Consider the following 42,303-nt stretch of genomic DNA (forward strand, 5'->3'; position numbering starts at 1 on the left):
ACCGTGCTGGCCGACCTCGGGTTTCGCGGGGTTGATGCCGATATCGCCCCGGTGCAGTTGATTCATCGAGGTAAACATAAGTCACTAAGCAGTACACAACGAAGATGGTTAAAGCGCCGCCAAGCGATAGAACCGATCATTGGGCATGTGAAGCAGGACCACGGCATGCAGCGTTGCTGGCTCAAAGGGCAAAACGGCGACGCGTTACATGCGGTGCTATGTGCGGTGGGCTATAACCTTCGCTGGTTGTTGCGCGCTATTGTTCGTCTGGGGCTTGCGCCCGCATTTTTTGTTCTCGAGTGGCTGCGCAGCCTCCACAAAGTCTCGCGAGAAGCCTTGCTCCCATCTCATACAACTGCCTGAGTTCAGAAAGTACAAGAGCACCTGATCGAGCGCCCGGAGGCGTGCGCGAAGAAAACCGAATTTTGCAGGTGTGACTACTTAGGTGGACACAGAGAGTATCAGCGGTTGAGTAGCGGCAGAGGACGAGCTTGTCCCGGTAAACTTGGCATGGAGATTGTTCAATTGCTTCGTAGCCGACTTGCACTACATTCTCCGGGGAAGCGAAATAGATAACCCGATGGAATCGTTCAGTATGTAAAGGCGCGAGCCGAGGCGCGATTGGAGCATTTCACAGCGCTTCTGCCGCGATGTGCCAACGGAGGCAGGCATCGCGCCGGCTTCCTTTTCGATATACTCAAACCAACGCCAATCGCCATCAACAGTCCAATCCAGACGAACCGGATCACTCCATATATCCCCACGCTCCGTAGAGAAGTAGTTCTCTTCAATATAGTTGAACCAGTCTTCAGTACATGGCGTGGCAGACGGAGGTGAAGGGATATGTGTCGTAATTGTGAGATAGCCGAGCAAGAGAGCTACCGTCATTCCGATCCATGCCTTATATCGAAGTTGCACGTTACTATTTCCAAATTAAATCGACGGCAGTACTGTAGCATGACAATTTGAGTTAATTCGGAGTACATGACACTCGTAGCATCGCGCGCCTTACATGCCGGACTTGTGAGCGAACCGTGAGCTACGACCGGGAAAGCCATGACGATTCTCGTGGCTGCGTGCATCAGGCGCCGTCCAAATGTGCCGCCCACGCTTTCATCAGCGGGCGGCGCTGCTCAAGCAAGTCGGTTCGGTGATAGCCCGCTTCGACGCCTTTACGGGGCAACGCATGCACGTTTTATATGTGAACAGACCCTGGCATCACCGTCGTCTGCGATGCATCGCCGATCCACACCGCGCTCGCCGTGAAGTTGTCGTGATTCGGGCGCGCGGCTTCGCGCAGATGCGACACCATCAGATCGAGCCATTCGGCGGGCGTTTGCGCACGTCCGATGGCGTCGATCATCACGGATTCGTCGAGATACTCCCAGAAGCCGTCGGTGCACAGGAGAAAGGCGTCGCCATCGGCGATGACGAACGGTTCGTCCGATGCCGATATCGCCAGATCGTCCGCCGTGCCGAGCGCCGAGAACAGCACGTTGCGGCGCGGGTGATGGCGCACGTCGCGCGAATCGAGCAGGTTCGCGTCGATCATGCTCTGCACGAGGCTGTGATCCTGCGTCTGCACGACGGTCGCGCCGCGCCGGAAACAGTAAAGGCGCGTGTCGCCGCAATGCGCCCACGCCGCGACGCCCGCCGCTTCGTCGATGCCGAGCAGCACGGCGGTCGAACGCATCTGCGCGAGCTCGCGATCGTGTTCCTGTGCATCGATGATCGCGTCGTTGGCGCGCAAGAGCACGCGCAGCAGATTCGGCCCGGTCAGCGCGACGCCCGCCAGCGCGATGCGCGTGAGTTCCGCGAGCACGGTATCGACGGCGATGCGCGACGCCGCGTCGCCGCCGCCGTGACCGCCCGCGCCATCGGCGACGACGCTCGCAAAGAGCGCCGCGTGCCGCCATTGCCCGAGCGCGTCCTCGTTGCGCGACCGGCCGCCCGTTTCGCTCACGCTCGCGGTTTGCAGTTGCATGTCGTGCCTCTCGTTGCTGGCGTCACTGGCGATCGCGCCGTTTCAGTTCGTCGATCTGCGCCTCGTAAGCGGCGACGAACGCGCGGCCGAACAGCGTGTGGAAATCCTCTGTGGCTTCGCGCGAAAGCTGCCCGTACATCTCGATGAACAAGTCCCAGCAGCGCGCGCGGCGGGACAGGCCGGGCAGGAAGCCGTCGAGCAAGGAGCGTCCCGACAGGCGCGTCTCGATGCGCTGCGGCTCGAAGCGTTCGAACACGCCGTCGAGCGCGGCGCGCATGCCCGCGACCATGCCGACCTGATGCGCGCGCAAGTCGGCGTAGGCGTCCTCGAACGCGACGGCGGGCGCCATGAAGCCGCGCATCTGCGGATTGAGCAGATGCATGAGCGCCGCTTCCACGTTCGGTGAAAACTTGAGCGGATTGTTGTCCGATGCCTCGATCATCGTCGCGCCTGTGCGCATCTCGCGCTTGAGCGCGGCGCGGGCCGCGAGCAGTTCGAGCGTGCCGCGCGCAGCTTCGCGCAACAATTCGCCAATGAGCTGCATCAGCGCGGGCGTGAGCGCCTCGATGCGCACGCCATGCGTGTTCAGGCCGCGCAGGAAGGCATCGACGAGCGCGCGGTCGTCGGTCGTCGGTGCTTGCGAAGGCGCGGGCTTCGGCGTCGGAGCCGATTGCGGACGCGGCGGCGTGAACGCGCTGTGCAGTTCCGAACCCGCGTCGGAGCGCGTCGCGGGCGATTCGGCGGGGCGCGCGGCGCCGGTGAGACTCGCGAACGGATCGGCGTCGTGGGCGGTGTTCGGCTGCGTCAGCGGCGCGATGAACGCATCCGGTTCCAAAGAAACCGGCGCGAGATCGAACAATTCGTCGATGGAGCGTCTGGACGCCGGATCGTCGAAACCGAAGTCGAAGTCTTCCGCACGGACAGGAGCACGCTGGTGCACAGGCTTCGGCGCGGCCAGGAGGTCGTCGGCTTCGAAATCGTTTTGCGGCTTCGGCGCGGCGGGCGCTTCATCGAACAGACCGGAGAACGGATCGTCGTCGGATGAGGTTTTGTTCGCGCTGACCGTGTCGTCATCGGCGTCCATGTCGGCGCGAAGCTGATAACCGCCGATCTGCACTTCGTCGCCGTGCGCGAGCGTCACTTCCTGACCGGGATCGAGCGGCGCGCCGTTGACGAGCGCGGGGTTGCTGCCGCGATCGATCAGGAGATAGCGCCCGTCGCGCCACGCGATCTGCACGTGCAGCCGCGACACGGTGCGCTCGGCGTCGTCGAGCACGAGCCGGTTCGACACGGCGCGGCCGATCGTGCCGCCATCGGTATCGAAGGTCGCCGTCAGCGGCACGCGCGGCGGCTGTCCGTTGTGAAGCGTCACCGTGAGCGTGAGCATGATTCAGTCGAACGCGTAGACGAATTCGCCCGCGCTCGCCGACAGCCGGATGCGCGCGAGCGCGCCGCCTTCGGTGAGACGCGTCAGATATTCGGTCGAAATGCGCGGCAGCACGGTGTTCGTGAGCAGCGCGTCGATCACGCGCCCGCCCGATTCGCTTTCCGTGCAGCGCGAGACGATGAGCCGCACGGCGTCGTCGTCGTAATCGAACGGAATGCCGTGGTTGTCAGCGACGCGCCGCCGGATGCGCTCGAGTTGCAGGCGCACGATGGCGGCCATCATCGTGTCGGAGAGCGGGTAATACGGCACCGTGACGAGGCGGCCGAGCAGCGCGGCGGGAAACACGTCGAGCAGCGGCCGGCGCAACGCGCGCGCGAGTTCGTCGGGCGCGGGCGCGTTCGACGGATCGCGGCACATCGACATGATGATGTCCGAGCCGACATTCGACGTGAGCAGGATGATCGTGTTCTTGAAGTCGATATAACGTCCTTCGCCGTCTTCCATCCAGCCTTTGTCGAAGACCTGAAAGAAGATTTCGTGCACGTCCGGATGCGCTTTCTCGACTTCGTCGAGCAGCACGACGCTGTAGGGGCGGCGGCGCACGGCTTCGGTCAGGATGCCGCCTTCGCCGTAACCGACGTAACCGGGCGGCGCGCCCTTCAGCGTCGAGACGGTGTGCGCTTCCTGGAACTCGCTCATGTTGATGGTGATGACGTTCTGCTCGCCGCCATAGAGCGTTTCGGCGAGCGCGAGCGCGGTTTCCGTCTTGCCGACGCCCGATGTGCCCGCGAGCAGGAACACGCCGATCGGCTTGTCGGGATTGTCGAGCCGCGCGCGCGACGTCTGGATGCGCTTCGCGATCATCGCGAGCGCGTGGCGCTGGCCGATCACGCGCCGATCGAGCGCGTCGGCGAGATGCAGCACGGCGTCGAGCTCGTTTTTCAGCATCCGGCCGACGGGAATGCCCGTCCAGTCCGCGACGACGCCCGCGATCACGCCCGCATCGACGCTCGGCAGAATCAGCGGCGCGTCGCCCTGCAACGCGGCGAGACGCGCTTTCAGCTCGGCGAGGCGCGCGAGGTGTTCATCGCGCGAGGGCGCATCGACGGCTTCGCCTGCTTCGCGCAGCGACGCGCGCAAGCTCAGCAATTCGTCGACGACGCCTTTCTCTTCGTTCCAGCGCGCCTCCAGCCCGCCGAGCGCATCGCGTTCGCGGGCGAGCGCCGCTGCGACATCGCCGCCGCGCGTGCCGGTATCGACGCCCGCATGCGCTTCCCGCGCGACGATCTGCGCTTCCACGTCGAGCGCTTCGATGCGGCGGCGGCAGTCGTCGACCTGCGCGGGCGTCGCGTGCTGGCTGACGGCCACGCGCGCGCACGCGGTGTCCAGCAACGACACGGCCTTGTCGGGCAACTGCCGCGCCGGAATGTAGCGATGCGACAGCCGCACGGCCGCCTCGATCGCCTCGTCGAGCAACTGCACGCGATGATGCCCTTCGAGCACCGCCGCGACGCCGCGCAGCATGCGCACGGCCTTGTCTTCGTCCGGTTCCTGCACCTGCACGACCTGAAAGCGCCGCGTGAGCGCCGGGTCTTTCTCGATGTGCCGCTTGTATTCGGCCCACGTCGTGGCGCCGATCGTGCGCAGATCGCCGCGCGCGAGCGCCGGTTTCAGCAGATTGGCCGCGTCGCCCGTGCCCGCCGCGCCGCCCGCGCCGACGAGCGTATGCACTTCGTCGATGAACAGAATCACCGGTTTCGGGCTCGCCTGCACTTCCTCGACGACCTGCCGCAGACGCTGCTCGAACTCGCCTTTCATGCTCGCGCCCGCCTGCAAGAGCCCGAGATCGAGCGACAGCAGCGCGACTTCACGCAAGGGCGGCGGCACGTCGCCGCGCACGAGACGCTGCGCGAAGCCTTCGACGACCGCCGTCTTGCCGACGCCCGCTTCGCCCGTCAGGAGCGGATTGTTCTGCCGCCGCCGCATCAGAATGTCGATGAGCTGGCGGATTTCGTCGTCGCGGCCGGTGACGGGATCGAGCGCGTTTTTGCGCGCTTTATCGGTGAGATCGGTCGCGTATTTGCGCAGCGCGTCCTGGCTGCCCAGGGCTGCTTGCGCGGGTTCCGGAGCAGCCGCGTCTTGCGGTGCGGCCTCCGTCTCCTCGACCGAATCCGCGACGATGCGCGCGAAGTTGTCCGACAGGTCTTCCAGCTTGATGCGCTCGAACTGCTTCGATATGCCGAAGAGCACGTGCCGCAGCCGCTGCGTCTTCAGCATGCCGACGAGCAGATGGCCGGTGCGCACTTTCGTCGCGCCGAACAGCAGCGTGCCGTAGACCCAGCCGCGCTCGATGGCATCGCCGATATGCTCCGATATATCCGAGATCGAGGTCGCGCCGCGCGGCAGGCGATCGAGCGACGCGGTCAGTTCGCGCGCGAGCGCGGCCGCATCGACGCCGTAATGCGCGACGATGCGCTGCCAGTCGGAGTTCGGCGTCTCCAGAATCTGCATGATCCAGTGCGCGAGTTCGACATAGGGATTGCCGCGCATCTTGCAGTAGACCGTCGCGCTTTCGACGGTCTTGTAGCCGAGCCTGTCCAGCTTGCCGAACAGCGCGACACGACTGATTTCCGCCATCGCGTTTTCTCCTCACGAGCCTCCATCGAATAAGACGGCGCAGCGGCGGGGATTTTGCAAGCCGGCGTGCCTGTTACCGACAATGCGCGTCGGCGTCGAGCGCGAGATCGGCGCAATCGGCGTGTCGCGCGGCGAGACCGAGCCACGCCGAAAGCCCAAGCCGTCCGTAGCGGCCGATCTGCGCGGTCGGCACGTCGTCGGCGGCGAGCACGAGTTGCGCGTCCCACGCGAGCTCGCCGTTCAGATGCCGGCGAACCACGGCGACGAGCGTCGGCAGCGCGTCGCCGCCCGGCAGCAGCGCTTCGAACTGCGCGAGCGACAGCGGCCCGATCGCGAGCCGGAATGCGTGCTGACGATCCCATACGGCGCGGCCGAGCACGGCGCCGCGTCCGAGTCGCGCCAGGTTCGGCGAATGAGCGGACGCATCGCCCGAAAAGCGCGCCGAGCGATGACGCAGGGCGGTGCGTTCATCGCGTTGCAGCGTCATCCAGTGCCCGCGATACGGCTCGACGCGCACCGGCACGCGCAACAGCGCGCCCGCGATGGCTTCGAGCGCGTCGGCGGGACGCGTCTGCATGTTCAGCAGGCCGGCGAAATGCAGCTTCGCGTGATCCGAAACCGCATCGCGATGACGGCTCGCTTCATCCGCGATGCCGATCAGCGCGCCCGCGTAGAACGCGAATCGGTCGTCGCCCGGACGATCCAGCCCGTTGACCGGCCGCCCCTGCGCCCACGCGCGATAAAACAGCAGCAGCAAACGATGCAGCAGCGCATCGAGGAGGCGCGCGAACGCGGTATCGCCGTGATGCAGCGCGCGTTCGCGGGCGAAATCCGTCAGATGCAGCGGCAGCGGGCCATTCGGGCCGAGATAGCCGAAAAAGCGCTGTTCGAGACGCGGCGCGCGGGCGTCGGGATCGTGCGCGAGCGCGGCGAGCGGCGCGGGCGCGAAGGCGAGCGAGACGTCTTGCGCGAGGCGGATCGGCTCGTCGGCGGGACGCGCGCCGCAGCCAAGACGCGGCAAGTGCGGCGTCAGCGCCTCGACATGGCGCATCACGCGATAGAAATCGTGCCGATGCGGCTCGGCGGCGACGGCGTCGAACAGTTCGACGAGCGCACGCGCGGGCTCGGGAAGCGCCGCCGCGCTCAGAAAATCGCTCTCGTGCCGCATCGCGGTGACAACCGCAGGATTTCGCCGCGCGCGCTGGTGCGCAGCGCGGTTTGCACGAACGCGTTGATCGACACGTAGCGCGCGAAGAAGCGGTCGAGCACGCTGCCGAACAGCCAGGCGCTGCCACCCTGAAAGGCGAGCTCGTCGACGAGCACGTCGATCAGCAGGCCGCGCCCGAACGCGATCGGACCGGGCATCGGCAGACGGCGCACGACGCCTTGCGCATCCACGGACACGACGCCCGCGACCTGGGCTTTGCCGGCCTGATCGGTGTCCGGAACGTGCAGCATCAGGAGCGCGCGCAACGCGGCGGCGGCTTCGCGCGGGCCGTTGCTCATCGACAAATAATGCAGCGACAACTGATCGATCAGCCGCCAGCTTCGCGCCGCGTCGAGGTTCGCGGGCGCGGGCCGCGACGGGCCGCTCACGCATCGGACGTGGCTCACGGGCGCGGCGATGTCGAGCGAAAAATCGTTGCCCGTGGCGCTCGGCGGCATCATCAGCGGCAGATCGCGGTTGGTGCAGAGCGTCGCGAACGTGAGTTGCCGCAGCGAACCGCGATACGGCGCGGCGTTCGGATCGACGATCGACACATACGTCTCGCTGCCGATGTATTCAGTGCGCGCGCCGCTCTTGCGCCGCCCGGCGGGCACGACGCGCGGCTCGCGCTCGGTCGTGAAATACGCGGCGTCGCCGGGGCGGTCCGTCAGAAAATCCGCGTAGAACGGATGAAACATCTGCTCGGTGTCGTCGCTCGCGCCGTAGCCCGACACAGCGGTCACCGAATGCACTTCGAAGTCGAGCGGATGCGTGCGGTCCGGCACGACATGAAAGCGCGCGGCGGCTTCCGTCACCAGCGCGCGGTCGGCGCGCTTCGGGAAGAGATTGATCGCGGGCACGCAGTCGAGCAGCACGTTGCTGTTCGTGACGACGCGCGCAAGCGACGCATCGCCGTTGGCGAGCAGGAACGTCAGCTCGATGTCGCGCGACACGAACGACGGCAGGATATCCGCGAAACCGGCGACGCGCGCGAAGCGAAAGCGCTGCGGCAGCGCGAAATATTCGTGCAGCAGCCGATAACCCTGGAACGCGTTCGGCGTGACGGGCAAAAGCGCTTCGCGATCGCTGAAACCGGCGGGCGCGACGGCGTCGGCGGGCAACGCGGCGAGCGCGCGGCTCGGCCGCTCGGGCGTGGAAACGACGACGGCGAGCGTGCCCGCCATCACGAGCTCGTACAGCCGATACGCGGTGTCGTCGGCGCCCGCGAAATAGAGGTTGAGCGCGTCGAGACGCAATGCGTCGAACGACAAGCCTTCGGGCGTCGAAAGGCGGATGCGCAGCGCGCCCTTCACGCGATGCGCGAGCGCCTGCGTCGCGGGCAGCGCGGCGAGCGGCAAGTCCTGCATCTGCGCGACATAGCGCGCTTCGGCGAGTTCGATCGGCCAGAGCGTGAGATCGGCGCCGGTGCGGAATTCGCACGGCGCCGTATGCGCGCTCGCCGCCGTCCGTCCGATGAGCGCCGTGCCGCGCGGCACCGTGAAGCCTTCGGCGAGATTCGGATTCGCGAGATCGGGCGCGAGCTGCGCGATCAGCATCGACGGCGTCGGACACGCGGCTTGCGGCAGCACGACGTGCGTGAGCTGCTGCGTGAAGCGCGGAAATTCCTCCTCGATCTTCAACTGCACGCGCGCGGCAAGAAACGCCGTGCCTTCTAGCAGGCGTTCGACGTAAGGATCGGCGACGTCGATGCCGCTCATGCCGAGGCGCGCCGCGATCTTCGGAAACTGCTGCGCGAACTCAGCGCCCATGTCCCGCAGATGCGCGAGCTCGGTGTTGTAGTGACGCAGAAGGCGCGGGTCCATGAGCGTGATCGTCGTCAGCGAGGCAGTTCCATCACCGTGATGCCGCCTTCTTCCAGATCAATTTCCGTGCGCAGCGCGAATTCCAGCGGCACCGGCTGCGCCCACAACATGCCGCGAATCACGAGCGCGATCTGGTTGTGCATGTCGAGCACGGAGCGGTCCAGCACGGGTTCGATTTCGAGCGTCGACGGATCGATGCGCGGCTCGAAACGCTCGATCGCCTGGCGGATCGCCTGTTCGAGCAAAACCGTGTCGATCGTCGATGCGAAGCGCCCCGACAGGCACGGCAAGCCGTAGTTGAGCACCGACGCGAACGCGTGCGGAAAGCCGTCCTCGGAAATCGCGCCGCCGAGATTCGTCGTGTTGAAGAGCCACGAGACGTCGCGCAGCACGGCCGCGCGCAACCCGCGATGCGTCATGAAGCGCTCTCCAGCGGGATCGGTGCGCGCGGCGGGATCGTCGTCGATCAGGCGATCGAGCAGCGTGGGCTGGAGGCGGTCGGCGGCGCTGGGCTCGTTCATCGGCTCGTGCTTTGGGTCAGGTCACGCGGCGCGCGGAGACATCGAGCGCGAACGTCACGTCCGCGCCGCGGCTGCCGGTTTCGGTTTGCGGCGCGCAGGTCATCGTGATTTGCAGCGCCGACAGCTCGAACACCTCGCACGGCCGCGCAAGGCGCGCGCTCGTGTAGATGTGATAGTTGCGGATATACGCCTGCTCCAGCTTCATCGACAGGTATTCGATCTGCACGCCATGATCCGTGCCCGCCGACTTGAAGCAGCGAATGTGCGCGAGCGCGAGCAATTCCGCCTGCGCGCACAGCCGCGCGAGCACGGGCGACGCCGAATCCACCGATTTGATGACGCCGAGCGCCGTCACGCGCATGTCGTTGGCGTTGAGCGCGGCGGCGAGCGGCGCGGCGTCGTAGCCTTGCGCCCAGCGCCAGCCGTGGATCTGCATCGGCGTGTCCCAGTCGCCGCGCTTTTTCGCTTCGCCCTTGACCGGCGTGTTGCTGCGCTTGGGCACGACCTGCAGAAACATGTCGTCGGAATCGGTGAGCGCGAGCAGATCGAACTGGCGCAGGGCGTCGATCGTGAGAATGCTTTCCGGGTGCGGCTCGCGCAGTTCTTGGCTTGGCATCGTGCTGATCCGTTGTACGGCGTATCGCACATAAGACGGTGCGCGCCGCGCGATTTTGAAGTTAAAAAACCGGTGGCGCGATTCGTTTAACCAGTGGATTGCATGCGCGTGGCGGATAAGGCAACGCATCGCATGGCAACGAAAGCCGATCACGACGGAGGATCACATGGCTACGACCGACTGCTATCTGAAGATCGATGGAATCGACGGCGAGTCGAAGCACAAGGGGGCGGAAGGACAGATCGAGGTGATGAGCTTCACCTGGGGCGTGACGAACGCCAGCAATCCGATGACGGGCAGCGGCAGCGGCATCGGCAAGGCGTGTCCGGGCGTCTTCCAGTTCGTGCACCAATACGACAAGTCCGCGCCCACGCTGAAGAAGAACTGCGCGAGCGGCAAGCACATGAAAGACGCGAAGCTCACGGTCAGCAAGGCGGGCGAAGGGCAAAAGGAGTTCCTCACCGTCACGATGAAGCAGGTCACCGTCACGCAAGTGGCGCTGAAATGCGAGCCGAACGGCCATCCGGAACAGACCGTCGATCTGAGTTACGCGGACATCGAATTCGAATACAAGCCGCAGGACGACAAGGGCGCGCTCGGCGGCGCCGTGAAGTTCGGCTGGGACGTGCGCAGCACCGAAGTGCGCTGATCGAAACGACGGTGCGCCAATGCCCAACGATGTCGCCGCGCAAAGCCCGCTCGTCAGCGTCGATACGCCGCTCGGCGACGATCTGCGCATCCTGGGCGTGCGCGCGAGCGCGGAGCTCGGGCGCATGCCGCGCGTCGAACTGACGCTCGTGTCGAAGCGCGCGGACCTCGACTTCGGCCGCATCCTGGGCAAGCACGTAAAAGTCTCGCTCAGCGTGCCGAAGGCGAAGCCGCGCGTGTTCGGCGGTTACGTGGTCGGCTTTCGGCAGACGGGCATGCGCGGACGGCTGCATGTCTACGAAGCGGTGGTGCGGCCTTGGCTGTGGCTGCTCGCGCGGCGCAGCACCTGCCGCATCTTTCAGAACAAGACGGTCGAGGAGATCGTGACGGCCGTGTTCGCGGACCCGGTCTACAAAGGTCTCGAATTCGGCGAAATCAAGTGGAAGGCGAGCACGCGCGCGCATCCGCCGCGTGAATACTGCGTGCAGTATCGCGAATCGGATTTCAACTTCGTGAGCCGTCTGCTCGAAGACGAAGGCATCTACTACTGGTTTCAGGACAAGGACGGCAAGGAATCGCTGATCCTGACCGACACGCTCGCCGCGCACGAAAGCGTCGCGGGTTGCGAATCGCTGCCGTATGGCGCGGTGATGGCCGCCGCGCCCGATATCGAATACGTGAGCGAGTGGCGCACGCATCACGCGATCGAAACGCGCAACTGGCTGCTCACCGACTACGACTTCAAGCATCCGTCGCGGCCGTTGCAAAAGCAGGCCATGAAGCACATGCAGGGCTTCGACGCGTTTTCCGGGCTGGAACATTTCGATTATCCCGGCGGCTATGCCGAAGCCGATCACGGCGAGAGCCGCGCGAAAGCGCGCGCGGAAGAGTGGCGCGTGGAAGGCAGCGTGCCCGGCGACCCCGACATCAACTGGCATCAGGTGGAAGCGCGCACCAACAGCCGCAGCGTGCGCGCGGGCGCGCTCATCAAGCTGACGCGGCATCCGCGCGCCGATCAGAACGCGCAGTATCTCGTCACGCGCACGCGCCATGAAATCGAGCTCGCCGATTACGAAGCCTTCGACGGCGCGCAGGCGAATCGCTGCGAATGCTGGTTTTCCGCGATCGACGCGAAGCAGGCCTTCGCGCCCGCACGCAGCGCGCGCAAGCCGTTCGTGCAGGGGCCGCAGACGGCGGTCGTCGTCGGTCCGGGCGGCGACGAAATCTACACGGATCAATATGGCCGCGTGAAAGTGCAGTTCTTCTGGGACCGCCAGGGCAAGCGCGACGAAAACAGTTCGTGCTGGATTCGCGTGTCGCAGCCGTGGGCGGGCAAGGGCTTCGGCGCGGTCGCGATTCCGCGCATGGGCCAGGAAGTGATCGTCGATTTTCTGGAAGGCGATCCCGACCGGCCGATCATCACGGGCCGCGTGTACAACGCCGAGCAGATGCCGCCGTACGACTTGCCGGCGAACATGACGCAATCGGGCATCAAGAGCCGGTCGAGCAAAGGCGGCAGCGGCGCGAACTGCAACGAGCTGCGCTTCGAGGACAAGAAGGGCGCCGAGCAGGTTTTGATTCACGCGGAGAAGGATCAGAGCATCGAAGTCGAGAACGACGAGACGCATTGGGTCGGGCACGATCGAAAGAAGAATATCGATCACGACGAGACGACCGTCGTCAAACATGACCGCACGGAAACGGTCGGCAACAACGAGAAGATCGAAGTGGTGGTCGATCGCAACGAGAAAGTCGGCAACAACGAGACGATCGCGATCGTCGCGAATCGCACCGAAACCGTCGGCGGGCACGAGAACATCACGATCGACAAGACGCGCACGATCCTCGTCAAGATGATGGAAACCGCCAAGGTTCTGTTGCAGCGGACGCATTTCGTCGGCCTCAACGAGACGATCACGGTGGGTCTCGCGCAGGAAATCGCGATCGGCGCGTATCAACTCGTGAAGATCGTCGCGTATCAGAAAGTGAGCGTGGGCGCGGATCAGACGGTGAGCGTCGGCATCAATCAGAAGACCAGGGTCGGCGGCGATCAGACGCTCGACGTGACCGGCGCGCAGACCGTGACCGTCGGCAAGGATATGGGCGAGACGATCGACGGCGCGCAGTCGAGCACGGTCAAGAAGGCGCGCACGACATCGGTCACGGAAGACGATACGTTGACGGTCGGAAAGAATCTCAAGATCAGCGCCGCCGAATCGATCACGCTCGTGACCGGCGATGCGAGCATCACGATGAAGAAGGACGGCACGATCCAGATCAAGGGAAAGACCATCACCGCCGACGGGTCGAGCAAGATCGCGCTGACGTCCGCGAACATCAGCTCGGAGGCGTCGGCCAAGAACGTGACGAAGGGCGCGGCGGTCGAGCTGGAAGCGTCGGGCATCAACACGATCAAGGGCAGTCTCGTGAAGATCAACTAGCGCGAGGTCGATCGAATGAGCATCGAATTGCGGTTTCTCATGGCCGTCCTCGCAACCTGGCGTCTCGCATCGCTCTGCGCGAGGCACGACGGGCCGGCGCGGGTTTTGGCGCGCCTCAGGCGCATCGCGCGGCCGGGGCGCGAAGACGGCGTCGCGTGCGCGAAGTGCCTCGGCGTGTGGATCGCGATGCCGTTCGCGTGGTTCGTCTGCGGCGACATCGCCGGATGGATCGTCGCGTGGCTCGCGCTCGCCGGCGCGACGGCGCTGATCGAAGACTGGCTGCCGCCGGCGTTCGAATGGAGGGAGGCTCGCCGCGATGAGTTGTTGCCGCCGCAACCGGACGGTCGCGCTGACTGAATGGCATCGCGTCGCGGTGCGCTATTCGGGCGGCAGGACGCTGGCCGTCACAGGGCCGGTCACGGGTTCGGAGTACATCGTGTCGGGCGCGCGCCGCATCGTCTGGATGGATCCGCGCGACGCGCTCGTGCTGACGCGCACGCGGCTCTTTTCGCTCGACGGCGCCGCGCCGGGCCACACATCGGGAGCTTGATCATGGGAAAACCTGCCGCGCGAATCGGCGACACGACGAGCCACGGCTCGCCACTGCTCGGCGCGGGCTGCCCGACCGTGCTGATCGGCGGGAAGCCCGCGTGGCGCATCGGCGATCAGCACACGTGCCCGATTCCGAACGCGCCGCCGCCCGCGGGGCCGGGCACGCCGCACGGGCCGGGCGTCACGACGCCGGTGCCGGATGGCGGTTCGGGCCTGTGCCTGATCGGCGGCAAGCCGGCCGCGCGCATGGGCGACATCGTGATGGAGCCGGGCGCGATCGTGCCCTTGCCGCCGCCGAACAATATCGTGTCGGGCGAATTCACCGTGCTGATCGGCATGGGCGGCGGCGGCGGCGCGCCGTATTGCCCGACGTGTTCCTGACACGGATCGAAGCCAGGCGAGCGCGAGCATGTGCAATGTCGATGTCGCCACGGGCGAACTCACGCGTGTATCGACCGATGTCGTGCTGACCGGTGCGATTCCCTTCGAGTTCTCGCGCGTCTACTCCAGCCGCGACCCATCGCCGGGACCGCTCGGCCACGGCTGGCGAAGCAATGCGAACCTGTTTCTGCAATGGGACCAGCAAGGCGTCGCCTTCCACGATGAAGACGGCGAGAGCGTGAGGCTCGCGGTCGTCGCGGGCGAAGGGCGCGCGGCGAGCGACGACGCGAGCGTCACGCTGGAAAGGGCCGGCGCGTTGCTGCTGTTGCGGCGTGGCGACCGGCGGCGCTATTACTTCGAAAGCAGGCCGCGCGCGCGCGGCGTATGCCGCATCGACTCGATCCGCGATCGCAACGATCAGGCGCTGCGCTTTCACTATAGTCCGTCAGGACTGCTCGCGGGCGTGACCGGCACGACCGGGCGCGAGGCATTGTTCCGTTACGACGACGCGCAGCGCCTCGTCGCCATTGGCGTGCGGGCCGGCAGGCAGGCCGCGCATCTGTCCGTCGTGCGCCGCTTCTTCTTTGACGGCGCGAACGATCTCGTCGAAACGATGGACGAGATCGGCCGCGTCACGCGTTACGCGTATCGGGATCACCTGATGACGCGCGAGACCGGGCCGGACGGCAACAGCGTCTACTGGGTCTACGACGGCTCGCGGCGTTGCGTGCTGACCTGGCTCGAAGGCGGCATCCGCCTGCGGCGCTTTCGCCATGACGACCGCCGCGGCAGGGTGGAAGTGTGCAATTCGCTCGGACAGCGCACGATTTACGAGCGCGACGACGGCAATCGCATCGTCGGCATCGTCGATCCGATTGGCCGTCGCGTCACGCACAGTTACGATGCCGCGGGACTCCTGATCGGCACGACGGGCGGCGATGCGTCCGCGCGCGCGGTCAGCGTGTTCGATGAGCAAGCGAACTGCCTGACCGTCGTGCAGGCGGACGGCAGGAGCGTGAAGCATCATTTCGACGACGCCAATCTGCCGGTGCGTATCGAAGACGACGAAGGCAACGTGTGGCTGAAGGCCTACGACGAACGCGGACGTCTCGTGCGGAGTGTCGCGCCGGGCGGCATCGAATGGCGCTTCGCGTACGCGCAGGAAGGCTATGTGTGCCGCGCGGTCGATCCCTGCGGACACGCGATCCAGCAAGCTCGCACGCGCGACGCGGCGCACATGCGCGACGACACCGGCATCGTGTATCGACGCGATTACGGCGAGATGGGCGATCTGATCGCCGTCGTCGATGGCGCGGGGCGGCGAACCACGTTTCACTACGACGCCGCGGGCCGGCAGACGCGCATCGTGTTTCCCGATGGCACGTCGAGCCAGTGCGCGTACGACGCGAACGACAACATCGTGTCCGTGACCGATCCGCTGGGCCGCACCGTGCGCATGGATTACGACGCGGGCGGCATGCCGGTGCGCGAGACGCTGTCGAACGGCGATGCCTTCGAGCTGCGCTACGACACCGAGCAGCAGTTGACCGGCATCGTCAATCTGAAGGGCGAAACCGCGAGCATCCGCTACGACGCGGTGGGACGTCTCACGGACGTCACGCTCTTCGACGGCAGAATCGAGCGCTACGACTACGACGAGTCCGACAGGCTGATCCAGATCACGCGGCCTTCGGGCCGGCGCATGCGCATCGAGTACGACGACAACGGCGCGGTCGCGAGGCGGATCGCGTCGGATGGCACGGCGACATCGTTCGTTTATCGCAAGGGATTGCTCGAAGCGGCGACGAGCGGCGAAGTCCGCTTCGACCGCACCTTCGATGCGCGCGGGCGGCTCATCGGCGAGACGCAGGGCGCATTCGATTTCGCGTTGTCCTACGACAAGGTCGATAACCTCATTGCCGTGCAAGCGAATGTCGGGCGCTCGACGCGCTACGCCTATGACGGCCGCCGGCGCCTTGTCTCGTTGAACGATTCCGCACTCGGCGATTTCACCTTCGTCCACGACGAAGTCGATCTGCTCAGGCAGACGCATTGTCCGGGCGGCGCGCGCATCGAGAATACGTTCGATGTGCAGGATCGGCTCGTGCAGGTCGAAGCGTTCGACGCGGCCGGCCTCCGGCGCCTCACGCTGAGCTATGAATATGACGCGGCGGACCGTCTCGTCGCTGAAACGCTGCATCACGCGAACGCGGTGCGAACGACGCGCTATGCGTATGACCATCGCGATCAGGTCGTGTCGGTGATGCGCGGCGACGAAACCATCGAGCGCTACGCCTACGATGCCAACGGCAACATCGTGTTCAGCTCGCGCCACGGCGCGGCGCATGTCGGTCCCGGCGACAGGCTGCTCCAGTTCGGCGCCGCGCTCTTTCAGTACGACGACGACGGCAATCTGATCGAGCGGCGCGACGATACCGGCGTGACGCGTTTCGACTACGACGCGGAGTATCGGCTGACGCGTTTGAGTCTTCCCGATGGAAGCGTCATCGACTACGCGTACGACGCGATCGGCCGGCGCGTTCGCAAACGCGTCGCGGGCCGCGAGACGCGCATCGGCTGGAACGGCGAAACGGTCTATCGGGAAGTGTCGGACGAGGGCGTCATCGACTATCTGTTTCTGCCCGATTCGTTCGTGCCGCTTGCGTTCGCGGAGCGCGGCCGCCGGCTTTTCTGCGTGATGGGACAGAACGGCGCCCCGTGCGCGATGCTCGATGAAGCGGGACATCCCGTCTGGATACGCGATACCGATGTGTACGGCAACGACATCGCCGCCGCGCCGCGCGTGCGCTGCCCGACCGCCTATCTCGGGCAATACCGCGACGCTGACAGTGCGCTTCGCTATAACTATCATCGTTATTACGATCCGCGCATGGGGCGCTTCATCAGCATTGATCCGATCGGTTTCGAAGGCGGCTTCAATCTTTACCGCTTCGTCTCGAACACATTGACGACGATCGATCCGCTGGGTCTCTTCGAAATCGAGCTCTTCGCGCGTTGCGACTGGAACAAGGATCAGAAGGCGGCGTTTCAGGAAAAGGTCAACCGGTATAACAAGGCGATCGCCACGGAGCGTCGCAAGAAAAAGGATGGCATCTTCATCCAGAAGTGCGACCGGCTCGCGAAGAATCTGCGCGATGAATACCGCAAGTGCGGCAACAAGGAAGGTCCGCCGAGCGATCAGTCGCCGAAGGACAAGGGCAAGCCCGTCGACTGCAAGGACGATATCGACCATATCGTCGATTGTCAGATGGGCGGGCCGCAATCGGGTCCGGAGTTATGCAACAACCTTCGGCCGGTGAATGCGAGCGTCAACAGAAGCATCGGCTCGCAGGTGAGAAATCAGTTGAAGGGCAAGAATCTCAGTGAAGCATTGACCAAGGTCGTGGTCGGAACGCGTGACTGCGCCGGCGTGTCCGAGCGCACACCGGAATGCGGATAGCGGAGCGCACGTTCAATCGAGGAGGTCCGGAATGGATGCCGCAAGGATGGAAGATCTGGTGCAACGTCTGCACGAAAGCTTCAACGAATTTTCCGCATCGACGGGCGTGTCGCCGGGCAGTGTGCCGTATCCCGCCGCCGATGCCGCGGCGCTCGCCGCGTTCGATGCAACGCACGCGGACTGGCCGCCTTCGTACCGGACGTTTCTTTCGCTGCACAACGGCTGGGAGGGCTTCGAGCTGGTTTTCACCCTGATCGGCGCAGACGGCGAGCATACGAAGAAGGCGCTGAAGGACATCGACAAGACGCTGCGCATCTTCGATGAAAAATGGGCCGCCCGGTTCGGCCCTCCGACACCGGAGAAGATCGCGGAGTTCGAAGCCGGCGCGGATCTCTCCAGGAACATGGAGCTGGACGCGGGCGTGTATCTCCCGCACATGATGGTGTTCGGCACGGACTTCGCGGGCAGCCTCTATTACTTCGTCAACGATGGCCGCGGCGGAGCGCACCAAGCACGCGAATTGCGCGTCATCGAGCGCGATGTCTACGGTGAAATCATTCGCGTGTGCGGCGACTTCCCGGCGTTCCTTCAGGACACGCTGGAATTCCGGCGAAGCCTGATCGACTGATGAGGGACCGGCGATGGAAGATGAAACGTATCGCGCACTCGTCGACGATCTGCGCGCGGCGCTGGGCGGCGACGAATGGCCGCTTGCCGCGCGCGTCGGCGACATCGACGAATGCGAGCGGCGCGCGGGCGTGCCGATGAGCCCGTCGTATCGCGCGTTTCTGCTGATACAGGACGGCTGGCCGGATTATGCGAACGGCTTCACCATCGTCGGCGCGGATTCGGCGAAGTACGAAGCGGCGCTTCGGGATATTGGCGAGACCGTCGACATTGAGCGCGACGAATGGCGGCAGACCTTCGGCGAGGACACGCCCGAGGCGGTCGCCCGCTACGAGCAGGAAGGCTCGGCGCTCAACCGGCTGGAAGCGGATTATTCGCCTTACGTGCCTCACAAAATCTGCTTCGGCACGGACTTCAACGGCGGACTGCTGTTCTTCGATCCGAAAGGCAGAAACGCGCGCGGCGAGATGCGCGTGTTTCGCTGGTATGTCGACAGCGGCACGCAGGCGATATTCGAATCGTTCGCCGATATGCTTCGCGCCGATCTCGCGGATGCACAGGCGGAGAAAAGCGATGCACGATAAACCTTCATGCAGGGGCGTGGATCTGCGCCGCGCCGATCTTCGCGGCGCGGATTACGCGCGTGCCGATTTCACCGATGCCCTGCTGAACGAAGCCAATCTGTGCGAAGTCCTCATGCCCGGTTGCAGACTGGTCGGCGCACGCTTCGAATGCGCTTCGATGGAGAGCGCGGTGCTGCGCGGAAGCATTGCGTGCCGCGCGGATTTTCGGCGGGCGAGTCTCAGGGAATGCGATCTGGCGCATTGCGACTTCAGGGACGCGTGCTTCTTCGAAGCGTGTCTCGCCAATACCGAATTGCGACATGCGCGGCTTGCCCGGTGCGATTTGCGTCGATGTTTTCTCGAGGGCGCCGATCTCGCCTACGCCAATCTGAGCGATGCCAACCTGCAAGGCGCCGATCTGACCGGCGCAAACCTCGAAGGCGCCGTCCTGACCGGCGCCGATCTGAGCGGCGCGTGCCTGTCTCACGCCAATCTGAGCGAAGCGACGGCGAGCGGCGTCACGTTCGACGGCACGCTTTTCGAAGGCGCGGTGGCGATGCGCGCCGATTTCTCTTCGTGCCGCTTCGTTCGCGCGACGGCGGCGCACGCGAACTTCGATCGCGCGACATTGCGTGCATCGCGATTCGAACATGTCCGCGCCTCCGATGCGTCGTTCGAGTTCGCGGATCTGCGCGATGCGGCGATCATCGAATGCCGTTTTGAGCGCACGTCGTTCGTGGGCGCGGAATTCGACGGAGCGGGCGCGTCGCTGTCGAACTTCGAGGACGCCGACTTTTTCTGGAGCGAATCCCGATTTATGTCGTTGAGTCAGTGCACCACGAAGGGCGCGCGTTTTCCGGTCGCGATCGACGTGCGATACGCGCCGGACGGAATCAGGCCGCCCGATATCGTCGTTGCGCCGCTGAGCCGCGTGCATGAAGCGCAGCGCGTGAGCTGACGCTGCGGCGCGGGCATTTGTATGAAGCCGGTCGAGGCGGGGCAGGCGATGCGACTTCAGATATCGCTCAGCGACTCGATCCGGCACTTCTCGTTGAGACGTGCGCTGGCGCACGGACCGGCGCCTTCGTTACCGCCCCGTTGTGAGGTCGCCCGGCAAATCGATATCGCGCAGCACGTTCGGATCGTCGACATCGACGATGGATGGCGCGTGCGTCGAGAAGATGCCGCGCGCGCCCGCATCGCCGTCGAGCGCGGCGAGCGCCTCGCGATGCGCGATGCCGAAACCCGCCGGATGTCCGCGCGTGCCGCGATAAAACGGCGCCACGAGCGCCTGACCGGCATCTAGCGCACGCGCGACGGCTTCATACGTCGCGGGCTCGATCCACGGCATGTCGCCCAGGGCGACGAGCCAGCCATCGGATTCCGACGTGGCGCGCACGGCGGCGGCGAGCGTCGCGCCCATGCCGCGCCCGGCATCGGCGCTGAAGATGACATTGCAGCCTGCTTCGTTGAGCACGTCCGCGAGCTTTTCGGCGCCGGGACGCACGACCGCGAACACGTCGGCACACACCGCGAGCAGCCTGCGCGCCGACTGAAACACGACGGGCGTGCCGTCGGGCAAGGTGGCGAGCAGTTTGTTGCGGTGTCCAGACGGGTCGAAGCGGGTGCCCAGACCCGCCGCCAGCAGGATGCCGGTGGCGTTCGACGCATAGCTCATCGCGGCGCTTCCTGTGGGGATGAAACCGGGATTGTGCGGCGCATCGAAGCCCGCCGCAAGCATAAAAAATCCGCGCGGCGCGTACGAAAAACGCGCCACGCGGACCGTCTTCACGTCATGTCATCGTCGGCGGCAACACCTTGTCGAGCGTGATCGGCAAATCGCGCACGCGCACGCCCGTCGCGTGATACACCGCATTGCCGAGCGCACCCGCCACGCCCGTGATCCCGATTTCGCCGATTCCGCGCGCGCCGAGCGGATTGATGTGCGGATCGGGCTGTTCGACGAACGCAATATCCAGACTGCCGATATCCGCGTTCACCGGCACGTGATACTCCGCGAGATTCGCGTTGGTGTATCGGCCATAGCGCGCATCCATTTCACTCTTTTCGAACAGCGCCGAGCCGACGCCCCACACGATGCCGCCCATCAACTGGCTGTGCGCGGTCTTCGGCGATAAGCGCGGCATCACCGCGAGTGTGAGACACGAGTTGATGCGCCGGCCCGACACGATCACCGTGCACGCGCCGCACTGGCCGCGGTCGCTGCCTTTCTTCGTGCCGGTGAGGCCGGCGTATTCGCGCACGGCGTCGGGCAGCGTCGTGCGCGCCTCGACCTGCAACTCGTAAGCATGGCCGTTGATGGCGAGCTTGACGGGCATCATCGGCGCGGCGGTGACGGCGGCGGCCGCCGCGGCCGATTGCAGAAAGCGCCGGCGCGACGACTTTTGCGCCGCGTCGCTGGCGTCGGGGGAATGGGCATCGGCTGGGGACATGGCGATAGGGTGTCCTCGCCCGTTCAGAAGGACGCCTGGCGGAGGCTCGAATCTTCGTCGGGCAAATCGCTCGCGGCCGATCGCGACGATATCGGACGCAAGCGCCGATGCTGGGGTCCTCGGGCGGCGCTGGTCGCGGGGTCGCGATCGTCGGGAGCTTGTAAGAAATCCGAACGTTCGTCGAGTCGCAAACGGAAAAGCGGAGCAGGTCCGATGCCATGCGGCGCGGCAAAGAGCGGCGAAGGTGTCGTGCGGACCGTCCGGGTAAATGCTGCAAAGGCGATGCGAATGTTTCGCCAGGCGATGCAGTGTTGGACACATTTTGTAACCTCGGGCGAGCGCGCGTCGGTCAGAATCGAAAAGGTCGCGTCTCCGAATATTTTTCATGCCGCTCGATCCCCAGTCCTATCACCAGGCAGTCGATCATTACTCGCGCGGACAGCACGCCGCGGCGCTGGCCGTTCTCGCACCCTGGCTCGATGAGGCCAGCGCCGATCCCGAAGCGCTCAATCTCGCTGCAATGTGCGAATACGCGATGAATCGCATGGACCGGGCGGAGGCATGCTGGCAGCGTGCGATCGCCGGACATCCGCATCACACGGGCGCATACAACAACCTCGGCAACCTGTACGAGCGGCTCGGACGCCGGACGGACGCGGAAGCGATGTATCGACGCTCGCTCGAGCTGAACGAAGATTCCGCCGATGCGCATTACAACCTCGGCAACGTGCTCGCGCAGCAAGACCGTCTCGCGGACGCGGAGCGGTCGTTTCGCAGTGCGCTCGAATTGCGGCCAGATTTTGCGCTGGCGCATAACAACCTCGCCAACCTGCTCGCGCGTGGCGAACGTGTGCCCGAGGCAGAGGCGGCGTATCGCCGGACGCTGGCGGCGCATCCCGGTTATGCGGATGCGCACAACAACCTCGGCAATCTGCTCGCGGCGCAGGAGCGCTTCGACGAGGCGGCGACGCATCTTCAGCAGGCGGTCGAGCTACGGCCGGACTGGGCCGATGTGCACGTGAATCTCGGCAGGGCGTTCGCCGGCCAGAAGCGCTACGACGACGCGGAGCGTGAGTTTCGCGCGGCGATAGGACTCAATCCACGCATGCTGGCCGCGCATCAGAAGCTGATCGAATTGCTCGACGGATGCGGACGCTTCGCGGAGCTGGAGCATGCATGTCGCCACGTCGCCGATATTGAGCCGGGTTCGAGCGACGCATTCCGCAACCTCGGCACGGCCATTTACCAGATTACTTCGCGCAGCCACCTCGAACGGATGGGCGAGGCCGAAGCGGCGTATCGTCGCGCGATCGCGCTTCAGCCCGAGGCGACGGGCGCATACCTTTCTCTCGGCGACTTGCTTCAGGAAGACCCGGCGCGGATCGACGAAGCGATCGCGGAATTGCGGCAGGCGTTCGCGTTGGGCGCGCGCGGCGGGCAAGCGCAGGGACTGCTCGGCACGGCGCTCCTGCGCACGGGGCGCTACGCCGAAGGGTGGCCGCTTCTTGAATCACGCTACGACGGACGATGGGAAGAATTTCCGCTACGCGCAGAGCACGTGCCGTATCCGCAATGGCGTGGCGAATCGCTCGTGGGCAAATCGCTGCTCGTGGTCGAGGAGCAGGGTTTCGGCGACACGTTCCAGTTCTGCCGCTATCTGAGCGCGCTCAAGTTACTCGGCCCGGCGAAAATCGCCGTCCTGTGGATGAGGGACGATCCGTTGTACCGTTCGATCCCAGGCGTCGACGCAAGCCTGACGCACGCAGAGTTGCCCGGCGCGCCGCCGTTCGACTACTGGTGCTTCCTCATGAGCCTGCCCGCCCTCATGCGCACCACGCTCGACACCATTCCGCGCACGACGCCCTATCTCTTCGCCGCAGACGACCGTATCGAATACTGGCGCAAACGTCTGCCGTCCGATGCGCTGAAGGTCGGCATTGCGTGGATGGGCGAGCCGCGTCCGCATCTGCGCGACGACTTCTGCAACTTCAGCCGTCGCTGGGCCAGCGCGCGCGACTGTCTGCCGCTGCTCGGCGTTCCCGGCGTGCGCTTCGTCAATCTGCAGAAAGGCGCAAGCGCGAGGCAGGACCTTGCCACGCTGCCGTCACACTTTCGTCCGCTCGATCCAATGGACGAGGCCGACAATTTCGCCGATACGGCCGCGATCATCGCGTGTCTGGACCTCGTGATTACCATCGACACGTCCATTGCGCATCTGGCGGGCGCGCTCGGCAAGCCCGTGTGGATTCTGCTGTCGTCGAAATCCTGCTGGCGCTGGCTGCTTCATCGCGATGATTCGCCGTGGTATCCGACCGCGCGCCTGTTCCGGCAAACCGTGCCCAACCAGTGGGACGACGTGATCGAACGCGTCGTCGCGGCGTTGACGGAATGGCGAGGCAACCAACCGTCCCTCGCCGACGCCGCCCGCGGATTCATTTGACGAGCGCGAGCGCGTCCCTGAAACGCGGATGCCGATAACTGCCGAGCCAGCCGAAAATCGCCGTCTCGACTGTCGTTAGCCTCGCGCAGTCCTGCCGTGCGCGCTCCAGCGCGACGGCGCGATCGGCGGCGCGGCGTGAGGCGACCGCATCGGCGACCAATTCCACGCGATAACCCAGCCGCAACAATCCGAGCACGGTCAGGAGCACGCACACATGCGCTTCCGCGCCGGCGACCCAGAGCGTCGCGGGCGCGGGCGGCAGCGCATCGACGAAAGCCGGTTCGAGCGTCGCGTCGAACGTGTGCTTTTCGATGATGTTCGCGCCGCGAACAGGTTCGAGCAGCGAACCCGCAGTGCCGCCGAGCCCGCGCGAATTCTGCTCCGTGACGACGACCGGCACATCGAGCAAATTCGCCGCGCGCAGCAGGGTGCCCACGCGCTCGCCGAGCCGCTCGCCGCCGTCGAGATGCGCCAGGAGGCGCGCCTGCATATCGATGACGACGAGCATGGCTTACGCCTCGCTTTCCATGATCCTGTCGATGAGCCGCGCGTTTTCACCCGCCGAGCCGATGCCCGCGTGCTTCGCCATCGGCACGAAGAAGTGCGTCGCGATCGGCAGCTTCGAGCGCTCGAGCCAGCTCGTCAGATGCGCGGCAAGACGTTTCGCCGGCGTTCTCAGCTCCTCGCGCAGCACGCCAGGCAGCTTCTCGAAGTGACGCATGTCCGTCTGATACGGCTCGGGCGCGACGCACAGCGCGTTCGGCCGGCCTTCGACATCGACGGGAAGGCGCTCCAGCGCCTGATGCAGCAGCGCGACGCCCAGGCCCTCGCCACGCCACGGTTTGCGCACTTCCCACAGGCTGATGTAGATCACGCGATGCGCGTTGAACACCTCGCACAGCTTCTCGGGGCCCAGCGCCTCGGTCGCGGCGAGCGCGAGCGACAGCATCTCGCCGGAGTAGGTGTCGAGCGTGTAGACGAGATCGGCGCTGCGCGTGAGCGGCGGCACCTTGACGAGCTGCAGCCGCACCGCCGCCGCGACGATGTCGCTGCCCGCTTCGTGAAACACGGCGAACGCGGTGCCGAGACGCTCGTCGTCGACTTGCGGATACTCGTGACGGTAAGTCATCGTGAACAGAAACGGTCCGATCTTCTCGCGATAAGCGAGCGGCCGGTCCACGTCGTAATCGTCGACGCCGTCGAGACCGTAAGGATCGTAATCGCGTTTCTCGCGCCGCTCGCCGTTCTCCGCGGCTGCGGCAAGCGCCGCGAGCGGACGGCGCGATTCGGGCACGAGATCTTCCGGCAAGCCTTCCCAGGAAAGGCGCAGGAACTCGCGCCCGCCGCGATAGTGCGTCTCGAAGAGCGACAGCACCGGCTCGCCCGCGACCGGATCGAGGATGCGCTGCGCGCATTCGTAGGCGCGCTCGAGCAGTTGATCCGCCTCGGCGGGATCGGGCGAGAGGTGCGGCTCGCTGCCCTGCGGCGCGGCGGGCAAGCCTCTTGCGAGACGTTGCTTGTGCGCGAGTTCGAGCCATTCGTCGGCGGCGCGTTCGGCGATGAAACCCGCCGCGATGCGATAGCCTGTCAGCACGATCGACTGGCCGGTGCGCCCGAGCGGAAATGTGAACTCGTCGGACATGACGTCGTCGACGGTGGCGCCGTGGAAGGTTTCGCGCGGCAGGTTGGCGTTCGCCGCCGCATCGAAGCGGTCGTGCGACAGCACGTGGGCGACGAGGTCGGACGCGGCCGGGCCGAACTCCGAGCCCGGGCCGGGCAGCAATTTCAGAAGGGACAAGGTACTCGGGGTGTGCTGCGTGCTCGTGGTGCCGGTCGTGCTCGATGTGCTCATGAGTGCCATCTCCGATCGTGAAGGGTTATCGTAACAAACCGTCGTATTTACGGGAGCAATCGATGAACGTTCAAAAGGACGGAGAGCAGTCGGCTACGGTTCATGAAGGCGGATGCGCCTGCGGCGCGTTTCGCTTTCGCGCGACTGGCAAGCCCATGCGCGCCTGCGTGTGCCATTGCATGACGTGCCGGCAGGTGCACGGCTCCGCCTTCGGAGCTTATGCGATTTACATGCGCGGCGACGTGATGATGAGCGGCAGCCTTTCGACGTGGCGCAGTTCCGACGACGGGCGGCGGCACTTCTGCCCGGTGTGCGGCTCGGTCGCGTACATGGAGTTCACGACGCGCGACGAAGTCGATCTGCCCATCGGCGCATTCGACGAAACCGGCCTCTTCGAGCCGGAATACGAACTCTGGTGCAAGCATCGCGAGCCGTGGCTGCCGAAGGGCGCACGTCCGGAATACGACGAAGAGCGCGCGCACTAGGCACGCGCGATGCCCGGACGCATTCGCATCGGCATTTCGGGCTGGCGCTATGAAGGCTGGCGCGGCGTCTTCTATCCGAAAAAGCTCGCGCAGGCGCGCGAACTCGAATTCGCGTCGCGCGCGGTCCAGACCGTCGAGATCAACGGTTCGCACTATTCGCTGCAAAGCGTGTCGAGCTACCGCGCGTGGCATGACGCGACGCCCGCCGATTTCATGTTCAGCGTGAAGGGGCCGCGCTATCTGACCCACATGCTGCGCTTTCGCGACGAGACCGCGACACCGGCCATCGCAAATTTCTTCGCATCGGGCGTGCTCGCGCTCGGCAGCAAGCTGGGGCCGTTTCTCTGGCAGTTTCCACCCAATTTCTCGTTCCACCCGGACGCCTTCGAGCGCTTTCTCGATCTGCTGCCGAAGGACACCGTCGCCGCGGCGCGGCTTGCGCAGGGCCACGATACGCGCGTGAAAGAGCCGTGGTTCGAGCCGGGAAGGAAGCGCGCGCTGCGGCACGCGATCGAGATTCGCCATCCGAGTTTTTGCACCGATGAATTCGTGCGGCTCCTGCGACGGCACGGCGCGGCGCTCGTCGTCTCCGATTCGGTCGCGGGTTGGCCCTATGCCGAAGACCTCACGTCCGACTTCGCCTATATGCGGCTGCACGGCACCGAAACGCTGTACGGCGGCAGCTACAAGGACGACGCGCTCGACGAATGGGCGCGGCGCATCGAAACCTGGGCGGCGGGCGGGCAGATCGACGATGCGCGCGTGATTTCATCGACGAAGCCGCGCCCGCGCGCCTCGCGCGACGTGTTCTGCTACTTCGACAACGACCAGAAAGTGCGCGCGCCTTTCGACGCGCGCCGTCTCATGGAGCGCCTCGGCCTCGCGCCGGCGGACGTCGAAGGAAAAGAGACATCGCCGTGAAGACCGGGACAGCTTCTGTCTCGCCGGAACTGCATCATCGGGTCAACGGTCCGAGCAATTGCATTCGCGCCCGGAAAATAAGACGATAAGCGACGTGCGCTGCGTGAAACGAACATGCGGCGAACATGCGCGCCGGATGCGCGAACAGGCGGCAGGATCGAGAACCTTTGAATTGCAGGGCCAACGAGGAGCATCGATACCATGACGAAGCAACCGGTCAGCGGCAGCAGCGACAAGATTCATCCCGAAGGCGCGCAATGCATCGGCGCCTGCGATCCATCCGAGCAGATCGAAGTCATCGTGATGCTGCGGCGCAAGGACGAAGCAGGCTTCAGGCAGATGATGACGCGCATCGACGCCGGCGAGGCGTCCGGGCAAGTGGTGTCCCGCGAGGAATTCGACAAGCGCTTCACCGCCTCCGACGACGACGTCGAGAAGGTCAAGGCCTTCGCCAGACAGTACGGCCTGACGGTCGTGCGCGCGGAACCGGAGACGCGCAGCGTCGTGCTGAAGGGCTCCATCGATCAGTTTCAGAAGGCTTTCGACGTCAAGCTGGAACGCTTTCAGCATCACAACATCGGCGAATATCGCGGCCGCACCGGGCCGGTCAGCGTGCCTGACGAGATGCACGATGCCGTCACCGCCGTGCTCGGCCTCGACAGCAAGCCGCAGGCGCGTCCGCATTTCCGTTTCCGTCCGCCGTTCAAGCCGGCGCGCGGCATGACGCCCGCGTCGTTCACGCCGGTCGATCTCGCGAAACTCTATGACTTCCCCGATGGCGATGGCGCCGGCCAGTGCATCGCGATCATCGAGCTGGGCGGCGGCTATCGCGACAGCGATCTCTCCGCGTATTTCAAGAAGCTCGGCGTGAAGGCGCCGAACGTGGTGTCGGTCGGCGTCGACGGCGGCAAGAACGCGCCCACCGGCAACCCGAACGGTCCGGACGGCGAAGTGACGCTCGATATAGAAATCGCGGGCGCGATTGCGCCGGGTGCGCGCATCGCCGTGTATTTCGCGCCGAACAGCGACGCCGGTTTCGTCGATGCCGTGAATCGCGCGCTGCACGATGCCACCAACAAGCCGTCGGTGATATCGATAAGTTGGGGCGGCCCGGAATCGAACTGGTCGTCGCAGTCGATGAGCGCCTTCAACGACGTGCTGCAAAGCGCGGCCGCGCTCGGCGTGACGGTTTGCGCGGCGTCGGGCGACAGCGGCTCGGGCGATGGCGTCGGCGACGGCGCGGATCACGTCGACTTTCCCGCGTCGAGCCCGTACGTGCTTGGCTGCGGCGGCACGAGCCTCGCGGCGTCGGGCACGGGCATCACGAAGGAAGTCGTCTGGAACGATGGCGATCAGGGCGGCGCGGGCGGCGGCGGCGTGTCGGGCACGTTCGCGCTGCCGGTCTGGCAGAAGGGGCTGTCGGTGACGAAGAACGGCAGGCACACTGCGCTTGCGAAGCGCGGCGTGCCCGATGTGTCGGCCGATGCCTCGCCGCAAACCGGCTACGACGTGCTGATCGACGGCGAGGATACGGTCGTTGGCGGCACGAGCGCGGTCGCGCCGCTGTGGGCCGCGCTGATCGCGCGCATCAACGCGCTCAACGCGTCGCCCGCGGGCTTCGTCAATCCGAAGCTCTACCAGGCGCAGACGGCGTTTCGCGACATCACGGAAGGCGACAACGGCAGCTTCTCGGCGGCGAACGGCTGGGACGCGTGCACCGGCATGGGCAGCCCCGATGGCGGGAAGATCGCGGCGGCGCTCAAGCCCGCAACGAGTTGAGCAGGACGTAGCACAACAGTGAACAACAACCACGACGACGATTCTGGAGCGACGACGATGAACTCCGATCCACTGGTAGCTAGCGACAAGCCTTCGAACGCGGATGAACCGGCGATGGCCGCCGCCGCGAAGAAAGCGCCGAAGAAGACCACGACGGCGAAGAAGGACCAGCCGTATTTCGATCCGGTCGCGTACGGCAACGGCCCCGACGATTCTGTCGCGGCCACCGAGGCCGATGAGAACGCGGCGATCACCCATCACAGCGTGACGATAGGCGGCGCGAAGATCGCCTATACGGCGACGGTCGGCCATCTCGTGACCGTCGATCCGAGCAGTTCGAAGCCGGACGCGAAGATGTTCTATGTGGCGTTCACGAAGGACGGCGCGAAGGAGGAGACGCGCCCGCTGACGTTCTTCTATAACGGCGGGCCGGGTTCGTCGTCGGTGTTCGTGCTGCTCGGCTCGTTTGCGCCGCGCCGCATCAAGACCGCGATGCCGAGCTTCACGCCGCCCGCGCCGTATCAGATGGAAGACAATCCGGACAGCCTGCTCGATCGCAGCGACCTGATCTTCATCAATCCGGTCGGCACGGGTTATTCCGCTGCGATCGCGCCGAACAAGAACCGCGATTTCTGGGGCGTCGATCAGGACGCGGGCTCGATCGCGCAGTTCATCAAGCGTTACCTGACGAAGAACAATCGCTGGAATTCGCCGAAGTTTCTGTTCGGCGAGTCGTACGGCACGGCGCGCAGTTGCGTGCTCGCGTACAAGCTGCACGAGGACGGCATTGATCTGAACGGCGTCACGCTGCAATCGTCGATTCTCGATTACGCGCAGGCGGGCAATCCGGTCGGCGCGTTGCCGACCGCGGCGGCGGACGCGTGGTATCACAAGAAGCTCGGCGTGCATCCGACGCCGACGAATCTGGTGACGTTCGCGGAAGAGGTCGCGGAGTTCGCGCGCACGGATTACCTGAACGCGCTGCGCAAATTCCCGCAGACGGATGACGACGTGGTCGAGAAGCTGTCCGAGTACACGGGCATCGACAAGGCGACGCTGCTCGCGTGGAGTCTCGATATCGCGGCATATGACAGCCGAGGCAATTCGCTGTTTCTGACGACGCTGTTGAAGTCGAAGGGCGAATCGCTCGGCGCTTACGATGGCCGCGTGACGGCGGTATCGTCGGGCATCGCGGGCAAGATCGACCCGAATTCAGGCAGCAACGATCCGACGATGACGGCGGTAAGTGGCGTCTACACGACGATGTGGAACAGCTATCTGAACGAGCAGTTGAAGTTCACGTCGACGTCGTCGTTTACGGATCTGAACGATCAGGCGTTCCTGAACTGGGATTTCAAGCATACCGATCCGACTGGTGAGCAGAAGGGCGTCGATTCGAAGGGCAACATCATCCTTTACACGGCGGGCGACCTTGCCGCGGTGATGGCGTTGAATGTCGATCTGAAAGTGCTGTCGGCGAACGGCATGTATGACTTCGTGACGCCGTTTTATCAGACGATCATCGATTTGCAGCAGATGCCGTTGATCGACAAGACGGTGCGGCTGAATCTTTTCGCTACGTTTTATCCGTCGGGGCACATGGTTTATCTCGATGGCGGATCGAGGACGCAGCTCAAGGCGGATCTTGCGAAGATGTACGACGAGGCGACGGCGAATCATGCGGCGCTGGGGCGGATCATTGCCTTGCAGAAGGTTACTGCGGGGAAGTTGGGGGCATTGTCGCCGCAGTGAGTTTTTTGCCCTGCGCGGGCGGGGCGGGTTTGGTTTTGGGTTTGGTTTTGGGTTTGGTTTTGGTTTGGTTTATTCGGTCCGCCCGCGCTTCTATGGAATCCTGCTTTCATGTCGGTCTATTGGCGTTGCCCCTCCCCGGGGCGGGGGTAACTTTCTTTGCTCGGGACCAGAGTAAGCGCTAAAGCGCCAACTCTGGTCGACGCAAAGAAAGTCACCAAAGAAAGCAGCTATCCCCAGCCTAAGCACTTCCAGCCGGCCGCGGCACAGAACTACTCTCGTGGTCCGGCTGTAGCGAGTGCCCTCACAAAACTCGCGCGGCTTGGATCGCGCACGGTCTGTTTCATCGCGCCGCATAAAGTATTGGCTCAGCCCTTGCAAGCCCCAGCCCGCTTCGCGGCCGACGGGTCAATCGGATTTGCGGGGCGTTTCTTTGCTAATGCTTTGATCGCACTGCATGTGATCCTCGTTTGTTTCCCTTGCATGCCCAGCGGCAGCGCGTAGCGCTGTGCCGGAACTCTTTCGTGCTGAACCAGCGGGCTTAACGTTATCGGGCGGCACACCGTGCGCGGTCCACGCCCGATGGGACCTACGAGAACACTCGCTACTCTGGGGGCCATTAGGTGATCGCCTGTGCCGCGGCCGGCATGAGGTGCTTAGGCTGGGGATAGCTGTTTCTTTGGTTACTTTTCTTTGCAGCAGCAAAGAAAGTGACTGCCGCCCCGCACAGGGCAGTGCCAATAAACCAACGCGAATACGGGATCCGGCGAAGCAAAAGCACAAAGCAAAAGCAAAAGAAACCAGGAACACCAATTGCGTCAGAGTGGAGCAAAACCCACCAAATCTCCGGAGCCTCCCACAATGGCAACAAACAAGCAGCAACCCGCCAGCGGCGTAGCCCAAACGCCATCCCAAGCCAACGAAAACAATAAAACCAAAGCCCTGGAAACCTTCCGCTCCGACGCCACGAATCAAGCCCTGACCACCAACCAGGGCGTAAAAATCGCCGATAACCAGAACACCCTGCGCGCCGGCGAGCGCGGCCCCTCGCTGCTCGAAGACTTCATCATGCGCGAGAAAATCACGCACTTCGACCACGAGCGAATCCCCGAACGCATCGTCCATGCGCGAGGTTCCGCCGCCCACGGCGTCTTCAAGGTGTACGAATCGCAAGCGGATCTCACCAAGGCCGCATTCCTGCAAGACCCGTCGAAGGAAACGCCCGTCTATGTCCGCTTTTCGACCGTGCAAGGCTCACGCGGCTCCGCGGACACCGTGCGCGACGTACGCGGTTTCGCCGTGAAGTTCTATACGGAAGAAGGCAACTTCGATCTTGTCGGCAACAACATGCCCGTGTTCTTCATCCAGGACGCGATCAAGTTCCCCGATTTCGTCCACGCCGTGAAACCCGAGCCGCACAACGAAATGCCCCAGGGCGGGTCCGCGCACGACACCTTCTGGGACTTCGTCTCGCTCGTGCCCGAATCCGCGCACATGGTCCTCTGGACGATGTCCGACCGCGCTATTCCCAAAAGCCTGCGCACGATGGAAGGCTTCGGCATCCACACGTTCCGCTTCATCAACGCTCAAGGCAAAGGGCGCTTCGTGAAATTTCACTGGCGGCCGACCATCGGCTCGGCGTCGCTCCTGTGGGATGAAGCGCAGAAGCTCGCGGGCAAAGACTCCGATTACCATCGGCGAGATCTGTGGGAAGCGATCGACAACGGCGACTATCCCGAATGGGAACTCGGCGTGCAGATCGTCGAGGAAGAGGACGAGCACAAGTTCGACTTCGATCTGCTCGACCCCACCAAGATCATTCCCGAAGAGCTCGTGCCGCTCAAGATGATCGGCAAGCTCACGCTCAACCGCAATCCCGACAACTTCTTCGCCGAAACCGAGCAGGTCGCGTTCTGTCCGGGGCATATCGTGCCGGGCATCGACTTCACGAACGATCCGCTGCTGCAAGGCCGGCTCTTCTCCTACACCGACACGCAGATCAGCCGTCTCGGCGGGCCGAACTTCCACGAGATTCCGATCAACCGGCCGCTCGCGCCGCTGCACAACGGCCAGCGCGACGCGATGCATCGTCAGACGATCGACAAAGGGCAGGCGTCCTACGAGCCGAATTCAATCGACGGCGGCTGGCCCAAGGAAGCCGATCCGGCCGCTTCGGGCGGTGGCTTCGAAAGCTACACGCAGCGCGTCGAAGGGTCGAAAATCCGCGTGCGCAGCCCGTCCTTCGCCGATCACTACTCGCAGGCGACGCTCTTCTGGAACAGCATGACCGAGCCGGAAAAGGAACACATCGTCGGCGCCTATTCGTTCGAGCTCTCCAAGGTCGAGCGCAAGAACATCCGCGAGCGCCAGCTCGGCATTCTCGCCAATATCGACGGGACGCTCGCCGCGCGTGTCGCCGACAATCTCGGGCTGCCCGCGCCGAAGCAGAACGCAAGCGCGGAAGAGCTCGGCAGGTCGTCGGTGCAGGATTCGCCCGCGCTGTCGATCGTCGCGAAGGCGAAGCCTTCGGTCAAGACGCGCAAGGTCGCGATTCTCGCCGCGAAGGGCGCCGACGCCGCGAGCATCAAGGCCGTCAAGGATGCGCTCGCGGCCGAAGGCGCACACGCCAAGGTCATCGCGCCGACGCTCGGCTCGCCCGCGCCAGGCGTCGAGGCCGACGCGACGATTCTCGGCATGCCGTCGATCATGTTCGACGGCGTGATCGTCGCGGGCGGGCAGGAAAGCGTTAAGACGCTAGCCGAATCCGGCGATGCGCGTCACTTCGTGCTGGAAGCGTTCAAGCATCTGAAGGCGATCGGCGCGATTGGCGACGGCGAGGATCTGCTCGCGGCCGCGCATCTGCCGAACGGGGAGGAAGGCGTCTTCGTCGGCAGCGACGCCGCGCAGGTGATGAAGAGCTTCATCGAAGCGATGGGGAAACATCGCGTCTGGTCGCGCGAGCAAAAGGCGAAGTCGGTGCCAGCCTGAACCGCGCTGCATCGCGCACCGCGCGCCACGTTTCGCGGCGCGCAACGACTCGCGCCTTCGTGTCACGCGCCGCGGATTCCCGCGCCGGAATGTTTTTGAGAAACTAGCCGCACCGCCCGACCTGGGAGTACGGCTTGGTCATTCACTCGCTCAGTTGCCTGCTGGATCACGCACGCCGCCTGCTACGCATCGGCGGCGCATGCGGCCTCATCCTCGTCGCATGCCTCGCGGCGCCGGGCGCGCTCGCCGGCGAGCGCATCGTGATCGGCGCGGTGCCGGGCATGGTGCCGCCGCTCGACATGGCCGACAGCGTAAACCACTGCTCCGCCGGCACGGGCCTGCCGCGCGGCATCTCACCCGATGTCATCCACACGATCGCCCCCGGCCTCGGCCTCGATCCGCAGTGGCGCTTCTTCCCGAATCGCGCCGCGATGGTCGATGCCCTGGCGCATGGCGACATCGACATGGCGACGGGCGCGACCGGCGCGGACCCGCACACGGCGCTCGCCTTGAGCCGTCCGTACCTGCCGTCGAAAGCGGTGTATGTCGAACCGATGGAGAAGCACGCGCCGACGCATCGGCTCGCGTACGTCGACGCGCAGAGTTCGCCGGCGCGGCTCCGAAGCGCGTATCCGTCGCTGACGCCGACGGCGTATCCGGACCTGATCGGCGCATTGCTCGCCGTGTCGCTCGGCGATGCCGACGCGTTCGTCGGCGACATGATCGCCACGGGTTATGCGATCTCGCACTTCGATTTGCCGAACCTGACCGTCACCGGGCTTCCGTCCGGCGGCGAAGGCGGCTACAGCTTCGCCTTCGCCGCCGGACGGCCGCGCGCCGACGCGTTGCGCGCGCGCGTGGACGAAGCGCTCGGCGCATTGCCGCCGTCGTTCCCGCTGGTCGAGCGCGCGCGCTGGAATCCCGGCACGAGCGCAATCACGCTGATGCAGCCGCTCACGCTCACGCCTGAGGAGGCCGCGTGGGTGCGCGCGCATCCCGTCGTGCATTACTCGATGCTCGCGCAAACCGCGCCCGTGATGTTCCGCGATTCGCGCGGGCATCCGGCGGGTATCGGCGTCGATATGCTCGATGCGATCTCGCGCATGACCGGCCTGCGGTTCGAGGCGCGCGTGCGGACGTCGGCCGCGCGCATGTACGACGATCTGAAAAGCGGCGCGTCGTCGATCGTGCCGTACAGCCTCGGCAGCCTCTCGCCCGTGCCCGGCGCCGAGGCGACCGCGCCGGTGGGCGAGGGCATCGTTGCGATCGTGACGGCGGTGGGCCACCCGCGCCTGCGCGATGCCGCCGCGCTCGCGGGCAAGCGTGTCGCGCTGCCGGCGGCGTCGGCGATGCGCAATTTCGTGCGCGAGGGCGTCGGGAATGCGGCGGCCGTGCGTTTCGTCGACACGCGCTCGGTCGACGGGCAATTCAGCGCCGTCGCGAAAGGCGAGGCCGATGCGACCGTCGTAGATATGGGCTTCGCGAATTACGCCGTCGGCAATCTCTATCGCGGCGTGCTGGTCGTGAGCGGCGTGCTGTCGACGCAGCCGGTCCCGCACGGAATGCTCGTCGCATCGAGCGAGCCGGTTCTCGTCGGCCTCATGAATCGCGCGATCACGCAGTTGCCGCCTACCGAACGTGAGACGATCCGCGCGCGCTGGAAGCTCTCGGAGCATCCCGAAATGCAGTGGGAGCGCCGCCGTCCGCAAGTCGAAATCGGCACGCTGCTCGGCATCGCGCTCGCGCTGGCGCTGGCGGGCTGGGCGTTGACGCTGCGCGTGCAGGTCGTGCGCCGGATCGCCGCCGAAAACGCGATGCGCGCCGCCAAGGAGGAAGCCGAAACGGCGAACCGCGCGAAATCGACTTTCCTCGCGACCATGAGCCACGAAATCCGCACGCCGATGAACGCGGTGCTCGGCCTCATCGAAATGGAGCTGCGCGCGCCCGGCGAGCGCGCCGTGACCGAACGCGCGCTCTCGACCGCGCATCGCGCCGCGCGTGATCTGCTCGGCATGATCGACGATCTTCTCGACGTCGCGAAAATCGAGGCCGAGCGCCTCGTGCTCGCGCCCGCGCCGCTCGAGCTCGATACGTGGATCGCGGGCGTCGCGGCGATCTACGAACCCGCCGCGCGCGCGAAGGGCGTCGCGCTCGTCACGAAACGCGTCGCCTACGGCGGCCCGGCCTGGATTCTCGCCGATGGCCAGCGGCTGCGGCAGATCGTCGGCAATCTGCTCTCGAACGCGATCAAGTTCACCGATCACGGCGCGGTCACGCTCGAATACGGCGTCGCGCCGCCGCGCGAGGGGACGCGTGCGGTGACGCTCGCGGTGGCGGACACGGGCATCGGCATTCCGCCGGAGAAACAGGCGCTGCTGTTCACGCCGTTCGTGCAGGCGCACGATGGCCGCGCGCGTAGTGTCGGCGGCACGGGGCTCGGGCTCACGATCAGCAAGCGCCTCGTCACGATGATGGGCGGCGCGATCGAGCTGTCCAGCGAACCTGGGCGCGGCACGCGCTTCACGGTGCGCATCGACTTTCCGGAAGCCGATGCCGAAGCGCCCACCGCCGATGCGCGTGCGGCGCCCGCGAGCGCGCCCGCCGAATCGCTCGCGGGCCTTTCCGTGCTCGTCGTCGACGATCATCCGGCGAACCGCATCGTGCTCGACGGCCAGATCAGGCTGCTCGGCGGTATCGCGCAACTGGCCGTCGACGGCAAGAGCGCGCTCGCACGCTGGCGCGCCGCGCCGCGCGCGTTCGACGTGATTCTGACGGACTGCTCGATGCCCGAGATGAGCGGCGAGGAACTGGCGCGCGCAATCAGGGACGACGAGGCGAACGACGCATCCCGGCCCGCCGTGCCGATCATCGGCCTGACGGCGAACGCGCAGCCCGAGGCGGCGATGCGCGCGGTCGCATCGGGGATGACCGCGTGCCTCGTGAAACCGCTCGGGCTCGACGAGTTGCGCGAGGCGCTCTTCGCTGCGACGCGCGGCGCTCGCGTGTCGAGTGTGGCGCCGAAGCCGGGCGCGGACGTGTCGGAAGCGGACGAGCCGCCGTTCGACCGCGCATTGCTCGCCGCGTTCGGCGACCAGGCGGGCGCGCTCGTCGATACGCTCAGGGCCGCCAATGCGCAGGACCGCGCCGACGCCCACGCCGCATTCGACGACTGCGACCACGCGCGGCTGCGCGATATCGGGCATCGCATGAAGGGCGCGGCGGCGGTGATCGGCGCGGCGCCTTTCATGCGCGCGTGCGTCGCGTTGCAGGGCGACTGCGAGCGCGCCGTCGACGAGGATCGCAACGGCGAGGACGACGCGCGCATCGCGGCGTCGTTCGCGGCGTTCGTCGCGGCGGAGCGCACGCTCGATGCAGCGCTCGACGCGGCCGTCGCGGGCCGGGTCGCCTGATCTACGTGCTCATCCGATGCACCGCGCATGACGCGCTTCAGGCGTTACGCATAACTCTTCGCGTGCAGCGCGCCTTTCGTGTGTTTTAATTGAACCTCCGATCATCTCGAAAATATGCGGCGCTCTGCGACCGCAATGGATGGCGCACAAAGGGCATGAGTCGAAGGGATACCGGGTTCACCGAGGAACCGAAGCCAGGCGCGGGCCGCGCCGGCCGGACCGCGCGCGCGGTGCTGGCGTGTTGCTGCGCGATGCTCGCGTTGCTGCCGGGCGTGCCGCATGCGCAGCGCGCCGAGTGGCTCGATACGCGCGTCACGCAGACGAGCATCGTCGATACGATCTGTGTGCCGGGTTATGTGGACCGGGTGCTGCCGTCCTTCGAAGTCCAGATGCGCCAGAAAGAGCGGCTTCTCAAGCAGCGCAGCATCGATGCTTCGTTCGCGTCGGAATATGCGCTCGATCACCGCATGCCGATCCTGCTCGGCGGCTCGCCCAATTCTCCCGCCAATCTCGATCTGCGCCGATGGGAAGGACGCGCGGGGCAGCGCCGCAAGGAACGGCTCGCCGTGTACCTGAAGCGCTGTGTCTGCACCGGCGATATGACGCTCAAGGATGCGCAGACCGCGATCGCGGGCGACTGGCCGAATCGCTATCCAAATCTGTCGAGCATGTCGTGCAACGGCCTGTGAGATTGATTTACCGCATCCGTCCGATTTAGAACATCTATTGAAAAAGACGGAATGTCGCAGCACGCCCGCGGCCTGCGGGATTAGTATGGAGCTATCTCGAAATTGGCCGTGGAGTCCTCATGATGCTTGCTTATGTGTCCCTTTTGGTCGTCGGCACGCTTGGCACATTGGGCACGCTTGCCGCCCGCATGATCGTGAAGCAACGGCCGCAGCCCGTGCCTGTGCGGGTACGCGCAAGAAGGTGACGGCCATGAACCTGCTCGTCTGGAATTTTCCCCAACGCTGTGCCGCGCGCGACGTGCGGCGCTTTCTCGAGCACGAGCTCGGCCGCTATGCGAGCGATATCGAGGTCTATGGCGCGGGCACCGCTGACGCCTATGCCACCGCGAAGCTCGCGACCGACGTACCTTACATCGGCGAGGCGATCGCGCAGAAACTGTGCCACCAGCGCTTTCGCGACGAACCCCTGCGCGCACGCGCCTCCGCTTCCGGCGACGCATCCATCCGCCTGCATTGATGCCGCGGGCGTGCGTCGCCCGGAATGAACTTTGCTGATGCTCCTCTGACGAACGTTATGTAGCGGCGAAGCCGGTGCCTCGTGCGCGCCGGCTTTTTTGTCGATGCGTCCGCTGACAGCAGGCAAAGGGATCATTCATATCGATGCAGAAGGCAGTAAAGAACAAGACGCCATCCGGCGCACGGTTTCTCGCAGGCGTGGCGGCAGGCGCGCTCCTTTCGATCACGGCGGCGGCTCATGCGCAGCCGGCGGCGTCGGGCGCATCGGGGACGGTCGCGCGGGGGCGCGTGACGGCGATGCCCGTCGCGCCTGCGGTGCCCGCCGCGCCCGTTCCGCCGATGCCGCAGAGCGCCAGCATTCCCCACGGCGCGAGCGCGCCCGAGCGCGGGCTGCCGGCCATGCCCGTGCCGATGCCCGCGCAGCCGGCGCCGGGCGCGTCGGCGGCGAGTGCGGCAGAGGAAGCGTCGGCTGCGTCTGCGGCGAGTGCCGCTAGTGCCGCTAGTGCGGCATCGGAAGCGCAGGCGCCCGAGGTGCCCTTGCCGCCGGAGCCGCCCGAGCCCAATGTCGCCCAGCGCACCGGCATGCCGCCGGCGGGCGCGTACGCGATGCGGCAAATCTTCGCGAAAGAGGTCGACCGGCGGCTCGACGTGCCCGCCGCGGACCAGCAGGCTTACGGCCGTCTGCTGCAACGTTCGCTCGACGAAGACGGTCACGGCGACCTCGCCGATGAATTCGTCGTGATGGTCGATCGGAGCGCGAACGTGCAGGCGGTCTTCGTCTACTTCCGCGCGAAGCCGGGCGATGCCTGGTCGATGATCGGCGCCGCGCCGGTTTCAACAGGCCGTCCCGGCAGCTACGATCATTTCGTCACGCCGGCCGGCGTGTTCCAGCATGTGCCGGGCAACATGGATTTTCGCGCCGAGGGCACGCTCAACGAGTTCAACATCCGCGGCTATGGCGCGCGCGACATGCGCATCTACGATTTCGGCTGGGCCGACGGCGAACGCGGCTGGGGCAAGGGCGGCAAATCGCCGATGCGCTTCCAGATGCACGCCACCGATCCCGAGAAGCTGGAGCCGCTGCTCGGCATGCGGCATTCGAAGGGCTGCGTGCGCATTCCGTCGACACTCAACGCCTTCTTCGATCACCACGGCATTCTCGATGCGCAATACGAGGCGCGCGCGGCCGAGGGCGAATCGATGTGGGTGCTCAAGGCCACGCGCAAGACGACGCCGTGGGCCGGGCACTATCTCGTCGTCGTTGATACCGGCAGAAAGGCGCGGCCCGCGTGGTCGCCCGGTCCGGGCAAGGCGGTGCGCCAGCACATTCCCGCGGGCGCGGACATGGTCGACTGAGCGCGGCGGCGTGCGGCGAGCTACTTCGAGCGCGCGAGCAGCACGCCCGCGAGCGCCACGGCGAAGCCCGCCAGTTGCACGCCATCGAGCGTTTCGCCGAACGCGAGATAGCTTTCGAGCGCGGCGAGCGGCGGCGCGAGAAAGAGCAGGGCGGTCGCGCGCGAGGCGTCGCCGCGCCGGACCATCCACACGAGCAGCGTCGTCGCGACGCCCGAGAGCATCGCGATGCCCCATGCGAGCGAGAGCCACGTCGTCGCCGATGGAATGAAGCGATGCTCCCCCAGCGCCAGCACGAGCACGAGTGCGACGATCGCCGCGCCCGCGTTTTGCCATGCGCTGGCGCTGCGGATATCGGCGCGCGCGAGCGAGGTTTTCTGATAGAGCGTGCCCGCGGTGATCGCAAAGACGGCGAGCACCGCGATCGTGACGACGAGCCATTGCGGCGCGTGTCCCGCCGATGCCTGTGCGATGTTCGCGGCGTGCGCGCCGCTCGCCGCGATCTTCGGCGCGAGCACGAGCGCGACGCCGGCGAGGCCGAGCACGAGACCGCCCCACGCGCGTGGCGAGAGCCGTTCTCCGAACAGCCGCGCGGCGACGGCGGCGGTCAGAAGCGGCTGCAGCGCGCCGAGCAGCGCCATGATGCCCGCGCCGAGCCCTTGCGCGACGGCCCAGTAACCCGCGCCGAGATAGACGCCTTGCAGGAGCGCGCCGGCGGCGAGATGCCGGCCGATGTCGCGGCCTTTCGGCCAGGGCGCGCGCGTAATTGCGGCGATGGCGAGAAACAGCAGCGTCGTGCCGGAGAAGCGCGCGAGCAGATACAGGTTCGGGTCGACGTAAGGCGTGATCGCCCGGGCGACGATGAAGCCCGTCGACCAGAGAAACACGAAGACGGGCGCGGCGAGAATCGAAACCATGTGAGGCATGCGGCAAGACGAGATGCCGAAGTATCGGCCTGGCTGGTTGCGCGTGTCTTGTCTAACCGTGCACTCGCTCGACGCGTGAGGGTCATTCGATCGCGAAGGTATCGAGCGGCTGATTGGCGCGCGCCTCGCCCGCGAAGCGCCGCGAGAGTTGCGCATGCAGGCGCTTCGCTTCGTCGAGCGTGAGATCGATCCAGTAGGGGTCGCCCGCCGCATCGTTCAGGCGCTCGGGCGGAAACTGAATTTCGATGACCACGCCTTTCTTGTACATCGGATTGTCCCGTTCGTTGCTCGTGCGAAGCGCCGGAGTCTAGCCGACGCGCGCACGTTGATTGCGTATTCAGCGGAAAGAATGCATTGCGCGACGCGGCTTGACGAACGCGCTTGCCAAAGAAATGCCACACAAGGCCGCTAAACTCCGCGCGCCGCCTCGCTTCTTTTCCTTCACTTAACGATGCTCGCCGAACAACGTCACCAGTACATCCTCTCCGAATTGGACAAGCACGGCGCGCTCGCGGTGGCCGATCTGGTGCGTGCGTTGTCGGTGTCGCGCGAGACGGTGCGGCGCGATCTGAACATGCTGGCCGGGCGCGGCCTCGTGACGACGACGCATGGCGGCGCGCTGTCGGTCGATCGGCGCGAGCCGCACGTCGATGTTCGCGAGGCGGAGAACGCAGCGGCCAAGCATGCGATTGGCTTGCGCGCGGCGGCGTTCGTGCCGGATGGAGCGTCGTTGATCATCGATTCGGGGAGCACCACGCAGGCGGTGGCGCGCGCGCTTGCGGAGCGGCATCGGCTGACGGTTTATACGAACGACTGGCGTATCGCGATGTTGCTGGCGCGGCGCAATGGCAATTGTGTGAACTTGCTGGGTGGCGAGATTGCCGATCTCGAGGACGCTACGTTCGGGCTGGATACGATCCAGCAGCTTTCGCTGTATCACGTGGATTTTGCCTTTGTCGGGGCGGGGGGCATTACCGATGATGCACATCTCACGGATTATTCGCGGCTCGCTGCCGAAGTGCGCGGGAGGATGATTGCTTCTGCTGCGTGTGCTGTGGTTGTGGCTGATGGTTCCAAGTTCGGGCTGGTTACGCCGGTCAGGATTCGCGGGTTTGAGTTGGTGCGGTATCTTGTTACCGACGCCGTGCCTGATAGAGGGATCAGGCGGGCTCTTTCTGCTCGGGGCTTGGAGTTGGTGGTCTGCTAACGTTTTATATGGAATCCTGATTTCGTGTCGGTCTATTAGCATTGCCCCTCCCCGGGGCGGGGGTAACTTTCTTTGCTCGGGACCAGAGTAAGCGCTAAAGCGCCAACTCTGGTCGACGCAAAGAAAGTCACCAAAGAAAGCAGCTCTCCCCAGCCTAAGCACTTCACACCGGCCGCGGCACAGGCGATTGGCTGAATGGAACCCAGAGTAGCGAGTGTTCTCGTAGGTCTCATCGGGCTTGGATCGCGCGCGGTCTGACACATCGCGCCGCATAACACACTGGTTCAGCACCAGATAGCTCCAGCCCGCTTCGCGGCCGACGGGTTAAGTGGGTCTGCGCACTCTTCCTTGCTTACCTCTCTATCTCGCCGCATTAATCCTCGTTGGTTTCCGCTGCATACCCGACGGCAGCGCGTAGCGCTGTGCCGGAGCTATTTGTGCTGAACCAGCGCCATTAACGTTATCGGGTGGCGGACCGTGCGCGGTCCAAGCCGCGTGAGTTTTGTGGGGGCACTCGCTACTGCTGGACCACGAGAGTAGTTCTGTGCCGCGGCCGGCTGGAAGTGCTCAGGCTGGGGATAGCTGTTTCTTTGGTTACTTTCTTTGCAGCAGTGTATAGACCGGAGACATGGGTAACACCTGTTCCAGGACATGGGTAACACTTCGGACGAATGGTTCGTCCGGAGTT

34 protein-coding genes and 1 pseudogene are annotated in these 42,303 nt (G+C 65.3%); 21 read left to right on the forward strand and 14 right to left on the reverse strand.

The genetic code is table 11. The features are described 5' to 3' along the window. Positions 1 to 363: transposase (locus AWB75_RS31135; RefSeq protein WP_407642185.1), on the forward strand; the 363-nt coding region annotated here is incomplete at its 5' end. A gap of 183 nt (positions 364 to 546) precedes the next feature. Here the strand turns inward: AWB75_RS31135 and AWB75_RS37400 are convergent. The 8 genes from AWB75_RS37400 to AWB75_RS31170 form a co-directional block, all read right to left on the reverse strand. Beyond that, the gene (locus AWB75_RS37400; RefSeq protein ID WP_143746552.1) at positions 547 to 888 is read right to left on the reverse strand and encodes a hypothetical protein; all 342 of its coding nucleotides are present in this window, start codon (positions 886 to 888) and stop codon (positions 547 to 549) included. 307 nt (positions 889 to 1,195) lie between these two features. Next, a complete protein-coding gene (locus tag AWB75_RS31140) occupies positions 1,196 to 1,984 on the reverse strand; it encodes a PP2C family protein-serine/threonine phosphatase (RefSeq protein WP_061127855.1) in 789 nt (262 codons plus the stop codon). A 22-nt stretch (positions 1,985 to 2,006) separates the two neighbouring features. Then, positions 2,007 to 3,371: a type VI secretion system-associated FHA domain protein TagH gene (gene tagH / locus AWB75_RS31145; protein ID WP_061127856.1), complete on the reverse strand. Its 1,365-nt coding sequence runs from the start codon at positions 3,369 to 3,371 to the stop codon at positions 2,007 to 2,009. Positions 3,372 to 3,374: 3 nt separating this feature from the next. Beyond that, the gene (gene tssH, locus AWB75_RS31150; protein ID WP_061127857.1) at positions 3,375 to 6,008 is read right to left on the reverse strand and encodes a type VI secretion system ATPase TssH; all 2,634 of its coding nucleotides are present in this window, start codon (positions 6,006 to 6,008) and stop codon (positions 3,375 to 3,377) included. 73 nt (positions 6,009 to 6,081) lie between these two features. Beyond that, positions 6,082 to 7,176, reverse strand: a complete 1,095-nt coding sequence (gene tssG, locus AWB75_RS31155) for a type VI secretion system baseplate subunit TssG (protein WP_061127858.1) — start codon at positions 7,174 to 7,176, stop codon at positions 6,082 to 6,084. After that, complete coding sequence (gene tssF, locus AWB75_RS31160; RefSeq protein WP_061127859.1) at positions 7,152 to 9,038, reverse strand: type VI secretion system baseplate subunit TssF; 1,887 nt, start codon at positions 9,036 to 9,038, stop codon at positions 7,152 to 7,154. The genes tssG and tssF overlap by 25 nt, the downstream gene beginning before the upstream one ends. Before the next feature lie 14 nt (positions 9,039 to 9,052). Next, a complete protein-coding gene (tssE, locus tag AWB75_RS31165; protein WP_061127860.1) occupies positions 9,053 to 9,559 on the reverse strand; it encodes a type VI secretion system baseplate subunit TssE in 507 nt (168 codons plus the stop codon). A 16-nt stretch (positions 9,560 to 9,575) separates the two neighbouring features. Beyond that, entirely contained in the window at positions 9,576 to 10,175 is a 600-nt protein-coding gene (locus tag AWB75_RS31170; protein ID WP_087087066.1) for a type VI secretion system tube protein Hcp, read from the reverse strand. Between the two features lie 166 nt (positions 10,176 to 10,341). On the opposite strand from AWB75_RS31170, the gene AWB75_RS31175 reads away from it, so the two are divergent. From AWB75_RS31175 to AWB75_RS31210, 9 genes are read left to right on the forward strand one after another with little or no spacing between them, the layout of a single operon-like run. Next, positions 10,342 to 10,824 carry an Hcp family type VI secretion system effector gene (locus tag AWB75_RS31175; RefSeq protein WP_061127861.1) on the forward strand — a complete coding sequence of 161 codons (483 nt, stop codon included), beginning with the start codon at positions 10,342 to 10,344 and terminating at the stop codon, positions 10,822 to 10,824. Between the two features lie 19 nt (positions 10,825 to 10,843). Then, complete coding sequence (locus AWB75_RS31180) at positions 10,844 to 13,264, forward strand: type VI secretion system Vgr family protein (protein WP_087087061.1); 2,421 nt, start codon at positions 10,844 to 10,846, stop codon at positions 13,262 to 13,264. Between the two features lie 15 nt (positions 13,265 to 13,279). Next, the gene (locus AWB75_RS31185; protein ID WP_061127862.1) at positions 13,280 to 13,621 is read left to right on the forward strand and encodes a hypothetical protein; all 342 of its coding nucleotides are present in this window, start codon (positions 13,280 to 13,282) and stop codon (positions 13,619 to 13,621) included. Further along, positions 13,581 to 13,814, forward strand: a complete 234-nt coding sequence (locus tag AWB75_RS37405; RefSeq protein ID WP_143746554.1) for a hypothetical protein — start codon at positions 13,581 to 13,583, stop codon at positions 13,812 to 13,814. Before AWB75_RS31185 ends, AWB75_RS37405 begins: the two co-directional genes overlap by 41 nt. A 2-nt stretch (positions 13,815 to 13,816) precedes the next feature. After that, complete coding sequence (locus AWB75_RS31190; RefSeq protein WP_061127863.1) at positions 13,817 to 14,197, forward strand: PAAR domain-containing protein; 381 nt, start codon at positions 13,817 to 13,819, stop codon at positions 14,195 to 14,197. 28 nt (positions 14,198 to 14,225) lie between these two features. Next, positions 14,226 to 17,657, forward strand: coding sequence for an RHS repeat-associated core domain-containing protein (locus tag AWB75_RS31195; RefSeq protein WP_061127864.1), 3,432 nt, complete (start codon positions 14,226 to 14,228; stop codon positions 17,655 to 17,657). 31 nt (positions 17,658 to 17,688) lie between these two features. Beyond that, a complete protein-coding gene (locus AWB75_RS31200) occupies positions 17,689 to 18,285 on the forward strand; it encodes a hypothetical protein (RefSeq protein WP_143746556.1) in 597 nt (198 codons plus the stop codon). A 13-nt stretch (positions 18,286 to 18,298) separates the two neighbouring features. Beyond that, positions 18,299 to 18,868: an SMI1/KNR4 family protein gene (locus AWB75_RS31205; RefSeq protein WP_061127866.1), complete on the forward strand. Its 570-nt coding sequence runs from the start codon at positions 18,299 to 18,301 to the stop codon at positions 18,866 to 18,868. After that, positions 18,858 to 19,805: a pentapeptide repeat-containing protein gene (locus AWB75_RS31210; RefSeq protein WP_159462823.1), complete on the forward strand. Its 948-nt coding sequence runs from the start codon at positions 18,858 to 18,860 to the stop codon at positions 19,803 to 19,805. Before AWB75_RS31205 ends, AWB75_RS31210 begins: the two co-directional genes overlap by 11 nt. A gap of 129 nt (positions 19,806 to 19,934) precedes the next feature. Here the strand turns inward: AWB75_RS31210 and AWB75_RS31215 are convergent, their stop codons facing one another. Both AWB75_RS31215 and AWB75_RS39545 read right to left on the reverse strand, forming a co-directional pair. Further along, on the reverse strand, positions 19,935 to 20,525 hold the full coding sequence (locus AWB75_RS31215) for a nucleotidyltransferase family protein (RefSeq protein WP_061127883.1): 591 nt from the start codon (positions 20,523 to 20,525) through the stop codon (positions 19,935 to 19,937). A gap of 115 nt (positions 20,526 to 20,640) precedes the next feature. Continuing rightward, positions 20,641 to 20,985, reverse strand: a pseudogene (locus tag AWB75_RS39545) (molybdopterin cofactor-binding domain-containing protein); the annotation flags it as partial. 700 nt (positions 20,986 to 21,685) lie between these two features. Here AWB75_RS39545 and AWB75_RS31230 point away from each other — a divergent pair. Further along, entirely contained in the window at positions 21,686 to 23,740 is a 2,055-nt protein-coding gene (locus AWB75_RS31230) for a tetratricopeptide repeat protein (RefSeq protein ID WP_061127869.1), read from the forward strand. Here the strand turns inward: AWB75_RS31230 and AWB75_RS31235 are convergent. Together AWB75_RS31235 and AWB75_RS31240 are read right to left on the reverse strand one after the other, a co-directional pair. Then, entirely contained in the window at positions 23,733 to 24,248 is a 516-nt protein-coding gene (locus tag AWB75_RS31235; RefSeq protein WP_061127870.1) for an isochorismatase family protein, read from the reverse strand. The two genes, AWB75_RS31230 and AWB75_RS31235, sit on opposite strands and share 8 nt — an antisense overlap. 3 nt (positions 24,249 to 24,251) lie before the next feature. Beyond that, positions 24,252 to 25,592, reverse strand: coding sequence for a hypothetical protein (locus AWB75_RS31240; RefSeq protein ID WP_061127884.1), 1,341 nt, complete (start codon positions 25,590 to 25,592; stop codon positions 24,252 to 24,254). A 62-nt stretch (positions 25,593 to 25,654) separates the two neighbouring features. Here AWB75_RS31240 and AWB75_RS31245 point away from each other — a divergent pair, with 62 nt between their 5' ends. From AWB75_RS31245 to AWB75_RS31285, 9 genes are all read left to right on the forward strand, one after another. After that, complete coding sequence (locus AWB75_RS31245; protein ID WP_061127871.1) at positions 25,655 to 26,077, forward strand: GFA family protein; 423 nt, start codon at positions 25,655 to 25,657, stop codon at positions 26,075 to 26,077. 9 nt (positions 26,078 to 26,086) lie between these two features. After that, positions 26,087 to 26,998, forward strand: a complete 912-nt coding sequence (locus AWB75_RS31250) for a DUF72 domain-containing protein (RefSeq protein ID WP_061127872.1) — start codon at positions 26,087 to 26,089, stop codon at positions 26,996 to 26,998. Between the two features lie 201 nt (positions 26,999 to 27,199). After that, positions 27,200 to 28,777 (forward strand): S53 family peptidase, encoded by a 1,578-nt coding sequence (locus AWB75_RS31255; protein ID WP_061127873.1) that lies wholly within the window; start codon positions 27,200 to 27,202, stop codon positions 28,775 to 28,777. A 57-nt stretch (positions 28,778 to 28,834) separates the two neighbouring features. Then, positions 28,835 to 30,529: a S10 family peptidase gene (locus AWB75_RS31260; protein WP_096031709.1), complete on the forward strand. Its 1,695-nt coding sequence runs from the start codon at positions 28,835 to 28,837 to the stop codon at positions 30,527 to 30,529. 810 nt (positions 30,530 to 31,339) lie between these two features. Beyond that, a complete protein-coding gene (katE, locus tag AWB75_RS31265) occupies positions 31,340 to 33,514 on the forward strand; it encodes a catalase HPII (RefSeq protein WP_268807886.1) in 2,175 nt (724 codons plus the stop codon). A 134-nt stretch (positions 33,515 to 33,648) separates the two neighbouring features. Then, on the forward strand, positions 33,649 to 36,924 hold the full coding sequence (locus AWB75_RS31270) for an ATP-binding protein (protein ID WP_087087065.1): 3,276 nt from the start codon (positions 33,649 to 33,651) through the stop codon (positions 36,922 to 36,924). Positions 36,925 to 37,079: 155 nt separating this feature from the next. Further along, positions 37,080 to 37,613, forward strand: a complete 534-nt coding sequence (locus tag AWB75_RS31275; RefSeq protein WP_061127876.1) for a hypothetical protein — start codon at positions 37,080 to 37,082, stop codon at positions 37,611 to 37,613. A 250-nt stretch (positions 37,614 to 37,863) separates the two neighbouring features. Then, positions 37,864 to 38,130: a hypothetical protein gene (locus AWB75_RS31280; protein WP_061127877.1), complete on the forward strand. Its 267-nt coding sequence runs from the start codon at positions 37,864 to 37,866 to the stop codon at positions 38,128 to 38,130. A 143-nt stretch (positions 38,131 to 38,273) separates the two neighbouring features. Continuing rightward, entirely contained in the window at positions 38,274 to 39,485 is a 1,212-nt protein-coding gene (locus tag AWB75_RS31285; RefSeq protein ID WP_061127878.1) for a L,D-transpeptidase, read from the forward strand. Positions 39,486 to 39,505: 20 nt separating this feature from the next. On the opposite strand, the gene AWB75_RS31290 is transcribed toward AWB75_RS31285, so the two are convergent. Both AWB75_RS31290 and AWB75_RS31295 read right to left on the reverse strand, forming a co-directional pair. Beyond that, complete coding sequence (locus AWB75_RS31290; RefSeq protein ID WP_061127879.1) at positions 39,506 to 40,399, reverse strand: DMT family transporter; 894 nt, start codon at positions 40,397 to 40,399, stop codon at positions 39,506 to 39,508. 91 nt (positions 40,400 to 40,490) lie between these two features. Next, positions 40,491 to 40,676 carry a hypothetical protein gene (locus tag AWB75_RS31295; RefSeq protein ID WP_061127880.1) on the reverse strand — a complete coding sequence of 62 codons (186 nt, stop codon included), beginning with the start codon at positions 40,674 to 40,676 and terminating at the stop codon, positions 40,491 to 40,493. A gap of 183 nt (positions 40,677 to 40,859) precedes the next feature. Here AWB75_RS31295 and AWB75_RS31300 point away from each other — a divergent pair, with 183 nt between their 5' ends. Next, complete coding sequence (locus tag AWB75_RS31300; protein WP_061127881.1) at positions 40,860 to 41,615, forward strand: DeoR/GlpR family DNA-binding transcription regulator; 756 nt, start codon at positions 40,860 to 40,862, stop codon at positions 41,613 to 41,615. Positions 41,616 to 42,303: the final 688 nt, after the last annotated feature.

It is taken from the genome of Caballeronia catudaia, assembly GCF_001544755.2.
Taxonomy (GTDB): domain Bacteria; phylum Pseudomonadota; class Gammaproteobacteria; order Burkholderiales; family Burkholderiaceae; genus Caballeronia; species Caballeronia catudaia.

Excerpts from the sequence above, each read along its gene's own strand:
- AWB75_RS31240 (WP_061127884.1), bottom strand. The coding sequence starts at position 25,592 with ATGAGCACATCGAGCACGACCGGCACCACGAGCACGCAGCACACCCCG.
- AWB75_RS31300 (WP_061127881.1), top strand. The coding sequence starts at position 40,860 with ATGCTCGCCGAACAACGTCACCAGTACATCCTCTCCGAATTGGACAAG.
- AWB75_RS31295 (WP_061127880.1), bottom strand. The coding sequence starts at position 40,676 with ATGTACAAGAAAGGCGTGGTCATCGAAATTCAGTTTCCGCCCGAGCGC.
- AWB75_RS31185 (WP_061127862.1), top strand. The coding sequence starts at position 13,280 with ATGAGCATCGAATTGCGGTTTCTCATGGCCGTCCTCGCAACCTGGCGT.
- tssE (WP_061127860.1), bottom strand. The coding sequence starts at position 9,559 with ATGAACGAGCCCAGCGCCGCCGACCGCCTCCAGCCCACGCTGCTCGAT.
- AWB75_RS31205 (WP_061127866.1), top strand. The coding sequence starts at position 18,299 with ATGGAAGATGAAACGTATCGCGCACTCGTCGACGATCTGCGCGCGGCG.
- tssH (WP_061127857.1), bottom strand. The coding sequence starts at position 6,008 with ATGGCGGAAATCAGTCGTGTCGCGCTGTTCGGCAAGCTGGACAGGCTC.
- AWB75_RS37400 (WP_143746552.1), bottom strand. The coding sequence starts at position 888 with ATGACGGTAGCTCTCTTGCTCGGCTATCTCACAATTACGACACATATC.
- AWB75_RS31210 (WP_159462823.1), top strand. The coding sequence starts at position 18,858 with ATGCACGATAAACCTTCATGCAGGGGCGTGGATCTGCGCCGCGCCGAT.
- tssF (WP_061127859.1), bottom strand. The coding sequence starts at position 9,038 with ATGGACCCGCGCCTTCTGCGTCACTACAACACCGAGCTCGCGCATCTG.
- tagH (WP_061127856.1), bottom strand. The coding sequence starts at position 3,371 with ATGCTCACGCTCACGGTGACGCTTCACAACGGACAGCCGCCGCGCGTG.
- AWB75_RS31245 (WP_061127871.1), top strand. The coding sequence starts at position 25,655 with ATGAACGTTCAAAAGGACGGAGAGCAGTCGGCTACGGTTCATGAAGGC.
- AWB75_RS31235 (WP_061127870.1), bottom strand. The coding sequence starts at position 24,248 with ATGCTCGTCGTCATCGATATGCAGGCGCGCCTCCTGGCGCATCTCGAC.
- AWB75_RS37405 (WP_143746554.1), top strand. The coding sequence starts at position 13,581 with ATGAGTTGTTGCCGCCGCAACCGGACGGTCGCGCTGACTGAATGGCAT.
- AWB75_RS31195 (WP_061127864.1), top strand. The coding sequence starts at position 14,226 with ATGTGCAATGTCGATGTCGCCACGGGCGAACTCACGCGTGTATCGACC.
- AWB75_RS31200 (WP_143746556.1), top strand. The coding sequence starts at position 17,689 with ATGGATGCCGCAAGGATGGAAGATCTGGTGCAACGTCTGCACGAAAGC.
- AWB75_RS31255 (WP_061127873.1), top strand. The coding sequence starts at position 27,200 with ATGACGAAGCAACCGGTCAGCGGCAGCAGCGACAAGATTCATCCCGAA.
- AWB75_RS31250 (WP_061127872.1), top strand. The coding sequence starts at position 26,087 with ATGCCCGGACGCATTCGCATCGGCATTTCGGGCTGGCGCTATGAAGGC.
- AWB75_RS31260 (WP_096031709.1), top strand. The coding sequence starts at position 28,835 with ATGAACTCCGATCCACTGGTAGCTAGCGACAAGCCTTCGAACGCGGAT.
- AWB75_RS31170 (WP_087087066.1), bottom strand. The coding sequence starts at position 10,175 with ATGCCAAGCCAAGAACTGCGCGAGCCGCACCCGGAAAGCATTCTCACG.
- AWB75_RS31175 (WP_061127861.1), top strand. The coding sequence starts at position 10,342 with ATGGCTACGACCGACTGCTATCTGAAGATCGATGGAATCGACGGCGAG.
- AWB75_RS31275 (WP_061127876.1), top strand. The coding sequence starts at position 37,080 with ATGAGTCGAAGGGATACCGGGTTCACCGAGGAACCGAAGCCAGGCGCG.
- AWB75_RS31190 (WP_061127863.1), top strand. The coding sequence starts at position 13,817 with ATGGGAAAACCTGCCGCGCGAATCGGCGACACGACGAGCCACGGCTCG.
- AWB75_RS31140 (WP_061127855.1), bottom strand. The coding sequence starts at position 1,984 with ATGCAACTGCAAACCGCGAGCGTGAGCGAAACGGGCGGCCGGTCGCGC.
- tssG (WP_061127858.1), bottom strand. The coding sequence starts at position 7,176 with ATGCGGCACGAGAGCGATTTTCTGAGCGCGGCGGCGCTTCCCGAGCCC.
- AWB75_RS31285 (WP_061127878.1), top strand. The coding sequence starts at position 38,274 with ATGCAGAAGGCAGTAAAGAACAAGACGCCATCCGGCGCACGGTTTCTC.
- AWB75_RS31290 (WP_061127879.1), bottom strand. The coding sequence starts at position 40,399 with ATGGTTTCGATTCTCGCCGCGCCCGTCTTCGTGTTTCTCTGGTCGACG.
- AWB75_RS31180 (WP_087087061.1), top strand. The coding sequence starts at position 10,844 with ATGCCCAACGATGTCGCCGCGCAAAGCCCGCTCGTCAGCGTCGATACG.
- AWB75_RS31280 (WP_061127877.1), top strand. The coding sequence starts at position 37,864 with ATGAACCTGCTCGTCTGGAATTTTCCCCAACGCTGTGCCGCGCGCGAC.
- AWB75_RS31215 (WP_061127883.1), bottom strand. The coding sequence starts at position 20,525 with ATGAGCTATGCGTCGAACGCCACCGGCATCCTGCTGGCGGCGGGTCTG.
- AWB75_RS31230 (WP_061127869.1), top strand. The coding sequence starts at position 21,686 with ATGCCGCTCGATCCCCAGTCCTATCACCAGGCAGTCGATCATTACTCG.